Raw genomic sequence first — 57,671 nt, 5'->3', positions numbered from 1 at the left:
ACTATTGCCGGCGCGGATTATAAAGACAAATACCCGCTATGACGAAAAAGAATTCAGCGGGGGCAGGATAGACTTATTATTACTGTTATTGTAATTCGGCGAAGTAACGCTGATAGAAGGCTTCTCCGTCCATAGGCATGGCATAATAATAGCCCTGTACCCATTCGCAGCCGAGACGATGCAGGGTTCCTTCCTGCTCTTTGTTTTCTACCCCTTCGGCGACAACAATAAGTCCGAGACTCTTGGCCATCAGGACAATAGCACGGGCAATTTCGTAATCGTTGATATCGTCGTTGATATCGCGCACAAACGACTGGTCAATTTTTAATACGGTTACCGGCATGGATTTAATTTTACTCAGCGAGGAATAGCCGGTACCGAAATCGTCAATCGCAAAATCAACGCCCATCGCCCGTAATTCACTGATTTGTTGCGAGACTTCCGTAGTGCCGGACATCATCAGGCTTTCGGTAACTTCCAGCTCCAGCCAGCGCGGATCAAAATCCAGGTACTGAAGAATATCGGCAACGGTAGAGGCAAAACTGGAGTTAATCTGAATCGGTGATACGTTGACCGAAATTTTATCGAGTATTAATCCCTGCTGACGCCAGAATAAAAACTGCTGACAGGCCGAGCGTAATACCCAATAACCAAGCTCCACGATCATGCCGCTGGTCTCGGCCAGCGGAATAAAATCATGCGGCGAAATCAATCCGCGAACAGGGTGTGGCCAGCGCAGCAGTGCTTCAACCCTTCTCGGCATAGCTTCACCAACCCGGAACTGCGGCTGGTAATTCAGTATAAAACTGTGCGATTCCAGCGCCGAGCGTAAGTCCTGCTCCAGCGACATTCGTGAATGAATGCTGTCGGTCAGCTCCCGCTGATAGTGGAAGCTGCGGTTACGTCCCAGCTCTTTGGCTTTATGCAAAGCAGCATCCGCATTACGGATCAGTTCATCCACACTGTTACCGTGCTGCGGATAAATACTGATACCGGCACTGGCAAACACACTGAGCAGATGGCCCTGCAGGCTGTATGGCCGCGAAATAACCTGCAGCAGCTGATCGCATTTTTCCTGAATACGTTCCTCACCATCGATACGGCTGAGTACAACAACAAACTCATCACCGCCTAAACGCGCACAGATATCGGAATCACGGACATTGTTATGCAGACGATGGGCAACATCTTTCAGCAGCAGGTCACCGATATCGTGGCCGATGGTGTCGTTAATATCTTTAAAACGGTCGAGATCAAGAAAGATTACCGCCAGCAATTCTCCGCCGCGGCGCGCCATATTCAGTGCATATTCGAGTTTCTTATTCAGTGACAGACGATTCGGCAAACCGGTTAATACATCATGGTGGGCGATATGCTCCAGATTCTGCTGGGCTTTTTTCAGTTCGGTAATATCGCGGCTTAAACCAAACACGCCAATGCAGCGTCCGCGTTTGTCATAAATAGGGGTTTTCTGGGTTTCCAGCAGCATGACACTGCCATCCACGCCATGCACCCACTCTTCATTGACATTCATATGCTTACGGGCAACGGCTTCTTTATCTTTGGCGTGGAAAAAGGCTGCTGTTTCCTGATCAAATACATCAAAGTCTGTATGCCCGACCGGATCTTTACCCATCAGATTCACAAACTGTTTATTGCAGAAAACATAAATGCCATTACGGTCTTTATAGAAAATAATGTCCGGAATTGAGTCGAGGATATTTTTGATAAGTTCAGTGCGGTCATCCAGTTGCTGATCACTGAATTTGCGCCGGCGAATCTCCGACCAGATAAATAATCCGATTGAGGTAAAAAATACCGTTACTGACAACAGCAATAAAAAGAGATTGCGATAGTTCTGCCAGAAGCCCGGCGGCTCATGAACAAAAGTAGTTTTTTGCGGAAAGTCATCATGATCAAAACCTGCCCGGGCAGCCAGTTCGGCATCGATCAGAGTCAGATTGGCAGGGTGCCAGTCTACCGCTATACGGTCCGGATTTTCTCCGGCCAGAATCCGTAATGCCATATCTGCAGCCTGCCCGGCACTGTCTGTCATATCGGTTACGACACCGCCCAACAGGCCATCACCAATACCAAAAGGCGACAGCGACCAGAGTGGTGAGCCGGAATGGTTGCTGATAAACAGATTGGATTTTTGCAGGGGTTTAACCTGTTTATCGGCATCCTGATAAGCCGACAGCAGCAATAAGGGTTCGCCGCGCAGTTCAGACAGCTCATCCGCCAGCTGCTGCCAGCTCAGCGTTGCCAGCGAGTGTACGACCAGCTTCTGACTCAGGCTGTCTGCCGCCTGCTGCAACTGCAACAAACGTTGCGCGCTGCGTGGCAGGCCATCATTGATAACGTGTAATTGCTGGAATCCCGGATAGAGGTAGCGCATCAGCGCCATAAATTCGTAGACAGGCAGCGCATCGTAGATGCCGGTATAACCGCCCTGACTCTGTACATGACGGATCAGTTCGCTGTCGCTGACACCGAGAAAAACCACCGGCGCCTGTCCCACGACCTCACGCCCTTCCGCAGCAACCAGTTTTAAAGCTCCGTCACCGGCAACAATCACCAGATCGTAACGCTCTCCCTGCTGCTGCTTGGCACGTAAGAGTTGTGCATAGGCGTGGAAGTATTCCTCCGTCGCCTGCAGATCGGAGTCCATAAATTCAACATGCAGGGTTATATCATGCCGGGGATTACGGTTAAGTGCATGCTGAACCGTGTTAACAATGTTGTCGGCAGCAGGAAATAACGGCTCATACGATAACAGCAGCAGAACCTGAGCCGGAACAGATCGCCCGGCAGAATCAGACTCTGCAGCAAAAACAGAAAACAGAGGGAGCATAAGCAGCAACAGCAGATGCCGGCAGATCATCATTGTCTTGCCCCCTCTGTTAACAAATACCTGAGACCCGGGACATCACTGTCCGCAGTGTCAGCGTCAGGCGATTTCGGCTTCGTTGCCGCGCTGTTCCAGCCAGCTCTTACGGTCACCCGCACGCTTCTTGGCCAGCAACATGTCCATCATTTCGTTGGTGCCATCACCCGGCTCCAGACCCAGTTGCACCAGACGACGGGTGTTCGGGTCCATCGTGGTTTCGCGCAGCTGCAGCGGGTTCATTTCACCCAGACCTTTAAAGCGCTGTACGTTCACTTTACCGCGTTTGTTTTCCGCTTTGATACGCTCCAGTACGCCCTGCTTCTCACCTTCATCAAGGGCGTAGTAAACGTCTTTGCCGATATCGATACGATACAACGGCGGCATAGCGACATACACATGCCCTTCGGCCACCAGCTTGCGGAAGTGGCGGACAAACAGCGCACACAACAGAGTAGCAATATGCAGGCCGTCGGAGTCGGCATCGGCGAGAATACAGATCTTGCCATAACGCAGGCCGGATAAATCATCCGAGCCCGGATCAATGCCCAGTGCGACCGCAATATCGTGTACTTCCTGCGACGCCAGAATCTCGTTGGAGTCTACTTCCCAGGTGTTCAGGATTTTACCGCGCAGCGGCATGATGGCCTGAAACTCACGGTCGCGGGCCTGTTTGGCCGAACCGCCGGCCGAGTCCCCTTCCACCAGAAAGAGCTCGGTACGCTCGCCGTCCTGACCGGTACAGTCGGCCAGCTTGCCGGGCAGCGCCGGGCCCTGGGTAATCTTCTTACGGGCAACGGTCTTGGATTTACGCAGCCGCGTCTGAGCACTGTAAATCGCCATTTCCGCCAGCTGTTCCGCTTCGCCGGTATGCTCGTTCAGCCACAGAGCGAAAGCATCTTTCACCACACCGGAAATAAAGGCCGATGCCTCACGCGACGACAGACGCTCTTTGGTCTGGCCGGCAAACTGCGGATCAGCAAGCTTGGCCGACAGCACGTAAGAGCAACGCTCCCACAGATCGTCCGGAGTCAGTTTGATGCCGCGTGGCAGCAGGTTACGGAATTCACAGAACTCGCGCAGCGCATCCAGCAGACCGGAGCGGAAACCATTCACGTGGGTACCGCCCTGAGCGGTAGGAATCAGGTTAACGTAGCTTTCCTGCAGCAGTTCGCCGCCTTCCGGCTGCCAGTGTACAGCCCAGTCAACGCCTTCGGTGGTGCCGGTCATGGAACCGACAAACGGCTCGGCCGGCAGCACTTCGTAACCGGTGCTGTGAACTTTCAGATAATCTTTCAGGCCGTCTTCGTAATACCACTCGGCACTGTCTTCGGCGTTCGGCGCATTGAATTTAATACGCAGGCCCGGACACAAAACCGCTTTGGCGCGCAGCACGTGTTTTAAACGCGGCACCGAAAAACGCGGAGAATCGAAATACTTAGGGTCCGGCAGGAAACGTACACTGGTGCCGGTTTTCTTCTTCGCACAGGTTTCCACCACCTGCAGGTCGAGAGCTTTGTAACCATCTTTGAAGCCAATGCGGTGTACCTGGCCATCACGCCAGATGGTGACTTCCAGCACCTGCGACAGAGCGTTAACCACCGACACACCCACACCGTGCAGACCGCCGGAGAACTGATAATTGTCGTTGGAGAACTTACCACCGGCATGCAGCTGGCTGAGAATCAGCTCAACCCCGGAGACGCCATGCTCAGGGTGAATATCGGTTGGCATACCACGGCCATCATCAAGCACGGTCATAGAACCGTCGCCGTGCAGCGTGACTTCAATGGTCGTGGCGTGTCCGGCCAGCGCCTCATCCACCGAGTTATCGATCACTTCCTGTGCCAGGTGGTTAGGACGGGTGGTATCGGTGTACATGCCCGGACGTTTACGTACCGGGTCCAGGCCGCTTAAAACCTCAATCGACGACGCTGTATATTGCTTAGACATTCAAACCTCTGGCTGCCAGCGGAAATCCATAATCAACGGCGGAGTATAACGGGAAGGCAGTGGGAAGTCAGAGGGGCACTTCTAATAATTCAGCAATGAAAACGGGCAGCAAAGGCCAGCAGCATCGGCATGCGTTCGATAAAGCGCTCAAAACTGTGGTTGCCACCGCCTTCCAGCCAGGCCGGACTGTTGCGGTACAGCTCTGCGGCCAGACGGTAATCGAGGGTTTCGTCGCCTGTCTGCAACAGCAGTAACAGTCGTTCAGGGTGCTGAATCTGCGCACAATCGAGCGCCCGTAACTGCCCGATATGCTCATGGGTCAGCTCATGCACTTCGCCGCTGTAGTAATGGGTGTTTGGCCCCAGATAATGTTCAAACAGATCGAACGGCCGTACCGCCGGATTCACCAGCACCGCCGGCACACCTTCGGTTTCGGCCAGATGGGTAGCGTAAAACCCACCAAGCGAACTGCCGATGATATACACCTGAGCGAAGTCTTGCCGCAGCCGCTTAAGCTCAGCACGGGCCAGTTCAATGGCATCGGCCGGTGCAAACGGCAGCGTCGGTATAACCAGTTGTTGCGGTGTCAGATGGGTTTCATAAAAACGCAGGAGTTGCTGCGCTTTCAGGGATTGCGGGGAACTGAGAAAGCCGTGCAGATACAGACAGCCAATAGAGGGAGAATACAATCAGTAGCCTTTTACCGAGTAATCGATTTCAAATTCAATGCCCTCAACACGGCTGACGCCGGTATCGATTGAGCCATCGGCATGCAGATCCAGCCAGCGGTAACCGGGCGCCAGAGTATCCACCGAGAACTCTTCGGACTTCGGCGTAAACTGCACGCAGGTTGAAGGCGTAGACATATAACGCACGCCATCAATCATCTGGTCGCTTTCCTGATGTACATGCCCCCAGAGCACACAGCGCACATTACTGTGACGACGGATAACGGCCAGCACCTCATCGGCATTTTTCACACCGATGCGGTCAATCCAGCGGCTGCCCATCGGCAGTGGGTGATGATGAAAGCTGACCAGAGAATGCAGATCGGGACGTTCACTCAGGGCGCGCTCAAGCAACTCCAGCTGATCCGGAGCCAGACGGCCATATACAGAACCTTCGACCTGTGAGTTCAGCAGAATCAGCTGCCAGTGTTTACTGCGTACGATGCGCTGCAGGTGTTCTGTGTCTTCGGCGACTTCCTGCATGCTGGCGGGTACATCATGATTGCCTTCAAACCAGAAGACCGGGCAGGCAAAGGGCTGCAGAGCATTATGCAGATGCTGATAAGCGCGTACGCTGCCATCCTGAGCCAGATCGCCGGTGACAATAATAGTATCGATGTCGGGACGTTCCTGACGCACAATATCAAGCACACAGTGCATGCTGTGCAGCGTTTTCATACCGAGCAAATGACCCTCTTCGGGGCCATTCAGGTGGGTGTCGGTAATCTGTACCAGCCGCAGCGTATTTTCCGTATCCAGTGAATACAAACTGCACCCCTGTCCCTAGTTGTTTTTGTCAGTTTCCAACTTTATCGGCAAATGCGCAAATCAACCGGAATGAAGTTCACAATAAACCTTCATCTGACAGGTAATATGCGGTCCGCAAGCACGATAGGCTGAATGGTCTGACCGTATTTTAAACAGTGATCCAGCCATTCCGCCAGAAAACGATTCAGTTGCACTTTTTCGTCCGGCATACGCATCGCCGGATTGGGGTAAGTATAGCGGCCATCGAAGCGCTGCTGATTCTGATAACTGAGCACCTCAGCCATACTGGCATCGTGATACAGCCGCACCTGCATCGACAGTGGCTGTAACCATTCCGGGCTGATGCCTTCCTGCATTACCGACACCATGGTGGTGTAACGGTGATCTTCATCCACACACAGCCGAACCCGCGCACTGTGGCGGTCATTACTGAGCTGGAAAACGCGTTCCTCCCCGACTTCTGCACCTGCCAGAAGCTTGAGCAAGCGCAGGTAGTTGGCTTCACACAGTGCCGCCATTTCCTGCAGATCGGGAACATAACGCTGACGTTTTTTAAGCAATCACTTTCTCCTTTCCTCTGCCCATCTTCTGAACCTTTGTTCAAGCTCAGCGCAGCCTAGCGAATCCGTTCAGGCGCCGCCAGTATCAGAATAAATGAGGCTAACACGGCGCCTGACTATTACTTTTTCTGCAACAGCTGCTGATGATGTATATGCAGCCACTGCAGGGCAATGATGGTCGCAGCGTTATTAATACGGCCGCTTTCCACCGCCGCATAAGCTTCAGCAGTGCTCATTTCAGCCAGGCGGATATCTTCATTTTCATCCGCCAGACCATGCACACCACCGACGCCTTCACTGTCGATCAGCGCGCAATACAGCTGCACCCGCTCACTGGTGCCACCCGGTGAAACCCAGTAATTACAGATGGGTAACAGCTCGTTAAAGCTGCAGCCGGCCTCTTCTTCTGTTTCACGCTGCGCCACCTCAGCATAGCTCTCACCCGGCTCGACCATACCGGCGACCAGTTCCAGCAGCCACGGCGAGTGCTCATCGGCCAGCGCACCAATACGGAACTGTTCCGTCAGCACCACACAATCACGTTGTGGATCAAACAGCAGCACACAGACGGCTTCGCCACGCTCGAACAGTTCACGCTCAAAATAACCGCTCCAGCCGCCGGCAAACATGCGGTGACGCAGGCGGATTTTCTCAATGCGGAAAAATCCTTTGAAGGCCACGTCACGCGCTGCAATTTCAACGTCGTCGCGGCCATACTGCAATGGCTTTTGCGCCATACTTGACCTACCTATATTACTGAATAAGAATATTGCCTGTTTGTACTGCAACAGCACACAGAGCTATTGCACGCTGTGTTCTTATTTATGGAACAATCAGCATCATTTTTAACCGATTTTTTCTGTTAGAATCCTTCGGACCAAACGAATTCATACCCGCTGCGAAAGGCACCCCTATGAAAAAACTGCTCTCTCTGACGATTGCACTGTTAGCATCCGGCGCTGCAAATGCGGCGGACCTTAGCACCATCTACCAGCAGGCGGCCAGCAACGACGCGGAAATCGCCGCTGCCCGTGCGATCCGTGAAGCCAACAGCTACAACGTTACTATTGCCCGCGGTGCCCTGCTGCCCCAGGCTCAGATTTCTTACAGCCAGACCAGCATCAGCTCAGAAGCCGATTCCATTGATCTGGTGAGCGGTGGCTATGTCAAAACCGATAAAGATTATGACCTCAGCAGCCTGGAAGTCAGCGCTTCCCAGACCCTGTTTAATCTGAACAGCTGGTACACCTATCAGGCCGCGGTCAGTGGCGATGATGCGGCCGGTCTGCAGCTGCAACTGGCGGAACAGCAACTGCTGTTACGCACCGCTCAGGCGTATTTCAACGTTCTGCGTGCCCAGGACAACCTGTCCACCGCTCAGGCAGAAGAGAAAGCCGTAAAACGCTCTCTGGAACAAACCAAGCAACGCTTTGAAGTGGGCCTGATTGCCATCACTGACGTTCACGAAGCTCAGGCCGGTTACGATCTGTCTTACGTAAACCTGCTGGGTCAGGAAGCGGCGCTGGATATCAGCTACGAAGCTCTGGAGCAGCTTACCGGCCAGCGCTTTGAAGATGTATCGCCGCTGAAAGCCGATGTTGCGATGGAAATGCCACAGCCAGCGAACGCGGCTGACTGGGTACAGTCTGGCCTGGATAAGTACGCCGGTGTCCTGATCGCCGAAGCGAGCAAAGACGGTGTTCGTCTGCAGCGTAATGCCGCGCGCTCCAACCACCTGCCAAGCGTCAGTCTGTTCGGTAGCTACACCGATGCCGATCAGGCACCTTTTGTTGGTGATGATCCGACCGACAGCACGGTTACGGCTATCGGCGTGAAGATCTCAATGCCACTGCTGGCCGGTGGTTCGCTCTATGGTCAGAGCAAACAGTCTGCCCTGAACTACGCAGCGGCCGATTATCAGCTGGAAAAACAACGCCGCGATGTTAAACAGAATATCCGCAGCCTGTTCCGTCAGGTACAGACCGATACGCTGAATATCAAAGCCCGTAAGCAGGCGATCACCTCCGCCCAGAGTGCTCTGGAAGCCACTCAGACCGGCTACAAAGTAGGTACCCGTAACATCGTTGAAGTACTGAACGCACAGAAAAACCTGTTCAGCGCCCAGCGTGACTACGCCAACGCCCGTTACGATTACATCATTAATCTGCTGAGCCTGAAGTTCTACGCCGGCACCCTGAACGAAGGCGATATCCAGACGCTGAACAGCTGGCTGGCCAGCGCTTAATTCTGCGTATTCCGCCCAATAAAAAACCCGCCACGGCGGGTTTTTTATTGGCTGTTGTCAGCTCAGCTTACAGTTTCAGGTGCGCGCTACAGAGTTCGGTCAGGCGCTTCACCGCACCGCGGTTGGCATCGACTGCGGCCTGACCGGCAGCGCCCATACGGCTGCGCAGGTCGGCATCGCTCAGATAATTCTGTAGTTGCTCCAGCAACTCATCCGCCTGATCGCTGACCAGTGCCAGCGCGCCGGCATTCTGCAGATTATCGACGATCACCGCGAAGTTCATATGGTGCGGGCCAATCAGGGTGGCTTTACCCAGCGCTGCCGGTTCAATCGGATTATGTCCGCCGTGGGCAATCAGGCTGCCACCAACCAGCACCAGATCGGCGGCGGCTAACAGCTGCAGCATCTCGCCCATGGTGTCGGCCACGTAAACCTGCGTTTGCTCAGAGGCACTGCCGCTGCTGCGGCGCTGCACCCGCAAGCCACGGCTGCGTACTGCATTGGTTACGGCTTCAAAGCGCTCCGGATGACGCGGAATCAGCAACAGCAACAACTGCGGACAAGCCGCCAGCAGTCGCGGATACAGATCGAGCAGCAACTCATCTTCACCGGCATGGCTGGAGGCCAGCGCCAGCACCGGACGCTCAGCCCCCCACTGCTCACGCAACGCCGCTCCCTGTGCCTGTACCATTGGCGGCACATCCATATCGAATTTCACACTGCCGGTTACCTCAAGCCGCTCTGGCGGCAGGCCGAGGTCGAGAAAGCGCCGGCCATCGGCAGCATTCTGCACCGCCACCGTAGTCAGGCGCTGCAGCATCGGTTGGGTCAGTGCGGCAAATTTTTCATAACCACGGGCTGATTTTTCTGACAGCCGGGCATTGGCCAGCATCACCGGAATGCGCCGCTGCTCGCAGCAGGCCAGCAGGTTAGGCCAGAGTTCAGTTTCCATCACCACCAGCAAACCGGGACGCAGGGCATTGAGAAAGTTACGCCAGAACCAAGGCAGGTCGTAAGGCAGATACATATGGTAAACACCGGCACCAAACAGACGCTGCACCTGCTCCGACCCCGTTGGGGTTGTGGTGGTAACGATCACCGGAACATTCGGATGGCGTACCTGAAAGGACTTAACCAGAGGTGCCGCCGCCAGGGTTTCGCCTACCGATACTGCATGTATCCATAACCCATTGGCCGGCGGACGATGCGGCAGAATACCGAAGCGCTCACGCAGACGCTGGCGATATCCCGGATTCAGCCGGCCACGCCACCACAAACGCAATACCAGTACAGGCAGTAAGAAAGCGTACAACAGAGAATAAAAAAAACGCGCCACAGAACTCCCGCCGTTAACCCGGATCAAAGCGCGGCATCATACCACAGGCTGATGATGCGGCAGTGGCTGGCGCAATTTGAAACATAAAAACACGGCCGCGACCGTGCGCACGGAGTAGCACACCGCTGCCGGGCTCTATGTTAAACTCCTCTGCTCATTTTTCTGACAGCTGCAGACGTGTAAAACACTATGGATGTAACCGTTCCCGATTTTCACCAGGCCCGCGTACTGGTGTTTGGCGATGTAATGCTCGACCGCTACTGGCAGGGCCCGACATCACGTATCTCGCCGGAGGCACCGGTTCCCGTAGTAAAGATTCAGGACGTGGAAAACCGCGCCGGTGGTGCCGGTAACGTTGCCCTGAACATTGCCACCTTAGGCGCTGGCGTCGATCTGCTGGGCATTACCGGTAACGACGAAAACGGTAAAGCGCTGGCCGCCATGCTCGAACTGGCCAATGTGAACTGCAGCTTCCTTGAACACCCGAGTCACCCGACCATCACCAAATTACGGATTATGAGCCGCCACCAGCAGCTGATCCGCCTCGACTTTGAAGAAGCCTTCGACGCTACCGATCTCAGCAATCTGTACGCCGACTTCAATCAGCGTCTGGCCGCCGCCAACGTCGTGATTTTGTCCGACTACGGCAAAGGCGCGCTGAGCAATCCGCAGGATCTGATCAGTGCCGCGCGGAAAATTTCTGTACCGGTTCTGGTCGATCCCAAAGGCACCGACTTTGAGCGCTACCGCGGCGCTACCCTGATCACGCCGAATCTGAGCGAGTTTGAAGCCGTGGTTGGCCCTGCCGCAGACGATGACACCCTGGTTACCAAGGCCCGGAAACTGATCAGTGATTACGACCTGCAGGCCATTCTGGTGACCCGCAGCGAAAAAGGCATGACCCTGGTCCAGCGCGGGCAGGAACCTTTCCACCTGCCAGCGCGGGCACGTGAGGTTTACGATGTTACCGGTGCCGGCGATACCGTAATCTCCGTACTGGCCGCCGCACTGGCCGCTGGTCAGCCGCTGGAACAAGCCACCGTGCTGGCCAACACCGCCGCCGGCATTGTGGTCGGCAAACTGGGTACCGCCACGGTCACCACGGAAGAATTACGCCGCGACCTGCGCAGCGAAAACCGTCTTGGCGCCGGTATTTTCGACGAAGACAGCCTGCAGCTGCTGGTTGAGGAAGCCCGCAGCCGTGGCGAAACCCTGGTGATGACCAACGGCTGTTTCGACATTATTCACCCCGGCCATGTGCAGTATTTAAAAGAAGCCAAAGCGCTGGGCGACCGTTTACTGGTGGCGGTGAATTCCGATGAATCCGTCAGCCGCTTAAAAGGCCCGACCCGGCCGATTAATCCGCTTGACCACCGTATGGCCGTACTGGCCGGACTGGAAAGTGTCGACTGGGTTGTGCCCTTCGCCGAAGATACCCCGGAGCGTTTAATCTGCCGTATTCTGCCGGATATTCTGGTGAAAGGCGGTGACTACACCATCGAGCAGATTGCCGGTGGTCAGTGTGTGCAGAACAACGGCGGCGACGTAATTATTCTGAGCTTTAAAGACAACTGCTCAACGTCCGCGATTGTGAAAAAAATTCAGGAGACCGAAGCATGATTATCGTAACCGGCGGCGCCGGCTTTATTGGCAGCAACATCGTTAAAACCCTGAACGAACAGGGCCGTAAAGACATTATCGTGGTCGACGACCTGAGCGATGGTAAAAAGTTTTATAACATCAGCGACTGCGATATCGCCGACTATCTGGATAAAGACGATTTCCTGCAACGGGTAAAAAATAACGACGGCATCCTTGATAACGTCGAAGTGATTTTCCACGAAGGCGCCTGCTCCTCCACCACCGAGTGGGACGGCAAATTCATGATGGAAAACAACTACGAATATTCCAAAGTGCTGCTGCACGCCTGCCAGGCTAAAGGCATTGCCTTTTTGTACGCCTCCAGCGCTTCTGTTTACGGCGGCAGCGATGTGTTTAAAGAAGAACGCAGCCACGAAAAACCGCTGAATGTTTACGGCTACAGCAAATGGCAGTTCGACCAGTATGTGCGTTCCATTCAGCACACACTGACCAGCCAGGTCGTCGGTTTCCGTTATTTCAATGTCTACGGCCCGCGCGAACAGCACAAAGGCTCGATGTCATCGGTGGCCTTCCACTTTAATAACCAGCTGAAAGACAATGGCGTGTGCAAACTGTTCGGCGGCAGTGGCGGTTATGGTGATGGTGAACAGCGCCGCGATTTTGTCTTTGTCGGCGATGTGGTGAAGGTGAACCTGTGGTTCTGGGCCAACCCGGACAAGAGCGGCATTTTCAATCTGGGTACCGGCCAGTGCCAGAGCTTTAATGACGTCGCTGATGCCGTTATTAAATGGCACAGCGAGCGCCCGGCGGCAGAACAAATCAACGGCAGAAAAGAATACGTTCCTTTCCCGGATCATTTAAAAGGCGCCTACCAGAGCTTTACCGAAGCCGATATCAGCGCCCTGCGCGCGGCTGGTTACAGCGCTGATTTCGCGACCGTAGAACAGGGTGTGTTCAGCTATATGGACTGGTTAAATGGCTGAGCAGCATTTCCCTAAAGCCCTGTTAAAACCGCAACACTGGCCGGTCTGGCTGCTGGTCGGACTGATGCTATGCATTACCCGCCTGCCGTTTGCCGTGCAGCTGCGTATCGGCAAAGGCCTCGGACTGCTGCTGCATAAAGCCGCCAGAAGCCGGCGTAATATTGTTGAGGTCAATATCCGTCTGTGTTTCCCGGAGAAATCTGCGCAAGAACAGCGCGCTCTGGTACGTCAGGTATTTATCGACAATGGTATCGGCATTATGGAAACCATGATCGCCTGGTTCCGTAAACCGGATTATCTGGTCAACAGAACCACCTTTGTCGGACTGGAGAAAGTGGCGGCGGCCCAGGCGGAAGGGCGCGGCATTATGCTGCTCGGCGCACACTACTCCATGCTTGATCTGGCGGGCACGCTGCTCAGTAATAAACTGACCTTTAACGTCAGCTACCGGCCGCAGAATAACCTGGTGATGAATTATCTGATGGAGCAGAACCGTGGCCGTCTGTATAAGCATTGCTTTACCCGCAAAGATATCCGCGGCTTTATCCGCACCCTGAAACAGGGCGATATTCTCTGGTACGCGCAGGATCAGGATTTTGGCCGTAAAAACAGTGTCTTTGTCGATTTCTTCGGCGTACCTGCAGCAACCATTACGGCAACGTCACGTATCGCCAAAGCCGGTAACGCACTGGTGATGCCGATCACCTATTTCCGCAACGACGATAACCGTGGTTACACCATGACCATTCATGATCCGTTGCCGATTCCCGGTGAAGACGACAGCACCGACGCCCGCATAGCCAATGCCTTCCTTGAAGAGCAACTGCGCCAGCATCCGAGCCAGTATTTATGGCTGCACCAGCGCTTTAAAACGCGCCCGGATGCGAAAGAGAAAAAAGGGATGCTGTATCGTCGTGCATGACTCTTTATTGCCATGCATACATAAAAAAACGAGCCATTCGGGCTCACTGCTGTCCCACAGTTTTTAATCAGCACCATAGCTGACAAAAACAGCATTTTTTAACATCAAGGCCCAATGCCTCGCAGGGGAACTTATCCCCTTGCCGGCGGGCCGACCCCAGCTTCGCGCTTTCTGGGCCGTATTCCTTTAAATCTCATGTCTCAAACACAGTTTCCTCTGGAATACGGCTGAGCGGATTGCTTAAACCGGCGATCGTGCGGCGCCAGACAACCAAATGATTATGCGGCCTTCAGAGCAAAACCCTGCCCCGGAACGACACAAATTATTGGTACTTTAAAACGTCGTTCCGGGGCGGGCTAAATGGCAGGAGCCATTTCAACAGCCGCAGGCTGGCCCGAAGGGTGAAGGGCATGGATGCCCGGAGTCATTGTTTTGCGTGCCGCATAATCACAGTTGGCTGCCCTCTTTTTTCTAAGTCAGGCCGGACGCGCCGAAAAGAGAGGATCGTAAGGAGATACCTCTCCTTGCAGGGGGCCAGGGGCTTGCCCCGGAAAGGCGTTTCAGGTTGAAAAACAGTCGTCGATTAATGCTGCAGTTTATGCAGAATCGCAACGACCGTTAAACCGTGCTGGCGGTTACCCGCAAAAAGGTTTCCTGCAGCACCTGCACGTCGTTGGCCGCGCGGTGACGTTCGATGTTCATGGTGTGCCAGAGAGACTTCTTGGTGTCGTGCCAGGCTTCCATCTGCTCCGGCGTCAGCAGCTTGTTGATGGTTTCGATACGGAAGCGCTGCACCAGTTCGGCTTCGTCAAACAGACGCCCCATCCACGAGCTGTCAAAACTCCAGGCATCGGAATAGAGGGTTTTGCCGCGCAGGATTTCGTTCATTTTCAGTGCGACTTCACGCGGGGTCATGCCCTCTTCCTGCAACTGCTCGCGCGAAATGCCATGAATCAGCTCCGCTTCCACACTCCAGTGCAGCCAGGTCGGCGCGGGTTTGATCAGGAAGCTGTGTACCATACGGTCTTCCAGCGCAAAGCCCACCTCAATCGGATAGCTGCCCCGTCCGAAACCGGAGGCCTCAAGGTCGATGATGGGCGGTACGCTGATATCCACGGCGGGTACATCCTTACTTTTATTATTTAAACGTTCATTCTAGTCGCTGCTGCGCCGCTGCTCTATGCACCGGCTAACACTTTACGACTGCATTTTCGACAAAGGCGCCACACGCATCACTTCTGCGACCGTGGTCATACCGGCGGCAACCTTATGCGCACCACTTAAACGCAGGCTGTGCATACCTTCTTTCATCGCACTCTGGCGCAGTTTGATGTGATCCATCTGGTCGTTGATCATCATTTCCAGATTCTCGGTCATCGGCATCACTTCATAGATACCCATCCGCCCCATATAACCGGTGCCACGGCATTCGAGGCAACCTTTAGCGGCGTACACATGCTCCGGTGTTTTCACCAGCCAAGGGGCCGTCAGCTGTTTCCAGGCGTGCTCATCAACTTTTTCTTTGACCTTGCAGTGCGGGCATAACGTCCGCACCAGACGCTGCGCCATCACCCCCAGCACACTGGAGCGGATTAAATACGCCGGCAGCCCCAGCTCCATTAAACGGGTGAAGGCTGAAGGCGCATCATTGGTGTGCAGGGTAGAGAGAACCAGATGGCCGGTTAATGCCGCCTGAACGGCAATTTCGGCGGTCTCAAGGTCACGCACCTCACCGACCATGATGATATCAGGATCCTGACGAAGTAAGGCGCGCACGCCACTGGCGAAGGTCAGGTCGATGCCGGGGTGTACCTGCATCTGGTTAAACGCCGGCTCCACCATTTCGATCGGGTCTTCGATGGTGGACACGTTCACTTCCGGCGTCGCCAGCTGTTTCAGGGTGGAATACAGCGTGGTGGTTTTACCGGAACCGGTCGGCCCGGTAACAAAAATGATGCCGTGGTTGTTGCGCGTCATTTCCGCCCAGCGGCGGTTGTCTTCTTTGCTGAAACCCAGCTCAGAGAAACTGCGCACCAGCACCTGCGGATCAAATACCCGCATCACCAGTTTTTCGCCAAAGGCGGTCGGCAGCGTCGATAAACGCAGCTCCACTTCCTGACCAGACGGGGTTTTGGTTTTTAAGCGGCTGTCCTGAGGTTTACGCTTTTCGGCGATGTTCATCCGCCCCAGCGATTTGATCCGCGCCACCACCGCCATCGCAACCTGCGCCGGCAGTTCGTAAACATTGTGCAGCACGCCGTCGATACGGAAGCGCACATGGCCGACTTCGCGCCGTGGCTCGATGTGAATATCACTGGCACGCTGATCGAAAGCGTACTGCAGCAACCAGTCAACGATATTGACGATGTGCTCGTCATTGGCATCCGGCGCGCGGGCTTTGCCCAGCTCCAGCATGGACTCCAGATTCTGTACCACGCTCGCGCCTTTGTGGCTCTGGCGTGCACGGTTGACCGAGTTGGCCAGCTGATAAAACTCTACGCGGTAACGTTCGATATCACTGGGCGCAGCCAGCACACGTTTTACCTGACGACGGGTAACGTGCTCAACGTCGGCAATCCAGCTGTCCACTTCCGGCTCGGCACAGGCAACCACCACGGTATCGGTGCTCACTTTCACCGCCAGAATACGGTGACGTTCAGCAAAGGCGTAAGACATCACATCGGTCACCGCCGACACGTCCACTTCCAGCGGATCGATCTGCACGGCTTCCATTTTATGGCGCTCGGCCAGCCAGTCGATCAGCAGATGCTCATTTAACACCCGGCCTTTATGGCGGGCGTCGGCGAAATTCTGTTTACCCAGCAGGGTGAGGACGTGCAGGCTTTTCTCTTCCGGCTTACGACGGATGCTCAGCGCCAGCTGATGATCTTCGTCGTTGAGCAGCTGGTCGCGGCGCAGATCTTCAATCAGCGATGGTAATGAGAGTTGGCGTTCCGCCTGAGCCTGCATGTGTCATTCCCTAATCCGTGTATTTTTTCTGCGCACCCGCCTCAGAGTTGTCTGGCCAGATGCTGCAGGTGCTCTTCTGCCCAGCCGCTGTAGTCATCGGCCGTGCGTTGTTCAGCGCCAGCAGCCGGGTTCAGTGGCGGCAGGGGCCAGGGTCTTTGTAACAAAGTTTCTGCGTTAAGCATATCAGACAGCGCACGCCACACTGTTTCACCGGGCGCATTCACCTGCGGCAATGCACGGGCATAATCACAGGCCATACACAGCAGAGCCAGCTCGTGTGCCATGCCACGCCACTGCTCGGTCGATTGTGGTCGCTGACGTTTAAGCTGTTCCAGCAACGGCTGATGCTGACGCAGCAGGTGACGCAACCAGTGGCCTGCCTGCTCGCTGCCTTCTTTTAGCGGCGGCAATGCATACAAGGCCGCCGCAGCCTGTGTCAGCGCTTGTGCCAGCACCGCGTCATCACGCAGCTGTTGCAGGCGCTCCATCCAGACCGCCTGCAGGCTGTTTAGTTCGTCGCGCACGTCACTTTCTTCATCGGCAGAGCGCAGATAGCTGAGCAGCTGGGCCGTGGCCGCCAGCTGCTGCAGTGGCTGTTGCAGCTGGTCCAGTGCTTCACGCAGGGTGCGGGTCTGATTGCGGCGGATCACTTTACCCACCAGCTGCGGCAGGGCACGCAGCGCCTGCCAGTGTGTCCAGGCATCCAGCGCACCATGAATATTGCTGTCCCACAGGCAATGCTCCAGCGCACGCTGCAGGTGTAAGAATTCATAGCTCAGCCACTGCGGCAGAGCTTCGGCCATATCGTCTTCGGCACTCACGCCCGGGGTCTGTGCCCAGGGCTGACTGAGGCGCGCCAGACGGTAGCCACGTTCGGCCTTGCTGATATCACTCAGCCAGAGTGGCGCCTGTTCGGCCAGCTGCAGGGCCATTGCCCACAAACCGGCGGCATCACCCTGTTTTAATTCCAGCTCGACTTCGCACAACGGCAGGGTCTTGCGCCCGCTGCTCACCTCGCCCTGATCCAGCACCACTTCGGCTTCACAGCCATCCAGCTGCCACAGCCAGGCCTGGCGTTCAAAATGGGTGGTGAAGATTTCGCCCAGCTCAGCAACATTGATGCTGGCTGGCCAGTGCTCAGCTACTTCGGCACTCTGCAGCCGGGTACTGTCGAGCTGTGGGGAGGTTAATGGCCAGTTCCATTCACCACGCTGATGTATGCCAGCCTGGCTCTGGCCACGGGTTTTAAGCGTCTGTTCGTAGCCATCACCGTGCTGGCGGATACGCAAAGCCGCACGGGCCGACGATAACGCCGCTGCGGGCGTATCGAGGTACCAGTTTTTCAGCGTAGAATGGCTCAGAGGCCGGGCCTGAGTGTTCAGGAATTGAGTCAGCGCAGGCAAAGATTGCGGGCTGATGCGGAGCTTGAGTTCGGTTTCTTTAGTCATGGCGCTATTGTCATGAGGCGCCCCGCTATAAGCAAGCTCAGTGATGCTTTAAACACTGTTATTAACAGCGTCGTTATTTATAAAAGGCCAGTTATGGATCTGATCAGCCGTCTTACCACTCTTATTGCTCACAACAGCATCAGCTCGGTGTTGCCGGAATACGATGAAAGCAATCTGCCGGTGATCAACACTCTGGCCCAGTGGTTCAGTGAGCTGGGCTTTGCCTGCGAAATTCTGCCGCTGGAAGGCTTCCCCGGTAAAGCTAATCTGATTGCCACCTTGGGGCGTGGTGATGGTGGCCTGGTGCTCAGCGGTCATACCGACACCGTGCCCTGTAATCCGGAGCGCTGGCAGTCCGACCCTTTTACCCTGACCGAGCGTGATGGCCGTTTTTACGGGCTCGGCACCTGCGATATGAAAGGCTTCTTCGCTCTGGTTCTCGAAGCCCTTAAGCACTATCAGGCCAGCGACTTTAAACAACCGCTGATTATTCTCGCCACCGCCGATGAAGAAAGTTCCATGTGCGGCGCGCGCGCGCTGGCGCAGCAGGGTAAGCCGAAAGCTCGCTATGCCGTAGTTGGTGAACCCACCAGCTTAAAACCCATCCGTATGCACAAAGGCATCATGATGGAGAGCGTGCGCTTAACCGGTAAAGCCGGACATTCATCCAACCCGGATCTCGGCATCAACGCCCTCGATGCCATGGTGCCGGTGATGAATGAGTTAATGAATCTGCGCCGTGATCTGGCCGGCCGTTATCAGAACGCGCATTTTGCCGTGCAGGTGCCGACGCTCAACCTTGGCTGTATTCACGGTGGCGATAACCCCAACCGTATCTGTGGCAGCTGTGAACTGGCGTTCGATTTGCGCACTCTGCCGGGGATGAGCAACGACGATCTGCGCGAAGAAATCCGCCAGCGGTTAAACCCCATTGCCGAGCAGAACCGCGTCGAGTTTTCTTTCGAGCCGTTATTTCCCGGCGTGAATTCGTTTGAAACCGCCGCCACCAGCCCACTGGTTCAGGCCGCCGAACGCTTAACCGGCCATATCAGCGCCGCCGTTAATTACGCCACCGAAGCACCTTTTCTGCAGGAGCTGGGCATCGACACCATTGTGCTCGGGCCGGGTAATATCGATCAGGCGCATCAGGTGGATGAATATCTGGCGCAGGATCAGATTGAACCCTGTGTGGAATTATTACGCGGCCTGATTGAGCGCTTCTGTCTGCACCCTTCTGTCTGAGCGCGGCTCATGCTTAAATCAACGCCAACATTAAAAACCTGTTTCAGGAGTGAAAAAGCCGAGTGAATCCAGATACCACCGCTTACGTGCAATGGTTCCGTCAATCATCGCCGTACATTAATGCGCACCGCGGTAAAACCTTCGTCATCATGTTCGAAGGCGATGCCATTGCGCACGACAATTTCAATCATGTGGTGCAGGACATCGCCCTGCTGACCAGCCTTGGTGTACGCCTGGTACTGGTGCATGGCGCGCGACCACAGATTGATGCGGTATTAAGCAAGCTGGATATCCAGAGTCGTTTTCACAACGATTTACGCATCACCGATGGCGAAGCCTTAAATGCAGTAAAAGCGGCAGTCGGCATGGTAAAAGCCGATGTCGAATCACGCCTGTCAATCGGCTTACCCAACTCGCCGATGCACGGCGCACGCATCCGTGTGGTCAGCGGTAATTTCGTCACCGCCAAACCACTGGGCGTGATTGACGGTGTTGATTATCAGCACACCGGCGAGGTGCGGCGTATTGAACATCAGGCCATCAGCGAATTACTGGCACAGCGTAACGTCGTGCTGCTGTCATCGGCCGGTTACTCGCCGTCGGGCGAAATGTTTAACCTCACGGTTGAAGACGTAGCACAGCACACCGCCGTGGCACTGCGCGCCGATAAATTAATTATTATGGGCGAGCAGTCCGGATTGCTGGATGACGACGGCGAGCTGATTAAAGAATTAACCTGCATGGATCTTGAACCGCGTCTGCAGGCCTGGAAAGGCGAAGTGCGCTGCCATGCCGAAGCGGCGATAAAAAGCGTGCGTCAGGGCGTGCCGCGGGTACACCTGCTGAGTTACGCCGACGACGGTGCCCTGCTGCAGGAATTATTCTCACGCGAAGGGCGTGGCACCATGGTCACGCAATACGCCTACGATCAGCTGCGTAATGCCAGAAGCGACGATGTGGTTGGTATTCTTGAATTACTGCGTCCGCTGGAAGAGCAGGGCATTCTGGTGCGCCGTTCACGGGAATTACTGGAAAACGAAATTCAGCGTTTTTATGTGATTGAACGCGACGGCATGATCACCGCCTGTGCGGCGCTCTACCCTTACTCCGACGATAAAGCCGAACTGGCCTGTGTGGCTGTGCATGCCGATTATCGTGGTACGAATCGTGGTCAGCGTCTGCTCGAACAGATTGAGCAGGAAGCCCAGCGGCGTCATTACAAACAATTATTTGTGTTAACCACACGTACCGCCCACTGGTTTATCGAAAATGGTTTTGTCGCCGGTGCCGTTACCGAATTACCGCAGGAGCGGCAGAAACTGTATAACTTCCAGCGTAATTCCAAGGTATTTTTCAAATCCTTGTGAGTAATAAGCAACCGTGATTTCACTCTCTCACCTGGGGCGCGAAATTCATCGGCGTTACGATGAATTCGGCCCCATTCTGGTGTTCGACGACGGCAATAAACGCTATTTAAGTTTTGGCACCGCCGACGAACAAAGCTGCCAGCTGAAAAGTGCGCCACTGCAGTTACAGCACGAATATGCCCGTGCCATGGTCGCCGTGCTGATGCAATCCGACGCCTCGACACCACCGGCGAATATCACGCTGCTGGGAACCGGCGGCGGTACTCTGGCCAGCACACTGTTCCACTGGCTGCCGCAGGCAACGATTCAGACGGTCGATCTCCGTCAGGCAGTATTTCAGATCGCGCAGCAGTATTTTGCCCTGCCCCGTGACAAGCGTCTGAGCACCCATGTCAGCGATGCCGCCGAATTTTTACGCAACAGCGAGCAGGGACAGTGCGATTTATTAATCTGTGATCTGTATCTGGCCGATGGCCTTGATCCGCTGGTATTGCAGAGCGACTTTCTCGATTTATGCGAACGCCATTTATCGGCCCACGGCTGGCTGGTACTGAATTTGTGGAAAGAACACCGCGAACAGACAGACTGTCTGGCACAGTTAAAACAGCGTTTCCCGCAATTGCTGCAAAGCACCACCACCGATGGCAACTGGATACTCTGGGCCAGTAAATACGCGGAAATTGCCGATAAAAAAACGGCCCGCGAACGCTGCGTGCAGCGCTCCCCACTGGCCGGTTTTAATCTCTGGAGTGTGGTAAAAGGCTTTTACCGCCACCGCTGATACAGCCGCACAGCGCACTGGTGCCTACAAAGAATTACAAACTTCCCGGCTTAGTGACACGAACAGCCGTTGCCGCCACTGCAACCATAGGGTAGCGTGCTGATTACAAGATCAGTACGGAGCAGACCTCTGACTGCCCACGTCTGATCACCAGAATAACAACAAGAGTACTCAGTATGTTGCAGTCGCTTATTCAGATCGGCCTGCCGGTCGCCCTGATTTTAATTATGGTCGGCGTTGGTCTCGGCCTGACTCCGGAAGATTTCCGTCGTGTATTCCGCCAGCCGAGAGGCTTTCTGATTGGTGCCTTCTGTCAGATGTTACTGCTGCCACTGATCGCGATGGCGGTCATCGCCGTGACCGGTCTGCATGGCGAAATCGCCATCGGCCTGTTTATTCTTGCTCTCTGCCCCGGTGGCACCACCTCCAATCTTTACAGTTTTCTCGCCCGAGCCGATGTTGGCCTGTCGGTGTCGCTGACGGCGGTGATTGGTTTTATTACGCCGTTCACCATTCCGTTACTCGGCGTCTGGGCCATTAACCATTACAGCGATGCCGGTTCACACTTTGAGCTGCCGATTGTCAGCACCTGGATCAAGCTGATGATTATTACCGTGATTCCGGTGGTGATCGGTATGGCGATCCGCGCAAAATGGCAGCAGTTTGCCCGCCGTATGGAACCGCTGATCACACGTTTTTCTGTGATTGTGCTGGTTGCGGTGATCGTCTCTATCTGTATTAACCTCGGCGATAAGCTGATCGGCTTTACCCTGCAGGCCGGACCTGCCGCACTGCTGCTGAACATCAGCACCATGGGTCTTGGCTATCTGGCCGGACGCTGGTTCCTGCACAGCGAAGCACAGGCACGTGCAATCAGTCTTGAAGTCGGTTTACAGAACGGAACTCTGGCCCTGCTGATCACCACCAGCATTCTGCAGAGCGCCGAAATGTCGATCGCACCCAGCGTTTACAGTCTGATCATGTTCGTCAGTGCCAGTTTGTTTACCATTGCAGTCTTACGCCGCGACCGTCGCCAGGTTGCGGTGGCCTGAAGAGAATATTCCCTGACGGACAGCGTGGCCGGGCAAACAGCGTCCGGCCCGCCGTCAGCTGTCTCAGGATGTAACTAAACACATTTTTGTGACTCATCTCTCGGTAAATTGTCTTAGCAAATCCCCAACCAACGTACCATTTACGCTAGAATCCGCGCCTCACTGACGGAGGACTCTATGCGAACCCGAACTTTATCAACCACCAAGAGCCTGTTGCCTTGTGCGTTACTGCTTTGCAGTGCAGGCCAGGCCATCGCTGATAACGGCCTTAACGTTTATGGCTTTCTGAATGCCGGCGCTTACTACCTCGACGAAGACGACATCACCATTGAGTCGTATGAGTCGGGCAGCCCGCAATTCTTCAACCGCGACACCATGATGGGCCTGCAGATCAGTAAAGAGATCAGCGAGCGCACCAGTGCCACTATCCAGCTGACCGCCAAAGGTGAAGAAGATTTTGCGGTACGCACCTCGCTGGCCTTTATCAGCCACGCGCTGAACGACAGCACCGATATCCGTTTCGGTCGTCTGCGCATTCCGTTCTTCTACTACTCCGAATTCCTCGACGTGGGCTACGCCTATAACTGGATCCGTCCAACCGGTGATGCTTACGGTATTCCGTTCTCCGATTACAACGGTGCCGACATCATCAAACGCTTCAGTTTTGACAGCTTCGACGGTCAGATTCAGCTGAACTACGGCCGTCGTGACAAAGAAATCGTGTTGTTTAACGAAGCCTATGAGTCCGAGCTGAACAACTTCGCCGGCGCTACCCTGAACCTGTATATGGGTGATTTCGGTCTGCGTGTTGGTATGCAGCAGACGCAGATGACGCTGGATTCTGCCGCAGATATGCAGACTCTGATCGATGTACGGACAGGTACTAAAACCCCGGATGAGGCCCTGTACGATCTGGCCGCCAGCGGTGCCCGCCGTATCGATATCGCCCAGACCGCCGCCACCCTGCTGACAAACAGCATGAGTGAGGAAACCAAGGAAACGTTCAACTTCGACGACAAGAAAGCGCGTTACTACAACCTGGCAACTACCTGGGATAACGGTGACTGGAGCTTTATCGCCGAGACCGCAATCATCAACTTCGACTCCGGCCTGTATGTGGATAACTTCGCCTGGCTGGCGTCTCTGGCCAAGCGTTTTGACGCTCTGACCATTCACACCACCTACTCTACCTCGCGTGACCGTCTCGACGGCGGCGATGTCGGCAAGGTGCAGGAAATGATGATGCTGCGCGGTGAAGACGAAAGTATCACCCTCGGTATGCGCTACGACCTGGATGAAGCGACCGCCTTTAAACTGGAAGCATCACACCACATAGAGGAAACCAATCAGGGCCTGCCAGGCGCCTCCGGAACTCTCTACCGCGCCGCATTACAGCTGGTATTCTGAGGAGCTAATACGCATGAAATTTATCAAAGCCCTGGGAATGACCACACTGCTGAGCCTGAGCGCTGCAAGCTGGGCTGACATCGCTGTGATCGTCAATCTGAAGAATAACAATACCTACACGGGTATCGATGCCGATCTGATCGAACGTATTTATCTGGGTAAGGCCAGCAAGTTTCCTGATGGGACTGCGGCCGTGCCTTACGATCTGGCCAAAGGTGACAGCGTACGCGAAAAGTTCGGACGTAAAATTCTGAACAAAAACCCGTCACAGCTGCATGCTTACTGGTCACGTTCAATCTTCTCCGGCAAGAAGCAACCGCCACGTGAAGTCGGTGACGCTGATGCCATGAAGGCTGCCGTTGCCGCCGATCTGAACGCCATTGGCTACATCAACGCCTATGCCGTTGATGCCAGCGTTGCGGTGCTTTACACCATTAAAGACTGACACTGGCCCCGGACGCATGCGTCCGGGGCTTTTTTGTAAGCACAACTCGTCTTATTCTTGCCCGCCTAATTTCAACAAGGATGCGAATACATGATCCGAGCATTTCTGATGATCGCTTTACTGACCGGAACCCTGCCGTTCTCTCAGTTACAGGCCGCAGAACTGGTACTCAACGGCAGCGCTTCCTATTACTACCTGACCCGCGAATACTATGTTGCCGGTCTTTATCTGCCCGCTCCGGAACAGGACCCGGACGCCATCCTCTCGCCTGACACTGCCAAACGCATGCAGCTGATTGTCAGTACCGAACGCTGGTCGCCACGTAAATGGGCACAGCAGTGGCAGAACAATATCTCCATCAATAACGATAACCTCAGCGCCGATACTCAGGTACAGCAGGCGGTGATGGAATTTACCCAGTTTCCGCGTGACGACCTGCACCGCGATGACGAAATCCGTGTCGATTATCAGCCCGGCGGCAACACCCGCGTTCTGCTTAACCGCGAACTGGTGATCGAGAGCAGCGGCGTCGAACTGTTTAACTACCTGCTCAATACCTGGATCGGCAAACTGCCGCCATCGCGCGAGTTCCGCCAGCATATCCTGCAGCAGGACACCTCCGCCGCTGCCGAACAAAACCGTCGTCTGCTGCTGACCCATGAAATCCCGGCCGCACGCAACCAGCTGTATTCCGGCTGGCTCAACGCCGAGCGCGCTGCTCAGCAAGCCGAACAGGAACGCCAGCAGCAACAGGCAAGGGCTGCAGAACTGGAAGCCGAAAAAGCCGAACAGGAAGCCAGAAAACAGCGCGAGGCTGAAGCCCGCCGTCTGGCCGAAGAACGCGCCGCACGTGAAGCCGCCGAGAAGCTGGCCAAGCAACGCGCCGAGCAGCTGCGTCAGGCCCAGGCTACCGCCATCAAGGCTCAGGCAGAGCGTTTAGCCAAAGCGCAGAAACCCGCCAGCAGCAAAGCCAGCAACAGTAAAAGCACCGCGAAAAGCGCCGACATTCTCGCCGCCGAACAGGACTACTACCTGCAGCAACTGCAATGGCAGTTACAGCGCCAGCTGGAAGCCGAAGTCAGCTACCCGGCCTGGGCCAAACAGTTTGCCCAGGAAGGTCTGGTGGAAATGGATCTGGAGCTGAACCGGGCCGGTGAAACCTTCAACCTGCGCGCGCGTGATGACAGTGTCGCCAAGCTGTTAGTCAGCGAAGTACAGCGTGCGGTGCAGAGTGCGGCCAGCAAGATCAGTATCAACGACGATCTCGAAGGCCAGCAGTGGCCGCTCAGTGTGAGTTACCGCTTCTCGCTGCAGGGGGCAGAACAGCCAACCATGGCGATGCCACAGCCGCCCAAATCACTGCAGGTGAAAAAAGCGCCGCCGGCACAACAGGGACAACTGCGTCAGAGTTACGAAGATGTGCAGCGTGAGCGTATTCTGAGTGCGGTTGAATATCCGAAAGCGGCTCAGATTCTGAAGAAAAAAGGTCTGGTGGAATTACAGGTGGAAATTCTGCGCGACGGTAAACTGGGCGAGATTAAAGAACTCAGCAACAACCGTCACCGCGAACTGACTCAGGCATTAATCAACGCCGTCAAACAGAACGCTCCTTTCCCGCCGCTGCCTGCAGAACTCAGCGACAGCAGCCTGAAGCTTAAAGTCAGCCACGACTTCAAACTCTGAGATATGCCCGCCATACCAGTCTGTTAGCACAGACTGGTATGGCACCAGCGACCTCACCAGGGCAGAGGTTCTGCCACTTCCGCCCAGCGCTGCTGCTGATCAATATCGGCCAGCTCATCTCCCAACCGCTCACAGGCTGCCAGTGCGATATCCCAGCGCCGGCGGCGCTCGCCGTAATCCGGGTAATCGTAAAAATCATCAAGGTCAGGAATGCGCCCACCGGGCAGCGTCGCTGCAAACTCCCAGGACGGCGCAATAATGATCGTGCGGCGATAATTCTCCCGCGAGGCCGTGCGCCAGCGCAGCTTCTTATCAAACCAGCCGCCTTTCGGGGCTTTGGCAAAATAGTGCGGATAAAGCACAAAGCCCTTCTCCGGCAGCACCGGTAAATCAAACTGATAGTCGGTGATACCGCCATCACGGTAAGTACCGCGCGGTGCACCGGGAATATTACGTACTCCGGCAATCACCAGCGGAATCGCGCCACTGGCGAGAATCGCCGGCTGCAGATTATCTTCGGTTAAGGTCACATGGCGCGCCGGCAGATGCGGGTAATGATCAATCGGCGCACGCTGCGGATGATGAAACACCACCCGCTCAATCCACGGGCGCATGGCACTGCGGGCGAACAGGTTGGCGGTCATGGCGCCAGCCAGCCCCAGCGTTTGCGGTACCTTATGATCCGCTCCGGCCAGACCACGGCAGCGCGCCACCAGCGTGTGATAACGCACCACCGGGTTATTGATGATCTCCTGCGTACCGGTTTCGCCAAGAATCACATCCAGAATATGGCGACAAACCGCTGCCACTTCCTGTGCTGTCGGTTTGGCCGAGGCGTATTGCTGGCTGATATAGGCCTCCTGCAGACGCGCATGGGCCGCGAGCGGATCGTTCTGCGCATAACAGGCCATACGCCAGGCACCGGCTGAGGTACCCAGTACATGCAAAGGCTGCTGGCGCCCGCGCACCCATTCACTCAGCAGGTAACGATCCATCGCCGCCAGCGATAACCATTTGGGGCCGCCGGAAGCACCCAGCATCATTTCGATATCGGATGACTGCAAACCATTGGCGCGGATATGCGCCAGCGCTTCGTGACCGGCAAAGATTTTTAAAGCGGGCTTCATGCCTCATGCTCCAGAACCACAGGAAGTGCTCTTTCTACCCTGTCTGCATGACAAAATTAAGGGGCAAAGATGCTAAGGGCCTGTCAACACTCATTAAACAGGCCCTGAGAAACCTCTGAATAACCTGCTATTCGCTCTGGATTAATGGAAATTGCACGGCAGCCACAGGACGCGGCTGCCGTAAAACAACGCAGCGTCCAGCTACAGGCGGAACTGCATCATCTGTTTGGCCAGCTGCTGAGCCAGCTTGGCCAGCTCCTGTACTTCCTGCTGACACATGGTCAGACCGTCACTGGAGCGGCTGCTCAGTTCAGCAATGTTCTGCACATTGCGGCTGATGTCTTCGGTTACTGAGCTTTGTTCTTCCGTGGCTGTTGCCACCTGATGGCTGAGGCCCACCACATCACTGACGTTTTCGCTGATGCTGGTCAGCGCTTCGCCCATGCGTTTGGCTGCCGATACCGTTTCTGCGGTCGCACCTTCACCGGCTTCCATGGCTTTAACGGCTCGCTGCGACCCCTGCTGCAGGCGCTCAATGATGGCTTCGATTTCGCTGGTCGATTCCTGGGTACGGCGGGCCAGATTACGCACCTCATCAGCCACCACGGCAAAGCCACGGCCATGCTCACCGGCGCGCGCCGCCTCAATGGCGGCGTTCAGTGCCAGCAGGTTGGTCTGCTCGGAAATCGCGCTGATCACCTGAATCACCTGGCCGATATCGCTGACCTGCTGCGCCAGCTGACCAATGGCATCGGCTGATTCACGGATGTCCGCCGACATGCTGTTTACCTGACTTTCCGAGCGCTCCATATCACCGCGGATACGGCCGGCGTCGGTACCGACACTTTCCAGTTTGGTTGCCGTTTCCGTGGCGTTACGCGCCACTTCCTGCACCGTTGCTTCCATTTCGTAAATTGCGGTCGCAACCGAGTCGGTCAGTTTGCTCTGTTCAGACGCCCAGCTGTGATTGGTGGTCACCACTTCTTCAATCTGTTCGGTATAGGTTTTTACCTGCTCAGCGGTATCGAGGATGCCGCGAATCATCTGCCGCTGTGATTCCATAAAGTCGTTAAAGCCACGCGCCAGCTGGCCAAGTTCATCGTTACTTTCGACCTTAAGGGTCTGGGTCAGGTCGCCACCGCCCTGGCCTATGCTGATCAGAGCCTGGGTAATACGGCGTAACGGCAGTGTCATCCGGTCAGCAAGGAGCGCAATCAGACCAAGAAAGACCAGTGCCGTCACGATTCCTACGCCCAGCGATAACAACGTAGACTTGCGCAGCACGCCGTAGATTTCCCCGCGCGGGACCTCCACCACCAGATGCCAGTCCACCTCATCCAGCTGCATGGCAGATGCAATGATCGGTTTACCATCCCGCTCAAATTCCACCAGATCACCGGCCGTCGCTGCCAGCAACTGCTGAGCGTTAAGCGCCGGCATATGCTGTGCCAGTGGCACACCGGATAACTTCAGATCCGGGTGAATCAGTATATTGCCGCTATTGTCAGTCAGATAAACGATGCCGGTTTCAGCAAAACGGAATTGACGGATGCGTTCGGCCATTTCCTGCAGACCGATGCCTAAACCACTGATGCCCAGCGCTTTACCATTACGTTCGATGCGGACATTAATAAATAAGGTGGGTTTGCCGCTGGTTTTATCCACATCCAGCTGCAGGGCGCGTTTCAGGCCCTTATCGAGAAAGCCAAAAAACCAGCCGTCGTTTGCTGCGGTAACCTTACGGCTGATGCCTTTCTGGGTGTAGTAGTTGCGGCTCAGAGCCGATACAAAGTGAGCACTGTCAGCCTTTTGCCGGCGGGCAATGGCTTCAAGAAATTCCTGATTCAGCGGCCATTCCTCCTGCGGCTCACCACGCTCAATCCAGTTTTGCATCAGCGCGTTATCGGCAATCAGTTCAGAGGAGGTAATAGCGGCGGTCAGGTCTTTTTCGATTTCCTGGGCAATGGCCCGGATGTTCGCCGGCAGGGCAGAACCCAGCCAATAGGTCTCCAGCTGCTGGCGGCTTTGCCAGATGCCAATGCTGACGACCAGCGCCACACTCAGCAGCAGAGCACCGCCCATACTGAGCAGCAATTTCTGGCGAATGGTCATGAGGGGGACTCCTGAAGGAAAATAGGGTTCCTTCAGATTAGCAGCCGTAAACACGCCTGATTAGACCAGATACGACAGCTTGGTGTGACCAGCCCCCTTAAAGAGGCATAAACCAGCGGCGCTTGCCTGTCATTACATCAGGCCGGGTCACACGGATTAAACAGGCCTCAGACAGCGGCCGACTGCAGCTGATAATGCCGCACCCGCCACAGCAACAATCCACCCATCAGCAGATTACCTGCCGCCGCGCCGATCAGCAGGCCCGGATAGCCACCCAGCTCTGCACCAATAAAGGCGCCGGGCACATAAAAGGCAAACAGGCGGACAAAGTTAATCACCATCGAAGTCTGGGTACGCTGCAGGGAGTTCAGCGCAGAATTCACACACAGCACAATCCCCATACCGGCATAGCCCAGCGGCAGCCAGCGTACGTACTCGACGATACTCTGCTGCACCGCCGGATCAGCGGAAAACAGCTGCGCCAGCCAATGACCCGTAACCCAGAAAATCAAACACACCGCTCCCTGCCACAAGGCCAGAAAACGGAAGCTGCTGTACAACGCCTGCCAGATACGGTCGTACTGAGCGGCGGCATGATTCTGCGCAACAAACACCGGTAAGGTTGAAGTCAGTGCCAGAATGACCACGATAGCGAATGGCTCCAGACGCATGCCGACACCAAAGCCAGCCACGGCTTCCGGCCCCAGCGGCGCTACCATCACCAGCAGAATGGCACCGGCCACCGGCACCATCATATTGGTGACCATCGCCGGAACACCCAGCTGCAGCATTCGTTTCCACAAGACCCGCACATCGTGCCAGCCCATGCCATGACGGCTGATATAACCTTCACGGCGCTGGCGGGTCATAATCACCAGCAGCACCAGAATCCAGCACAGCGCACTGGCCAGCGCCGCGCCACCGATGCCCATTCCCGGCAATGGCCCCCAGCCAAAAATCAGCAGCGGATCAAGTAACGCATTCAGCACCGCAGCCACCATCATCATCTGCGATGGCAGTTTGGTATTACCGGTTGCCCGCATGGCACTGTTCTGCATCATCATCAGCAGCAGTACGATGGCGCCGGGCCACCAGAACACCATAAAGCGGCGGATTTCCGGCAACAGCTCATCACCGGCCCCCAGCAAACGGAACAGGGCGTCATTGCTCAGCCAACCCGCCACGGCAATCACCACGCCCAGCAATAAACTGAGCAGCAAGCCCGCCATCGCAGCACGCTGTGCCTGCAGGTTGTCATCAGCGCCCACCGCGCGCGCAATTAAAGCGGACATGGCAATGCCCAGACCAATCGCCAGATTCATCACCAGCATGGTGACCGGCATAGCAAAGCCCACGGCTGCCAGACTTTCGGTGCCGAGCAGGCTGATAAACCAGGTATCGACCATATTGAAAAAGAAGACCGCCATAATGCCCAGCACCATCGGCTGAGTCAGGCTGTAGAGTGTCCGGTTAACCGGGCCGCTGAGAATGGCTTGGCGCACACTGGCATCCTTATGCGTATTGTTTTTCTGCGCACACTCTACACTAAAACCGCACAAGCACAGGCTGGCTTTGTGCTACGCACTGTTCCGCCAGCCGGGCCTTTATCCCGTCCTGCCCTTGCACAGATCCCCCCCTGTCGCTAACCTGCCGGCAAGTTTTTTTGCGCAGAGAGGATGCTATGCGTCGCCAAGCCCTGATTGTTTCATCATTCGCCGTATTGCCGTTGTTGCTGTCCGCCATGCAGACCAGCGCCGAAGAAGCCGTTGCTGCAGACGCTGCCGCAGCACCGGAATTCCCGATCTGGGGTGGGTCTGCCGAACTGGGCACCATCCGCACCTCAGGTAATACCGATACCTCCAGCATTAACGGTAAATTTGCTGTTAAACGCGATGGTGAACTCTGGGATTCCAGCCTCAAACTGGATGCCCTGACCAGTAAAGAAGATGGCGTTACTTCAAAAGAAAAGTACCGCGGCACCGTTCAGTTTGACCGTAACTTCAGTGAGCATTCTTACCTCGCCATCGTCGGTGACGAAGAACGTGACCGCTTCAGCGGCTTTGAGTATCAGGCCACGTTATCCGCCGGTTACGGTTACCGCGCCATCCATGAACAGAATATGGAACTCGACCTTGAAGCCGGTCCCGGTTACCGTCGCGACAAGCTGAAAGAAACAGATGAGATCAATGAAGAAGTTATCGCCCGTCTGGTTGCCAGATATCACTGGACCATTCAGAAAGGCGTCGAGTTTATTGAAGAATTCAGTGCCGAACTGGGCGAAAGCAACAGTATCTATAAATCAGAAACCGGTCTGAAAAGTCAGATCAACGGCAGCCTGGCCACCAAGCTGACCTATAAAGTGAAGTACGTTGATAAGGTGCCGGCAGAAAGCGAAAACACCGATACCGAGTTTGGCGTTACTCTGGTGTACAGCTTCTGATCGGATTGTTCTGCCACCGCAGATAACAAAAAGCCCGCGTTATTACGCGGGCTTTTTGTATCCGATAAAACCGGATTATTTATCGCAGTCTTTATCTTTACGGTGACCATGATGGCCATCCAGGCCGTCTTCATCCGGGTGATGCCATTTGCGCATCTGCTTCTCTTTCAATGCCGTCCATTTTTCCTGCTGTTCGGCAGTCAGCACACTTTGCACCAGTTGTTCAAAATGCTGGCGCGCCGCTTCACGCTGAGGCTGATCCAGCGGCCACTGGTAGTTGTCTTTCTGCTCTTTAACGCCTTTCAGCAAAGTATCTTTCTGTTCATCGCTCAGATCCAGTTTACGGGCCAGTTCTTTAGCGTGTTTTTTCTGCATTTTGGCGTGCTGCTCGCGCATTAAGCTCTGCGCCTGCTCACGCTGTTCGGGGGTCAGCACCTGTTGGATTTCAGCGCGCATCGCCTGCATCAGTTCGTGTGCTTTGGCGCGGTTCTCACTGCGGGGCGTGTCGGCCTTACGCAACTCGCGGAATTTACTTTCGTAGCTGTCTTCAATTTCGTCGATGCGCTCTTCCTGGGCATCGCTCAGTTCCAGCTCATCGTCCCAGTCTATTTCGCGGTGCTTGCCACCAAAGGCCAGCGCCTGACTGGCCAGCAGCAAAGTACAGGCGGCACCAACGGCCTTGATTAGGGTCTGTTTCATCATTCGGTCCTCTGGCGATGCCAGGCAATGTGTACGCTTATCAGTGTACGGATTGCCACACAAAGTTGTGTCCGCCATTGCAAAGAATTGTCACAGGAAAACCATGGATATAATCCCTTATCAGGCGCGAGACGGACGGCGTGAATGTTCGTTATCATAGGGCATTTCTGCTGTACGACGAAGACCATGAGCGATACCAACAACGATCCCGAAGAGCAGCTGTTCCTGCAGGAAATGCAGGGCGTTAAGCCACTGCAAACAAAAGAGCGGGTCGAGCTGCGCAAGGCTGAGACGTCACAGGTCAGTGCTGCGGCACGCCGTCAGGCGGCACAGCAACAGCCCGAAGAACAGGATGGTAACCGCCTGCAGACCAGCGAGGTCAAGCGCGTCGGTCCGCACGATGTCATCGGCTATAAACGTCCCGGTATTCAGGATGGGGTATTCCGCAAACTGCGGCTGGGTAAATATGAAACCGAAGCCCGCCTCGACCTTCACCGTCGCACCATCGATGAAGCACGGCGCGAGCTGTACCGTTTTATTCAGGATTGTATGGCGCACGATATCCGCAGTGTGCTGGTACTGCCCGGCAAGGGTGACCGCAATATCAACGACCCGGCGGTATTAAAAAGCTATCTGGTGCACTGGCTGGAGGAGCTGGACGAAGTTCAGGCCTACCACACCGCGCAACCCCATCACGGCGGCGCCGGAGCCTTTTACGTACTGCTGCGTAAAAGCGAACGGAAAAAACAGGCCGCGCGCGAACAGTTCAGCAAAGGGCGTCTCTGATCACTCACTTGCTGCTGTAGTAATCCGCTGTTACCCAACATTCCTTACAATCCGCCAGACTCGCTGTTCCACAACAACAATACGGAGCAGCGCTCATGGCAAATATCCTCATTATTGCCGGCGATTACGTCGAAGATTACGAACTGATGGTGCCGTTTCAGGCATTGCAGATGGTCGGTCACAGCGTCAGCGTGGTATGCCCGGATAAAGCGTCCGGCGACAGTGTCCGTACCGCGATCCACGACTTCGAAGGCGACCAGACCTACAGCGAAAAGCCCGGCCATAATTTTGTACTGAATGCAGATTTCGCCAGCATTAACGAACAGGAATTCGACGCCCTGCTGCTGCCCGGTGGCCGTGCGCCGGAATACCTGCGCCTGAACAGCCGCGTGCTGGAACTGGTGAAACACTTCGCCAGCGCTGGCAAACCCATTGCTGCGGTTTGCCATGGCGCGCAGCTGCTGACCGCTGCTGATGTTATCCGCGAACGCAAAATTTCGGCTTACCCGGCCTGTGCACCGGAAGTCACCATGGCCGGAGGCATCTATGCCGATATCGCCGTCGATCAGGCTGTTACCGACGGCAATATCGTTACCGCTCCGGCCTGGCCTGCCCACCCGCAGTGGCTGGCGCAGTTTAATGCCCTGTTGCAATAATCAGTACCTGTCAGAATCGGCATGATGCTGACTGCGCGTAAAGGAGGGTGCAATCACTTTCCTTTGCGCGACATAATGGGCACCGGACTGATTGCCTCAGGAAGCTTTCCATGTGTGAAATTTATTCAGGTGCCGAACCGGAACTGTTTGAACTGAAGACCCGTTCCATCCGTATCGATGGCGTCGTCACCAGTATTCGTCTGGAGGCTGTCTTCTGGCAATTGCTGGAGCAGATCGCTGCCGATGCTGGGCTGACACTGGGTACTTTTATTACCCGTATCTATCGTGAAGTACTGGAGCGCCGTGGCGAAACCGGTAACTTTACTTCCTTACTGCGTGTCGCCTGCACAACACATCTGAATCAGGGGCAGCGTCTGACACTCACCACCAGTGCCTATCAGGACACCATTAACGATAACCAGGAAACGGTACGCAAGGTATCCTGAGAGCTTCAGGCATTATTCGGTATCGGCCGATTGCATATGCTGTTCTGCCCACAGGTACTGGGCCTGCTGCAGCAGCGGCGGCATCCAGTTTTCTTCTTTTGCCTGCACCAGTACTTTCTCTATGCGCGCGCGCAATTCCGGCGAATTACAGGCCGACTTTTTCGACAGGGTCAGATACAGCGGCTCGCTGCTGATTTCCTGCGCTAATGGATGGATATTCAGATAGCCATTACGCGCAGCGTAGGCACGGGCAGGATTCTCTTCATACAAAACATAATCAACCCGCTGACCATTCAGCATCTTCAGCCCCTGTTCCAGACTGCCAACCTGATGAATGGTGAGGTGCTTGCGGGCAAAGTCATCAAACTCCTGACCAAAGCTGTTATGAATAACAGTAACGCCCTGGCGGCCGATTAAATCTTCCCAGCGGTTAAACTCAAAGGGTCTTTCATTATTAACCCACACCACGGTACGGGTCAGCTGAAAGGCGGGGCGCAGATAATCCATACGCTCAGAGCGGGCATCGGTATAAAAGGCACCGGCAATAAAATCGATACGTCCGGCCGCAACTTCTTCCTGAGTCCGGCCCCAGGGACCGCTGTATTGCAGATCGATTTTTATATCGAGTCGTTTTGAAACTTTGTGTAAGAAGCCGGAGATTGCACCGGTTAACACTTCGGGATTTTGCGGCGACCGCCACAGGTAAGGCGGATATTCGGCATTACCACTGGCGGTAAATAAATGGCAGGCGTCCTGTTCTGCACTGGCGGAAATGCCGGTAATCATTACCAGCCAGAACATAACAATCTGTTTCATGAGTTGCACACCCCAACACAAATATCCGGGATCGGATTCAGTATAGGCGGCCACTAATTAATTGCCTGCTACTTTACTGCCAGCTCCGCATCCAGAGCATCGATTGCCTGCGCCATCCGTTCGCGGGTCATCTCTGCAAGGCGCTTCACATCGTCCTCACCCATACCCTCGGTACTGATCGGTTCCAGATAACGCGCCAACACTTTACCACTATGGAAGCGGTGCAGATCAATATTTTTATGCGTACTGCTGTATACCATTGGCACAACAGGTAAACCGGCTTCAATGGCAAGCGCAAAGGCACCGCTTTTAAAGGGTAATAATCCCTTACCACGCGAACGGGTACCTTCCGGAAAAATGTAAACCGCACAACCGCGTTTTTTTACCGTGCGCGCTACCGTGGCCATCGTTTCCCAGGCTTTGGCTTTATTGGTTCTGTTAATAAAAATATTACCAGCAAGCCAGAACAACAAACCAAACACCGGAATAAAACGCAGACTGCTTTTACCTAAAATGGCGATATTACCGGGCAGCATGCCGGGATAAATAAAAACGTCCAGAGTGTCCTGATGATTACCGACATAAATAGCCTGACCATCACCGACCGGAGATTGATTAAGCACTTTCATATCAATGTTCAGCAGCCAGCGGCCGAAAGAAAATATCTTGGCGCAGTCGCGGGTATTATTACGATGGAAAGGACGAATGATGCACAGCACCAGACCAAGCGTGCAGCCAAACAGAAAATAGCCGGTTAATACGACAGCACGAAAAACAAACAGCATGATGAAGTCTCTTATTATTGTTTATAGGTGCCGCTGAGCTCCATCTCCGGGCGACACATACAGCAGATGCAAAAACGCTATTGTTCTCACAGGACAGGCCGGCAGCAAGGTGCCGGCATGCCATTATTCTGTGAATAACAGGCATGAATGCCCGCTCGCTTGATTAACACAGAAGCAGTTAACGCAGAAACAGCTGGTAGGCCGTATTATCGGTTTCATCCCAATAACCATAGCCCAGCTCTTCCAGAAAACTGTGCAGCTGCTGCTGACGGTCATCAGCAACCTGCAAGCCAACCAGAACACGGCCATAAGCTGCACCGTGGTTACGGTAATGGAACAGCGATATATTAAAGTGCTTGCCCAGCTTGCGCAGGAAATTAAGCAGTGCACCCGGACGCTCCGGAAATTCGAAACGGTAAACCCGTTCATCATTAACGGCTGCCGGCGCATGCCCACCCACCATATGGCGGATATGGTATTTGGCCATTTCATCGTCGGTAATATCCAGCACCGGATAATTATCACCGTGCAGTTCATCCAGCAATGCCTGACGCGCACCGGGCTCAGCGCCAACTTTAACGCCGACATAAATCTGCGCCTGATGGTCATCGCTGTAGCGGTAATTAAATTCGGTAATCGGGCGCTTGCCGATCAGGCTGCAGAACTTCTGAAAGCTGCCAGGCTGTTCGGGAATGGTCACTGCCAGAATGATTTCCCGGCCCTCACCGATTTCTGCAACTTCCGAGATATAACGCAGCCGATCAAAGTTAACGTTGGCACCGCTTAAAATCGCCACCAGGTTCTGCCCTTCACAACCTTCACGCTCAACGTACTTTTTAACGCCGGCAATGCTTAATGCACCGGCCGGTTCACATACCGCACGGGTATCGTCGAACACATCTTTAATGGCGGCGCAGATTTCATCCGGCGTACAGGTGATCACTTCGTCGATATGATCTTTACAGATTTCCCAGGTGTTTTTACCGATCTGGGCCACGGCCACACCGTCGGCAAAAATACCGACCTGGGGCAGAATAACGCGCTTTTTCGCTGCCAGCGCCGCCGCCAGACAAGCGGACTCGGTGCTTTCAACACCAATCACTTTAATTTCCGGGCGCAGCGCTTTGATATAAGCCGCCACACCGGCTGCCAGACCACCGCCACCGACCGGAACAAAAATCGCATCCACCGGGCCACTGAGCTGACGCAGGATTTCCATACCAATAGTGCCCTGACCGGCAATCACTTCCGGGTCATCGTAGGGATGGATGTAAGTCATGCCTTTTTCTTCAACCAGCTTCTGCGAATAGGAAAAGGCATCGTCAAAGGCATCGCCCTGCAGTACCACTTTGGCACCACGGGCTTTAACTGATTTCACTTTAATATCGGGCGTGGTACGCGGCATGACGATGGTGGCTTTAATGCCCAGTTTCTGTGCCGCCAGCGCCAGTCCCTGCGCGTGGTTGCCGGCGGATGCCGCAACCACGCCTTTGGCTTTTTCTTCTTCCGTCAGCTGCACCACTTTGTTGTAGGCGCCACGCAGCTTAAATGAGTACACCGCCTGCTGATCTTCACGTTTTACCCAAATTCGGTTGCCCAGCCGTTCGCTCAGGAAGGGGGCAATATGCAGCGGCGATTCGACAGCAACATCGTAAACGCGGGCGGCGAGAATTTTCTTCAGGTAATCGTTAAGCATGCCGGGGATTCCAAACAGACTGAAAAAATCGGTGCGGGAAGCACTCAGAGGTGAGCATTGTAACGCATCAGCGCATATAATTCGCTGCATCTGACACATCATAAGCCCGAGCTGCCATCATGACACAAGACGAACTGAAACGCGCCACAGGTATCGCCGCCGCCGACTATATCCGCCCTCATCTCGACGACGACAGCATTGTCGGTGTTGGCACAGGCTCTACCGCCAACTGCTTTATCGATGCTCTGGCCGAACACAAACACCTGTTTGACGGTGCGGTTGCCAGTTCTGAAGCTTCAGCCCAGCGTCTGCGTGATCACGGCATTCCGGTGTACGACCTGAACAGCGTCAGCAACCTCGACTTTTATATCGACGGTGCCGACGAAATCAACGAGCACCTGGAAATGATCAAAGGCGGTGGTGCAGCGTTAACCCGCGAAAAAATCGTTGCTGCGGTCGCCAAAGAATTTATCTGCATCGCCGATGAAACCAAACTGGTGAACCGCTTAGGCGCTTTCCCGCTGCCGGTAGAAGTAATTCCGATGGCACGCTCTTATGTGGCCCGTGAACTGGTTAAGCTGGGCGGCGATCCGGTTTACCGCGAAGGTGTAATTACCGATAACGGCAACTGCATTCTGGATGTGCATAACTTCAGCATCGCCTCAGCCATTGAGCTGGAAAGCAAAATCAACCAGATTACCGGTGTGGTCACCAACGGTCTGTTTGCCCTGCGTCCGGCCGACGTATTGCTGCTTGGCACCCAGAACGGCGTTCAGACCATCAAGGCTAAATAACGGCAATGCACGTGCCTGGCAAAGGATTGCTGTCACCTCTGCGGGCGTGGCTGACGTCTGTCCGCCTGCCCAAACTGCTGGCGCGCCTGCTGCTGATTCTGCTCGCCGCCATTGTTCTTATTATTGTCCTGCTGGCTGCCTTACCGACACTGCTCAAACCCGCCCTGAACCGCTGGTTGCCGGATCTGCTGGCCGATGCTGCCGCCCCTGGCAGCAGCGTGGTGGTGCAGATCGACACTTTCAGCTGGCAGCGTTTTCAGCTGACTAAACTGCAGCTGCCTCTGGCCGATGGCAGCCTGATTCAGCTCACCGGTCTTGATCTGCGCTACCGCCCGTCGCAATTACTGCAGGGCCGGCTGAAAACCCTCAGTATTGCCGAATTACACGTCAGCCTGCCCGATGAAAGTGCGCGCAAAGTCGCTGCGGTAGCCGCACAGAATGCCGGTAATGCCGCACGTGAACAGTTGCACCAGCTGCTGGAAATTCCACAATTCAGCCAGTGGCTGCAACTGCCACTGGAACAGGTCAGCATTGACCATATTGTGCTGCAACATCCCGCCGCGGTGGCCGAACTCAGCGCCAGCCTTACTCCGCAGCAGTGGCGTATTCATGGCAGTGCTCAGCTGGATAATCTGCCGCTGCCGTGGCAGATCGAACTGCAATTACAACACAGTGGCGACTGGCTGCTGCTGGTTTCGGAACAGAGCCAATTACTGTTGCAGCAGTATGGCCATATTGAACAGGACGCCGACAATACCCGCCTGACGCTGGATCAGCGCCTAGACTTTGCCGCCCTGAGTGAACGCTTACCTCAGCTCAGCGGGCTGCCCTTGCCCCTTAACCGGATGCAACTCAATGCCGGGCTGCAATTACCCAACAGCGCCTACCTGCCACAGGATCTGAGCATCAACCTGAGTGCCCGCTTCGATACCCGCCGCCAGCAACTGGCTGACAATATGCACTGGCAAAGCGGCAGCTGGCACTTAAACCTGAATAAAGAAAACCCAGCCGCCGACTGGCAATGGCAGTTGCAGAGCAACAACCAGCAACTGCAGTTCACTGATCTGCTGCCAGCGGCAGGTGGCGATCAGTTGTTTACCCTCAGCAGCAGCCAGCAGTTCAGCGGCTACTGCAACGCCAAACTCAGCAGCTGCGAAGCCGAAGGCCAGCTGAAGAACCTGCTGCGCGGCAAAAAAAGTGAGCAGTTACTCGCCAGCCTGAACCTGACCCCGGCGCTGAACTGGCAACAAGGCAGCGCTCTCAGCCTGGTGCTGCCGCTGGCGCTTGATATCAGTGCCAAAGATCCGGCTCTGCCACTGCAAAGCCTGCACAGTCAGGGCGAACTGATCGCCCTGCTCGACGCCAGTGGCGACTGGCAGCTGAGCAGCATTCCCGGCATCAGCAACAGCCTGCAGCTGACAGAACCCGAAGGCTGGCAATTACCAATGCTGGAATTTCAGCTGCTGCCCACGCTGTATATCAATGGCAATCTGCACAGCAACAAAAACGGCAGCAGTAATAACAACCACCTGCACAGCGCCCCCCTGCGGATGACCATTAAGCCCTGGCACATACAGCACGGGGCAGACAGCTTCCTGCAATTACAGACCAGCGAATTCAGCTGTCAGCCAGCGCCCGGCAGCTCGTTGCTGGTTGCCCTGCAAAGTGTGTTCAGCGGCCAGTGTGATATCAGCCTGCAACTGGCCAAATCACGCTGGCAGGGCTGGCCGGTTCCCGATCTCAGCGCCACAGGGCCGATAAAGCTGCTGTATTCATTGCAGGACGATCAGCAGAACGGCAAGCCGCAGCAACAACTTAACGGCGAGCTGCAGCTCAGTGGCGCCGGCAATCAGCTGCAGTTGCGGATGCAATTACAGCACGACCTGCTGCAACAGCGAGGCAGTATGCAGTGGCACCTCGATGATCTGGCGCTCAACTGGGATAAGCTCAACCTGCCGGAAATGACGGCGCTGACCAAACTCGAATTTTTAAATGGTGCACTGGCCGGACAAGGCTGGATTGACTGGCAACAAACCGCTAACACCTGGCAGATCAAACCCGACCTGATGCTGCGCAGCGACAATATCAGCGCCGTTTACGACAACAGCATCGGCCTTGAACAATGGAACGCCTTAATCGCCCTGCGCCGGCCATTCAGCGGCGACTATTTACTCGACGCCCAGATCAGCGGCAAAAGCCTGAACCCAGGTATCGAATTAAAAGACATACTGGCGCGCAGCCAGACGCGTATACCGGCCGATTTTTCTTATGCGCTGGCCGAGATTTATGAAATGCACACCGATGTACTCGGCGGCCGCGTTCATACTCCATTAATCCGCTTTGATACACGCAAAGACACCAATGCCTTTGGTATTGAGCTGGACCATATTCAGCTGGCACAGATAGCCGCGCTGGAAGCCAAGGCTGAAGTTCAGGCAACCGGCACCCTCGACGGTGTGCTGCCGATAGTTTTAACCAAAGAAGGCCCGCAGATTCCCGGCGGCAGTTTATTTGCCCGCGACCCCGGCGGCGTTATCCGCTACCAGAACGCCACCTCCGCAGCACTGCAGCAATCTGACCAGACCGTTGGCCTGGCCATGCAATTACTGCAGAACTTCAACTACGACAAGCTGCAGTCCAATATTCAGTATCAGCCCGACGGCGCACTGAATTTAGGTTTGCAGTTTCAGGGAAAAAACCCGGATTTCTTTGGCGGCCAGGTAACTCACCTGAATGTGAATCTGGAATATAACTTACTGGATTTGCTGGAAAGCCTGCGCGTTACTCAGGACGTAATCAGCAGGCTTGAAGAAAAATACCAATGAATAAAACGCAAAAATAAATAATCAGGCATATTTTATATCTGCCTTCGTCTGTCTATAAATCTATTAAAAACATAAAACATCCGTACCATATAATAGCCACAAACCCTTAAATATAAGGGCAATTCGTGCCAACTATTTCTTTTAATATATATTGCACTAACTCAAAGAGCGCGCTTATGTTTCAATCCGAGCGCCTGAACTTATCCAGGTTAACAGGCCCCGAAAACTGAGTGTCTGCATTCCTCAGAGGCCAGAATAAAAATGGCCACAATAAAAATAATATTAAATCCGCCAATAAGAGCGGGTAATTATAAAAACTTATTCTCACGGTGATCTCTATGACTGCATTCCAGACTCTGCCACAACGCGAATAGTCGCTGCCATTCCGCGATATACGGCACCATCGTACTTATATTGCATAAAACAATAACCGACCTGACATTGCCGCTATCCGGCGATGCGGATTTGTTTTGCCCTGAATAAGGAATGGATTTCAATGACTCAGAATAAAAGAGCATTAACCTGTCGTTTTCTGCCACTGGAGCAGATTTCAGTTAAACATCTGCGCGATATGTACCGGGTATTTTCCCGTTATTACGCCAATACCGATCTGGAAACCTTTGTCCAGGATATGAACCGTAAAAGCGGCGTATTTCTGCTGGCAGAAAAAGCCGGAAACCGGGTGGTCGGTTTCAGTACCTGGACCGAAGTGGCGCTGAATTATGGCAACGGAAAAGCCATTGGCGTATTCAGTGGAGATACCATTCTGGAAAAAGATTACTGGGGAAATAAAGCGCTGCAGCAGGCGTTTGCATTACGGATGCTGAAGCTGAAATTAACCCGCCCCGGCACCCGGGTTTTCTGGTTGCTGATTTCCAAAGGTTATAAAACCTACCTGCTTCTGGCCAATAACTTTGTTCGCCATTACCCCAATCACCATAACCGCGATAAAAGTCTGGTCGGTGTTATCGACCAGTACTGCGAAAAATTATTTCCCGATTATTACGACCGTAATAATCGCCTGCTGGATTTTGGTGATCACTCCCAGCACCTGAAAGGGGATGTTGCCGACATTACGGATTGCATGCGTGAAGCCAATGCAAAGATCCGCTTTTTTGATGACACCAATCCATCCTGGCGCCGCGGTACTGAGCTGCCCTGCGTCGGTGAAGTCTGCAGCCGAACCTTTATCGGCTTTTTCCGTAAACAGCTCGGCAGCCGGCGCAGCACACTGCAGTAAGGAGTCATTATGAATATTTCTACCCGCTTACTGCATCAGATTTCCTATCGTCTGAGCCGCTATGGTCAGCAACGTTTTATGCGCGCCAGTCATGCACTGAAAGCGGCGCAGCTGGCACGCTTTCAGAACATTATGGCGGTTGTATCCGGCTCAGACAGCGGTTATCAGCGCGGCCTTACGCTGGCAACCAACATTGAAGAATTTCGCCAGCGAGTACCATTAAGCGATTATGAAGACTGGCAGAATGCCATTAACCGACAGCGCAGTTCCGGTGAATTTATTCTGACGACAGAGACGTGCCAGCGTTATCAGCCAACCAGTGGCTCAACGGCACAGATTAAATGGATTCCCTATACTCCGGAATTCCTGCGCGAACTCGATCAGGCCATTAATCCGTGGATGGCCGATCTGTACAGCCGTTATCCCGCTATCCGTAAAGGCCGGCATTACTGGTCATTGTCATGGGTGCCGGGTGAATTACGCAGTGTTGCCAACAGCGTTAATGACGATCTGCAGTTACTGCCGTGGTGGAAGCGTTTATTTATGAACCGCACCATGGCCGTGCCGCAGGCGGTGTCGCTGGCACCAAGCTCAGAATTATCACTGTTCGCATCGCTTTGTTATTTATGCGCAGCCCGCGATCTCACCCTGATGTCTGTCTGGAGCCCCACCTTTCTGCTCAGCCTGCTGGAGCAATTAGGACAGCAACGCATGGCCGTTGCCCAGGTTCTGGAACAGGGTCGCTGGGGAGAACAGCAAACCAGCCTCGGACATTTAAGCGCTCCGCGCAATCGTATTAATGCTGCATTGCTGCGTAACTGGAACGGCAGAATAAACGCCACTATCACCCGGAAATTATGGCCTGAACTGGCGTTGATCAGCGCCTGGGATACATCATCATCCGAACCCTGGGCCAGACAACTGCAGCAGTTATTCAGTCACAGTGATTTTCAGGGAAAAGGCTTATGGGCCACCGAAGGTGTAGTGACCATTCCTTATGGTCAGCAATATCCGCTGGCGCTGGAAAGTCATTTCTACGAGTTTGAAAATCTGGCCAACAAACAGGTTTTATTCAGCTGGGAACTGGAGCCCGGTATGCAGGTTCGCCCGGTGATTACCACCGCCAGCGGCCTGTTACGTTACCGCACCAAAGACCGGCTGCTGGTTGATGGCTTTATTAATCAATGCCCGACCCTGCGTTTTATCAGCCGCTTATCCGGCACCGATATGGTCGGCGAAAAAATGTCTCCGCAAGCGGTGCTGAATATATTCAGCACCCTGACTGCCGCCCTGCCACTGCAACCGGTGTCATTATTGGCCGTACCCGCAGAACAGGGTAACCACCGTCCAACCTACGTACTGCTGGCCAGTGGTGGTCAGGAGCTGCAGACAGAAACCCAGCAGCGGCTTGAAGCTTTATTGCAGGAACATTTCCACTATAAGCTCGCCCGCGAACTCGGCCAGCTGAATCCGGCAAGCGTAATCATCAGCGACAACGCCATGGCAACTTATACTCACCTGCGGCTGCAGAGTGGTGCAGTGGCCGGCAATATTAAAGTAGAACCGTTATTACTTTGCCCTGCCGCCAGCGAGTTTCTGAATACTCTGCCGGAAGACAGCCTGGCGGAAAGCGGAGCCATCGCGTGAGCAGCTATTGCATCCGGCCGGCCTGTACTCAGGATTCGGCCGGCTTACTGAAATTGCTGGCCGCAACCGCCCAACAGGGAAGTATCCGTCTGACCTTTGAGCGTAATCCTGATTATTTTTATGCCGCAGCAGTCAGTAGCCAAAAACCGGAAATCTGGGTTATGGAAAAACCCGGTCATGGCATTATCGGTACGTTCAGCATCGGCCAGCGCCGGGTATTTATTAATGGCCAGCCAGCGTCGGTTCGTTATGGCAGCGATCTGCGTATTCACCCGGATTTTCAGGGTGGCCGTACTCTGTACCGCTTATTCGGCACCTATCGTCAGCAAATGCAGAACGAGTGGATGCAGACCGTTATTCTCGACGAAAACCGTGCTTCACTAAGCACCGTTGGCAGCGGCCGCAATACACTGCCGCAATATCTTCCTGCCGGAATGTTTACCACCTGGCTGATCAGCCTGCGGCGGAAAAAAAATATCGCGGATGATCCGTTAACCCATCCGGCCAGAACGGAAGATATTGCCGAGATGCAGGCATTTTTTGACCGCGAAGCCGCCAGTAAACAATTTTACCCCTGTTACGATTTCTCGCGTATCGGCAGCGATGATCCGTACTACCGCAATATTAAGATCAGTGATTTTTTTATTCTGCGTGAACATGGGGAAATTACGGCGCTGGCTGGTCTGTGGGATCAGAAGGATTTTAAACAGACCCGGATCAGTGGCTACGCACCGCTACTGCATCATTTGCGGCCATTCTATAACAGCCTTACCTGGCTGACCGGACACCTGGCATTACCTGCCGTTAATTCGCTCAATCATTATCAGATGCTGCACAGCGTGGTGGTTAAAAATAATGATCCCGGGCGCTTTGCGCGGTTATTACGCACCCTGCGGAAAACAGCACAGCAACGTAATGCCCTGGCTCTGGCCTGTGGTTTTGACAGCCGTGACCCGCTGTTAAAAATCGTCCGCCGGCATCCCGGGCACGCCTTAAAAAGCCGGAATTTTATTGCTACCTATCAACCAGAACTGGTGCAGAAGCTGGATTTAACCCGCCTGCAATATCCGGAAATCAGCCGTCTTTAACAGGGAATTTATGCGCAAAGATTATATTGCCCAGTGGTACGAAGTACGGGAAGAGCAAGGAATTTCCGACCGTATTCACTGTTTTATACACAACAGTCAGGAGCAGCAGACGCAGTGGCATCATTTCCGCCACCGCGATACCGATGGCATTGGTATGCTGGCTAATGTACGCGAGCAACTGGGCTATCCGGCCAGTTCACTGCCACGCTGCCGCGACCTGACCGAGCCCGGTTTCTGGCAAACCCTGAATAAGGTACGGCGGCAACGCAAAGACCGCACACCGAAAACCGTACACTGGAAAAAAGCCAGTGCAACAAAAGCCGGCGAAACACCCAGGGCTGTTACAGAACCTGAATTTACCGTGCTTAACACAACCACCGTCAGCCGCTTAAAAACAGTGGCTGCTGCACGGGGAGTCTCTCTGGCAAGCCTTACCTTCGCCTGTCTGAATAAGGTTATTTTTTCCGTCTGCCTGCAACCGGGAAGCCGCGCCTGGTGGTTTTATCCGGTGAATGTCCGTGGCGCTGTCAGTGGGCCGGAACAGAGTAATTTATCATCCGGTTTTTATCTGGCACTGGACGAACACAGCAGTGCCGGACACATTCATGCACAGGTAAAAGCAAAGCTGGTCGCCAGAGAACATTGGTGGTTATGGAAGATGGCTCATATTGGCCGCTGGATTGGTAAAACCGGGGTGCGCTTTATTTACCGGCGCATCAGCGGTTCGCAGTTTTATCTCGGCTCATTCAGTTATCTGGGAGACTGGTCACTGCCACAGCATCCGCACAGTGTTGTTGGTGTCTGCGGTGCCGGCAGCGCGAATTATCCGATTGCCACCGGCGTGACTGAGTGCAACGGGCAACTGACACTGGCACTTAAATTTCACCCTTCAATTGCTCTGGCGCAGGAAACACAGCAGCGCTGCCTGCAGCTGTGGCAACAGTCATTGCAGGAGCTGAGTTATGCCTGATGTATTTTCTGCCGGCAGCACAGATAACAGACGTCCGCACAAGATCCGCCATATTGCAGTCTGGCTGACCGCGGTTCTGGCCCTGTTATTAATCGCAGCATTATTGGTACTACAGGCACCGCTGCCGGCCACACAAACGCCTGCCAGCATGGCACCAAGCGTACCGGTTATCAGCGTTGTCGCGCAGGATATAACCATTCCGGTACACAGCCAGGGTCATGTCCGTATGGCGCGGGAGTTTTACCTGAGCAGTCAGGTGCAGGGGCAGGTGCAATACGTCAGCGAGCATTTTATTAATGGTCAGCAGGTACAACAGGGCGAACTGCTGCTGAGTATTGATGCCGCACCTTACGAGCTGGAGGTTCGCCAGCACCAGGCCAACCTCGACAGCCGCCTGCTGCAGCTGGAAGAAATCCACGCTCAGGCTGAAGTGGCACGCCAGCAGGCCAGCGAAAATGATTTTGCCCGTTATATTCCGCATCTGCGCATGGCCAACAGCCAGGTTGCTGCGGCCCGCGCCGCTCTGCAATACGCACAACAGCAACTGCGTGACACACGTATATATGCGGCGGTCAGCGGACGTATTGCCCGCGCCAGCATACAGCCAGGGCAGCAGGTTTCTCCGGCGATGGTTCTGGGGGTTATTTATGACGATAACTGGCAGGAAATCCGCTTGCCGGTCAGCGATCATGAAGCACAGTTATTAGGCATCCGTCCGGGTACAGAAAATCCATCGCCGGCAGTCACCCTGACAACAGCAGGCGGTACAAAAATACCAGCGCAGATTACCGGCAGCGAAGCCGGCCGTGATGCCTTTCAGCAAATTATCCTGCTGGCCCGGCCACAATATTCTGCGGATATAACGCCACTGTTGCCCGGCACCTTTGTTGAGGCCGAAATTCTCAGTCCGGTCATTACCGGCATCAGTCGTATTCCACGCTCAGCTCTGCAGGCCGGTAATCATTTATTAATGGTTGATCAGCAACACCAGCTGCACGATGTAAATGCCAATCTTCTGTATGCGGGTAAAGATCAGCTGTATCTGCGTAATAAATTTTCAACACCGGTTCTGCTGGTTAACAGCAGCCGTCACGCCCTGCTGCCAGGCAGCCAGATTATTCCGGTTAATACCGGCAGCAGAGAGCAACTGGCCACGGCGGCCGGAGAATGAGGCAACCATGAGTGCAGTAATCCGCTGGTTTATCACCCATCGCGTGGCCGCCAATCTGGCCATGCTCTGTATTCTGGTTCTGGGGCTGCTGGCCGTACCGCGCCTGCAGCAGGAATTAATTCCCAATGTTGAACTCGACCGCATCAGTATTCAGGTGCTTTATCCCGGTGCCTCGGTCAGCACCACAGAACAATCACTCTGTACACCACTGGAAAATGCTATCCACGATATTGCCGGTGGCGAAGAATTAATTTCCTGGTCGTATCCCGGTTTATGCAGCCTTACGCTGGATATCGCCGAAGGCTACGATGCCAATGCTCTGCTGGCCGAAATCCGCAGCCGCCTTGCAGACCCTGCGTTGCTGCCCGCACAGGCCGAAGCGCCCGATATTCAGATTCTTCAGGTACGTAACCGCGCGCTGCGTATTATTGTCAGCGGTGATGAAAGCTATGCCAACCTGCTCAGCAGCGCACAAAATTTACGTCGTGAGCTGCTGGCCTTACCCGCCGTTTCAACAGCGGAAATTCAGGACCGGGAAAAGCCCGAAATACGCATTCAGTTTTCGCTGGCCGACCTCTACCTCTACCCACTGCAGCTGCAACAGATCAACCGCCAGCTGATCCAACAGGCAGCACCGGCAGCCGGAGGCCTGCTGGAAACCGGCGACGGTGACATACTGATTGGTAATGACCGTGATTTCCGTTCTGCCAGTGATTATGAGCACTTATTGATTGCCAGCGATGGCGCCGGTAACCGCCTGCGCCTGGCCGATGTTGCCAGCATTCAGGATACCCGTACCGATGCCACAGCACTGGCGCTGCTGAATGGTAAACCCGCTCTGGCGCTGGATATTTACCGCAGTGGTAACGATGACATTACCGCTATATCGGCGGCGGTAAATACCTATCTGCAACAACACCCGGCCAGTGCCAATATCAGTTACTACGTCTGGCAGGACGAAGCGGTTAATTTCAGCGAGCGTTTAAACCTGCTGCTCGACAATGCCCTCAGCGGTTTATTGCTGTTATTTATTGTGCTGTTGTTATTTCTGAATGCACGACTGTCGTTCTGGGTCAGCATGGGTATTCTGGTCTCTTTTATTGGCACTCTGTTTGTTCTGCCACTGACATCAACATCGGTTAATTTTATCTCGTTGTTTGCTTTTATTCTGGTGCTCGGCATTGTCGTTGATGATGCCGTCGTTGTCGGCGAAGCTGTTTTCGCCCGCCAGGAACTTGGCGAGCATGGCACACAGGCAGCGTTGTCCGGCACACTGGATGTTTATAAGCCGGTATTATTTTCGGTGATTACCACGCTGGTTGCTTTTATGCCGCTGCTGTTTCTCCCCGGCCCTGAAGGCATGCTGATAAAAGCAGTCCCCATTGTGGTTATTACCACACTGTTATTTTCGTTATTTGAGTCGCTCTGTATTCTGCCCGCGCATCTCAGCCATACGCCTGCCAATGCGACAAAGCCCCATCGCCTGCAGCAATACTTCAGCCGCTTTTTACAGCAGGTTGTCGGACATTATTATCTGCCTCTGCTACGGCGGATTGTGCACAACCCTTACCCGGTTATAGCCACCTTTACCGCCGCTTTTATACTGACGTTATTACTGATTAGTCAGGGCTGGATTAAATCGGCATTATTTTCCGAAATAGAAGGCAATGTCGTCACAGCCAAAGTTACTTTTCCGCAAGGATCGCCACGCGAGGCAACCCAAAAGGCACTGCAGAAGCTCGCGGTTGCCGCCCGTAAAGTCGAAACCAGCGCGGGTTATGCCGAAGGTGAAATGATCCGTCGGATTTATCAGGTTGTCGCGCCCAATACCCTGCCATCCAACCAGAAAGTCTATGCCCGTGCCGACCATACCGGGCAGATAATGCTGGAATTACCGGCGGCAAACAGCCGGGCTTTCAGTGGCCAGGATATGATCCGTTGGTGGCGGGCTGAAAGCGGTGCCATAACCGGTGTCGATAACGTGGAATACAGCGCCACGGTAAACCCTTCCAAGGCCGATATTCAGATTGAATTTTCCGGCAGCGATCAGCAGGCATTAAATACTGCAGCACAACGCCTGAGTGATTATCTGCAGCGCTTCTCCGGTATTTACAGCCTGCAGCGTCAGCCGGATAACAATGCCCAGCAACTGGATATCCGCTTAACCGACGAAGCCATTGCCGCAGGCATCAACCGCGGCCCGGTTCTGCAACAGGTTAATCAGGCGTTTTATGGCACCACTATTCAGCGTTTTTACGACAACGATGACGAAGTGGAAGTACGCACCAGCCTGAATGCAGAAGAACGTGCATCCGCCTGGTATCTGGATAACCTGCCGGTCGAAACCGCACCCGGCCAGATGGTCGCGCTGAAATATATAGCCACACACAGCCAGCAGGCGGTTAACCCTTATATCCGCCATTTTATGCGTGAACCTGTGGTTATGGTGTCGGCCTATGTTGACCCCAGCCAGAATAATGCCGAGAGAATTAAAAAGACCCTGCAGCAGGGCGCCGTACAAAACCTGCTGCACGACCTGCCCGGTGTGCGCTGGGACGTGGGCGGTTATCAGCGCGCGGTACAGTTTTTTCTCGACTTACTGGCGCAGTATTATCTGCTCGCCATTATCGTGATGTATCTGCTGATGGCCGTACTCTTTGCATCTTATGCCCAGCCGTTACTGGTGCTGTTTGCCATTCCTTTTGGTTTACTCGGTGCGGTCGTCGGACACCTGATACTGGGGCTCGACCTGACCCTGTGGTCGTATGTCGGCATGGTCGCCGTCAGCGGTGTGGTGGTAAACGATAATCTGGTGCTGCTCGACCGGCTTAATCAGTTAAAAGCGCAAAAGCTGCCAATAGCAGAAGCATTACTACAGGCCTGCAGCAGCCGTTTCCGGCCGATTCTTCTGACCTCGCTGACAACCTTTGCCGGAGTATTACCCTTACTGAGCGAAACCAGCATTCAGGCAAAACTGCTGATACCTATGGCGGCTTCTTTAGGGTTCGGTGTACTGTTCGCAACCATCATCAGCCTGCTGCTGGTACCGGCATTATGCGCGGTGTTTAAGCAACCAAACGCAAAAGAAGCTTCCACCGCGGCACAGGCAGGATGACAAATAAAAAAGAATGACGGGAGATACTTGTGGGAAAACGCAAAGCACAGAGCTGAAGCCTGTGCTTTGCGTCTGAGGATTTACAGCAGGTACTTATAGAAAGAACTTACAGAAAATCCCGGAAAATACTTACTTATAAAAGGCTTCAACGTCGCCTTTCAGTTTAATAAGAATAGGACGGCCAAAACGGTCTTTTGCCTTAGGCGAAGGGATTTTTACCCAGCCTTCGCTGATGCAGTATTCTTCAACGTCGGTACGTTCCTTACCATTCAGGCGGATACCAATATCGTGCTCAAAACACTCAGCAACGTGATGTGGGCTGCGTGGATTACCGGAGAGATGATCCGGCAAAGCCGGCTTGGCGTTAGTGTCGCTCATGTTTATAACCTGACATCAGAAAAAAGTGCCCCATTGTAGACAAGGCGGGTTAGCGACTCAATCTGGCTGGCGGGTATTTTCATCGGCTCACAGATCTGCCAGCCCCTGACAGACTCCGTGACTGTGTCTCGCTATAAGCAGGACACAGCCCCGGACAGTAAGAACATCAGGCGCCCAGTGCCGGGTCGGTAGCGGCAGCCTGCTCATTCTTTAACAGCTCTTTGCGGACAAACAGCTCAACCGGAATAAAGGCAAAAGGGATCAGCGACGCCAGCAACACCAGCAGCCAGGTAATCACCGACCAGCCCTGCTTATGGGAAGCCGCCAGCGAAAGAACAAAGTACAGCATAAACAGCACACCGTGCGTCATCCCGAGCACATAAACAAAATCCCGGCTGATCACGCCCAGCGTTATACACAGAATAACCAGATAAGAGACGCCTTCCAGCAGGCTTGAAATCCTGAACAGCTTTAACATGCGATATTCACTCAGATATGGACAGTAAGGCGGTATAGCACCACATTGGCCGGCGAAGGTAGCAAGGCCCGTAAGCAGAGGCAATAAACAACAGGGCCAAAGGTGTAATGTTTGGTAAATCTGGAAAGGCCCAGCACCGCGTTAACGGGTGCATGCACGCGTTACAAAAGCTACCGCACAGAGCCTTAATCACTCAACCCGACACATACAAAAAATTCTACTCGTTGCGAATCACTCTCAAACAGTTCGTTATAAACACACCCTACAACTTATTTTCGTATAGATGTTCAACTGGAAAGATCATTGTGTAGTCGTCCCAGTTTAAGTTTCCATCAAGCAAATCAAACTGCACAAAGCGAGAGATGTCTTTATATACATCGTAATCAGGATGGCCATCACTAAGGATAAATGGAGCAAAATCAACTACCGAAACATGATTATCACTAAACTCAATTTCTAGAATATGACCCGTAACATGTGTAGCTTTAAGCACTGATAGCTCTGGCATTTATTACTTTCCTTGAAATTTCAGCCGGGCTTAAAAAGTCCGGTAAATTTTAACTGGCGGGGTCACTCCCAATAGCATCAGATTAACCCGGTTTTCTGTAACTGTTGCTTTTGTTCTGTTATATGTTGCTGAATATTTTTTAATAACTGAATGCGGGTTTCAGTGGTTAACTGGCGCAGTTTCTCCGAAGCTTTCGGCGCTTCAAACGGGTTACCGGACAACAGCTGGCTGCGAAGATATTCAGCACGCTGGTAAAAATCCGAAATACCACTGACGTACTGATGTGGCATTTCAAAAATTGCAGACCCTTCCTGGGCAGCATTCCAGAAAAACGTATCCAGCTGATATTTATCGGGCTGCATACTCATACTGTTACTCTGTGGTTCCTTATCAAATTCATCGACCCAGCTTTGTAAACGTTCGGTATTCACCTGCATTTCTCCCAGCAACGACTGCTGCACATGGTAAACATCCCGCTGATGTTGCAGATTTTCAAATTCGATGGCTTTTTCAAAACCGGAATTGGCTGCCAGATAAACACCAACCACCGTCGCTAATAAAGTAAATAACTGGCCCAACCAGAATTCCTTGTTAACTTTTTCAGACATAAATAGCCTCTTGATTTCCTGAGGAAGTTATTGGTATAAAAATGACCTGATACAGGTATGCCGGACTTTAGCATTTTTTCGATGGTAGGTAATCGGCCATTTATCGGATCCGTGATCTGCCCAACACAACCTGAATAATTAGAGCGCCTGTATATTTCCTATTTGCTTTCCGCTATTTGCTTTCCGGGCATATAGCGCAAAACTCAGATAAGTCGTCTTCTTCAGAAACTTCAAAGTCACAACCGATTATATAATTAATAGTAATAAAATTGCGCCAATACTCAGAAATCACGGTAGCCCCTAACGCTCAACACAATGCAGCAGTTTACTGCGTCCGCTTCTTTTTTTTGTTATAACGCGTTGCCAAGTAACTAAATAACAATGTGGCAACGATGTAAGTGATCAGCTGTATACCTATAGTGGCCAAGAGAACTGCCTGTGACTCTGTATCTTCAGTGACATAGTGAAAACCAACTGAAACTCCATAGACTAGCCCCCCAATGCAGGTAGACATCAATAGCGACAAAAGTGCTGTAGTTATAGCAACACCTTTACCGAGGTGCTTTGTGCTAGCCAGATAAACAGCCAATGCTGACAGAACTATCGGTGTGGCGAACGGGATTAGCCATATGCTTGGCTGCCATCTGTAATCAGGAAGTAAAACGCCCCGAATCAATCCGACCAGTAGTATTAAGAGAATCCATTTCATAAAGAGTTATAACGGTGTATTAGTGTGCGTGCACACTTATCCCGAGCGACTCTTTCGATAAACCCCGCGTAACTTATTGACCCCGCTGAGAAATCATCCATAACTCGAAAATCCTTTTTGGAAACGTACACGCCTGTTAACTTATTTTTCCTGCGAGCTGCATTAACCAGTCAACTTGTACGCCATAAGTGCAAGCTGTTAATACATTTGATGTTTAACTTACTATCCTCCGGCAAGGCGGGCAAGCACGAATGTAAATCATGCCTGAGCCGGAAAGCGCCGCTCATCCCAACCGGCGTTAAAGCCTCTGCTGGTGATTTGGGCATGCTCACCTCATACTGGCGCACTCACTGGCGGTGACCGGAGCCTGACAAAGGAGCATAAAAATGGACTATCAGACCTTTCAACCCGATGCGGAACTGGATGCCATTATCAGTTGTTACTGGACTCTGGAAGTACCGGCTTCTGATGATCACCAGAAGCAGCGTATTGTTCCCGATGGCACCATTGAGATGGCATTTATTCTGGGTGACGATATAAAACGTTATGTCTCGGATGACGAGTTTATTATCCAGCCAAGAGCGATGGTTCTGGGTCAGATCACTACCCCATTTTTTATTGAACCCCTGGGGTATGTTAATACCTTTGCCATTCGCTTCTATCCGCACAGTTTTGCCAGCCTTATCTCCACGCCAATTAAAAATCTGGTGAATACCGAAACCCCGCTGGCTGAATTGTTTGGCGAAAAGACAGCTGACGATTTAACCCAGGCAATTGTTCAGGCGAGCGATACATCGTCCAGAATTGCTATTACTGAAGCGTTCCTGAAATCAAAGCTGAATGAGCAACAGGTTGTCGACAACATCATACAAACAACGATCGATGCCCTGATAGCCTCATCCGGGAATACACCGATTGCTGCGATAACCAAACAGGATCTGGCCCAGAGACGTCGCTTAGAAAGAAAGTTTCAGCAACAGGTGGGTCTCAGCCCAAAGCAACTCGGGAAGGTGATTCGTTTGCAGCAAGCTTTGACAATGCTGCTTAACAATAAAGACGACAAACTGATGGACATCGCCTACGCCAGCAAATACTACGATCAGGCACATTTCATCCGGGATTTTAAAGAGTTTACCGGGGTCAGTCCAAAGGAGTTTCTTGGACATAAGCATATGGAGCTGTCATCGCTGTTTTACCAATAAGCGCTGTCGTATTTGTACAATGAGCTGTCAGGCTGTTGATGTAGTCTCTGAATACGGTTTATCAACTAACCGCCATTCTGCTAATTATCAAAGGCCGACAGTATGAACAGTTATATCGCAATGTTTGAAATCCCTGCCACCGACCTTGCAAGAGCCGTGGCGTTTTATCAGGCGGTACTGGGTGTAGACATCGAATGTCTGGAGATGCCGGATATGGAGATGGGTATCCTGCCTTACGAAGGCCAGCTGGTTCCCGCTGTGATTGTAAAGGGTGAGGGCTATGTCCCTTCTTCAGATGGAGTCACTGTCTATCTCAATGCCGGCGATGATTTACAGCCAGTGCTGGATAGGGTCGCCGGGAGTGGTGGTCAGGTCATTCTGGAAAAGACGGCTCACGCCGATAACAGTGGTTTTTTTGCTTTGTTTCTGGATTCAGAAGGCAACAAGCTGGCGCTGAACTCACCGAATTAATACGCCGCTCCCACAGCAGAAAACTGTCTCTGAAGTCTCGCGGGCATGGCCCGCTCCTACGGTGCGGTGTTGGTTATGAATATCGTCATTGCGAGGAGCCCAACGACGCGACCATGTTGTTGATATGACGGCGGACAGGTACGGGAGATTACTTCTTCATTCTTTTAAGCGATAACCGCACTGATCTGGTGGGCAGTGCCCACCTACATTTCAGTATGAATGAAGTACTCCGGCCTGTCGTGGATAAGATCCACTCCTACAATACAGCGTCTGATATGAAGTACGGCGTTGCGTCTGAATTATGCTCCTGAGACCCGCCACAGCGAGCGATGTTTTTCTGATCTGACCCGTCCAACGGCTAATCTCTGCCTTTCCCCGGCGCATCCATAAATTTAAAACTCACCCACAATAAACACAGAAAGACTAACGGGAAAATCGCCGGAAAAACCTCCGCTATCAGCGAAGATTCACCGCTGATTCCACTATCTGCTTCACTCAATTTATAACAACCAAAAAACACCAGCGGATACAACAGCGTTCCCCACAAAAAGAACTTGTTCATCAGGCGGTTAAACAAGGGAATGTTTATGCCGGGCTTGCTGGCCAGGCCCATCAGGCTGGCCACCGCCATAAAAGGATACGCCAGTAAGGGTAAGGCACCGGCGGTTAGGAAAATAATTCTGAGCAGTTCATCCATGAGTTATATCCTGTGGGTTGAATACTGCCTGATGTTAATCAGGCAGCAAGGCCGGAAATCAGCACGGCATCAGCCAGATATCAGCCGCACAGATAGGTGCCGGTACCCACTGCGATTAACAGCCCTTCTTCGTTATGAAATTCCATGCGCGTTACGGCCACTTTATTGCCGATACGCAACAGGGTTGCACTGGCAATAAATTCTTTACCTTTGCCGGGGTGGAGAAAATCCACACGCATATCAATGGTGCCGAGTTTAGCCAGTTGTTTGGGCCGGTCTTCTTTCGGGATTTCATTTTTGTGCATGCGCTGCCAGGTCGCGATTAACGCCATCGCCCCGCCGGTTACATCCAGCGCGGTAGAAATCGCGCCGCCATGCAGAATGCCCTGCAGCCAGTTACCAACCAGATCGTCGCGCATATTCATGCTGAATTCACAGCGGGTATCGCTGAGCAGCTTTGGTTTAAGGCCAAGCAGTTTGTTAAACGGAATCTGGTCGAGAAAGTTCATCGCCAATGTCAGCTCGGTTTTGCTGAAGCCTTCAGCTTGTGTGGTCATGCCCTCTGCGGTCATGAAGTGCCCCTTTGTCTTTATTGTTATGACTCTGGCCCGCTCTGGTAAAACGGCGGGCAGGGCATTGTTCACAGGGGACAGGGCGGAGTCAAAGAAAACGCTGGCAAAATCTGCTGCCGGCAGCGGGATTCAGGGGTTCCGGTTTTTTGCCATGGCCCATTGACTCATTAGGTCGGCTGTCCTAAATTTCATATTAGGACAATCGACCTAGACCATAAATACCCAGTGGAGCACAAACCTGTGGCCAATCAACCAACCAGAGAACGTATCGTTGCCGAGGCCGATCAGCTGTTTTACCAGCAGGGTTTTGAGCACACCTCGTTTGCGCAAATCGCAGAAGTGCTGGGGATTTCGCGGGGGAATTTCTATTACCACTTCAAAACCAAAGACGAAATTCTGCACGCGGTCATCAGCCATCGCCTTGCCCGCACAGATTCAATGCTCAGTCACTGGGAGCTGGAAGGGGAAACCCCCACCGACAGAATCCGCAGCTTTATCCATATCCTGCTGACCAATCAGACCAAAATTACACGTTACGGCTGCCCGGTCGGCACGCTCTGCACTGAGCTGGGCAAGCTTGATCATCCGGCCAGAGATAACGCCAATGAGCTGTTCACCTTATTCCGCAGCTGGCTGCGGCGGCAATTTGAGCAGCTTGGCCGCCATGCCGATGCCAATGAACTGGCAATGCATTTGCTGGCCTGCAGTCAGGGCGTAGCAACATTGGCCAGCGCATTTCAGGATGAAAAATTTCTTCACAACGAGGTTAACCGTCTTGAACACTGGTTAACGTCCATCACAACAACAGAGCAACAGGAGTCGCGTTAATGTTTATCGTGCTGTTACGTTTTTCACAGAATAAGGCACAGGCCGCTGCCTTTATGGATGGTCACAATGAGTGGCTCAGACAAGGCTTTGCTGAGGGAGTTTTTCTGCTGGCAGGCAGCCTGCAACCGGGCCTTGGCGGCGCGCTTATCGCTCACGGTATTACACGTGATGCTCTTGAGGCCCGGGTAAATCAGGACCCCTTTGTAGCGGAAAATATCGTCAGTGCAGAAATACTGGACATTGATCCGAAAAAGGCCGATGAGCGCCTGAGTTTTCTGCTGAATTAGCCCTGAACACCGGAGCGCATTATAAATACGGAAATTAAAGGCCCGGATGGTAAACCGCGCTGTCGCTGGTGTGCTGCCGCCCCTGAGTTTTTTGCCTACCACGACAAAGAATGGGGTTTCCCGGTCGACAACGATATCCGC

Annotated in this window: 51 protein-coding genes (1 of these 51 only partly in view); 28 read left to right on the top strand and 23 right to left on the bottom strand. The window is 53.7% G+C overall.

Going from position 1 to position 57,671, the window contains the following annotated elements; all coding sequences use genetic code 11:
* Positions 1-85: 85 nt before the first annotated feature.
* The 6 genes from LGT44_RS06245 to nudF form a co-directional block, all read right to left on the bottom strand.
* On the bottom strand, positions 86-2,887 hold the full coding sequence (locus LGT44_RS06245; protein ID WP_230331039.1) for an ABC transporter substrate binding protein: 2,802 nt from the start codon (positions 2,885-2,887) through the stop codon (positions 86-88).
* A gap of 63 nt (positions 2,888-2,950) precedes the next feature.
* Positions 2,951-4,840 carry a DNA topoisomerase IV subunit B gene (gene parE / locus LGT44_RS06240; RefSeq protein WP_230331038.1) on the bottom strand — a complete coding sequence of 630 codons (1,890 nt, stop codon included), beginning with the start codon at positions 4,838-4,840 and terminating at the stop codon, positions 2,951-2,953.
* Positions 4,841-4,929: 89 nt separating this feature from the next.
* On the bottom strand, positions 4,930-5,529 hold the full coding sequence (locus LGT44_RS06235) for a YqiA/YcfP family alpha/beta fold hydrolase (protein ID WP_230331037.1): 600 nt from the start codon (positions 5,527-5,529) through the stop codon (positions 4,930-4,932).
* Entirely contained in the window at positions 5,530-6,336 is an 807-nt protein-coding gene (gene cpdA, locus LGT44_RS06230; protein WP_145467739.1) for a 3',5'-cyclic-AMP phosphodiesterase, read from the bottom strand. It abuts the gene before it with no gap.
* 89 nt (positions 6,337-6,425) lie between these two features.
* Positions 6,426-6,896, bottom strand: a complete 471-nt coding sequence (locus tag LGT44_RS06225; RefSeq protein WP_230331036.1) for a DUF1249 domain-containing protein — start codon at positions 6,894-6,896, stop codon at positions 6,426-6,428.
* Positions 6,897-7,015: 119 nt separating this feature from the next.
* Positions 7,016-7,633: an ADP-ribose diphosphatase gene (gene nudF / locus LGT44_RS06220; RefSeq protein WP_230331035.1), complete on the bottom strand. Its 618-nt coding sequence runs from the start codon at positions 7,631-7,633 to the stop codon at positions 7,016-7,018.
* A 176-nt stretch (positions 7,634-7,809) separates the two neighbouring features.
* On the opposite strand from nudF, the gene LGT44_RS06215 reads away from it, so the two are divergent.
* Complete coding sequence (locus LGT44_RS06215) at positions 7,810-9,141, top strand: TolC family outer membrane protein (RefSeq protein ID WP_230331034.1); 1,332 nt, start codon at positions 7,810-7,812, stop codon at positions 9,139-9,141.
* 67 nt (positions 9,142-9,208) lie between these two features.
* Here LGT44_RS06215 and waaA read toward each other — a convergent pair whose 3' ends face one another.
* The gene (waaA, locus tag LGT44_RS06210) at positions 9,209-10,477 is read right to left on the bottom strand and encodes a lipid IV(A) 3-deoxy-D-manno-octulosonic acid transferase (protein WP_230331033.1); all 1,269 of its coding nucleotides are present in this window, start codon (positions 10,475-10,477) and stop codon (positions 9,209-9,211) included.
* 189 nt (positions 10,478-10,666) lie between these two features.
* Here waaA and hldE point away from each other — a divergent pair, with 189 nt between their 5' ends.
* From hldE to lpxL, 3 genes are read left to right on the top strand one after another with little or no spacing between them, the layout of a single operon-like run.
* The gene (gene hldE / locus LGT44_RS06205; RefSeq protein WP_230331032.1) at positions 10,667-12,097 is read left to right on the top strand and encodes a bifunctional D-glycero-beta-D-manno-heptose-7-phosphate kinase/D-glycero-beta-D-manno-heptose 1-phosphate adenylyltransferase HldE; all 1,431 of its coding nucleotides are present in this window, start codon (positions 10,667-10,669) and stop codon (positions 12,095-12,097) included.
* A complete protein-coding gene (gene rfaD, locus LGT44_RS06200; protein ID WP_145467729.1) occupies positions 12,094-13,062 on the top strand; it encodes an ADP-glyceromanno-heptose 6-epimerase in 969 nt (322 codons plus the stop codon). The genes hldE and rfaD overlap by 4 nt, the downstream gene beginning before the upstream one ends.
* Positions 13,055-13,984, top strand: a complete 930-nt coding sequence (gene lpxL, locus LGT44_RS06195) for an LpxL/LpxP family Kdo(2)-lipid IV(A) lauroyl/palmitoleoyl acyltransferase (RefSeq protein ID WP_230331031.1) — start codon at positions 13,055-13,057, stop codon at positions 13,982-13,984. Before rfaD ends, lpxL begins: the two co-directional genes overlap by 8 nt.
* 618 nt (positions 13,985-14,602) lie before the next feature.
* Here lpxL and LGT44_RS06190 read toward each other — a convergent pair.
* The 3 genes from LGT44_RS06190 to LGT44_RS06180 form a co-directional block, all read right to left on the bottom strand.
* A complete protein-coding gene (locus LGT44_RS06190; protein ID WP_145467725.1) occupies positions 14,603-15,100 on the bottom strand; it encodes a 3'-5' exonuclease in 498 nt (165 codons plus the stop codon).
* A gap of 81 nt (positions 15,101-15,181) precedes the next feature.
* The gene (locus LGT44_RS06185) at positions 15,182-16,954 is read right to left on the bottom strand and encodes a GspE/PulE family protein (RefSeq protein ID WP_230331030.1); all 1,773 of its coding nucleotides are present in this window, start codon (positions 16,952-16,954) and stop codon (positions 15,182-15,184) included.
* A gap of 41 nt (positions 16,955-16,995) precedes the next feature.
* On the bottom strand, positions 16,996-18,402 hold the full coding sequence (locus tag LGT44_RS06180; RefSeq protein WP_230331029.1) for a CYTH domain-containing protein: 1,407 nt from the start codon (positions 18,400-18,402) through the stop codon (positions 16,996-16,998).
* 93 nt (positions 18,403-18,495) lie between these two features.
* On the opposite strand from LGT44_RS06180, the gene argE reads away from it, so the two are divergent.
* From argE to LGT44_RS06145, 7 genes are all read left to right on the top strand, one after another.
* Positions 18,496-19,644 (top strand): acetylornithine deacetylase, encoded by a 1,149-nt coding sequence (argE, locus tag LGT44_RS06175; protein ID WP_186435834.1) that lies wholly within the window; start codon positions 18,496-18,498, stop codon positions 19,642-19,644.
* Between the two features lie 62 nt (positions 19,645-19,706).
* Positions 19,707-21,011 (top strand): amino-acid N-acetyltransferase, encoded by a 1,305-nt coding sequence (gene argA / locus LGT44_RS06170; protein ID WP_230331028.1) that lies wholly within the window; start codon positions 19,707-19,709, stop codon positions 21,009-21,011.
* A 13-nt stretch (positions 21,012-21,024) separates the two neighbouring features.
* The gene (locus LGT44_RS06165; RefSeq protein ID WP_145467715.1) at positions 21,025-21,792 is read left to right on the top strand and encodes a spermidine synthase; all 768 of its coding nucleotides are present in this window, start codon (positions 21,025-21,027) and stop codon (positions 21,790-21,792) included.
* Between the two features lie 176 nt (positions 21,793-21,968).
* Complete coding sequence (locus LGT44_RS06160; protein WP_145467713.1) at positions 21,969-22,844, top strand: bile acid:sodium symporter family protein; 876 nt, start codon at positions 21,969-21,971, stop codon at positions 22,842-22,844.
* 177 nt (positions 22,845-23,021) lie between these two features.
* Positions 23,022-24,251, top strand: coding sequence for a porin (locus LGT44_RS06155; RefSeq protein WP_230331027.1), 1,230 nt, complete (start codon positions 23,022-23,024; stop codon positions 24,249-24,251).
* A gap of 13 nt (positions 24,252-24,264) precedes the next feature.
* Entirely contained in the window at positions 24,265-24,696 is a 432-nt protein-coding gene (locus LGT44_RS06150) for a phosphate ABC transporter substrate-binding protein (protein ID WP_145467709.1), read from the top strand.
* A gap of 90 nt (positions 24,697-24,786) precedes the next feature.
* A complete protein-coding gene (locus LGT44_RS06145) occupies positions 24,787-26,379 on the top strand; it encodes a TonB family protein (protein ID WP_145467707.1) in 1,593 nt (530 codons plus the stop codon).
* Between the two features lie 53 nt (positions 26,380-26,432).
* On the opposite strand, the gene LGT44_RS06140 is transcribed toward LGT44_RS06145, so the two are convergent.
* The 3 genes from LGT44_RS06140 to LGT44_RS06130 form a co-directional block, all read right to left on the bottom strand.
* Positions 26,433-27,506 carry a patatin-like phospholipase family protein gene (locus LGT44_RS06140; RefSeq protein WP_230331026.1) on the bottom strand — a complete coding sequence of 358 codons (1,074 nt, stop codon included), beginning with the start codon at positions 27,504-27,506 and terminating at the stop codon, positions 26,433-26,435.
* 201 nt (positions 27,507-27,707) lie between these two features.
* Positions 27,708-29,618 (bottom strand): methyl-accepting chemotaxis protein, encoded by a 1,911-nt coding sequence (locus tag LGT44_RS06135; protein WP_230331025.1) that lies wholly within the window; start codon positions 29,616-29,618, stop codon positions 27,708-27,710.
* A 167-nt stretch (positions 29,619-29,785) separates the two neighbouring features.
* Positions 29,786-31,120, bottom strand: coding sequence for an MATE family efflux transporter (locus tag LGT44_RS06130; RefSeq protein WP_225691150.1), 1,335 nt, complete (start codon positions 31,118-31,120; stop codon positions 29,786-29,788).
* 179 nt (positions 31,121-31,299) lie between these two features.
* Between LGT44_RS06130 and LGT44_RS06125 the strand changes: the two genes are divergently transcribed.
* Positions 31,300-32,058, top strand: coding sequence for a DUF481 domain-containing protein (locus LGT44_RS06125; RefSeq protein WP_145467699.1), 759 nt, complete (start codon positions 31,300-31,302; stop codon positions 32,056-32,058).
* A gap of 75 nt (positions 32,059-32,133) precedes the next feature.
* Here the strand turns inward: LGT44_RS06125 and LGT44_RS06120 are convergent, their stop codons facing one another.
* The gene (locus LGT44_RS06120) at positions 32,134-32,757 is read right to left on the bottom strand and encodes a hypothetical protein (RefSeq protein WP_145467697.1); all 624 of its coding nucleotides are present in this window, start codon (positions 32,755-32,757) and stop codon (positions 32,134-32,136) included.
* A gap of 186 nt (positions 32,758-32,943) precedes the next feature.
* Between LGT44_RS06120 and smrA the strand changes: the two genes are divergently transcribed.
* From smrA to LGT44_RS06105, 3 genes are all read left to right on the top strand, one after another.
* Complete coding sequence (smrA, locus tag LGT44_RS06115; RefSeq protein WP_145467695.1) at positions 32,944-33,543, top strand: DNA endonuclease SmrA; 600 nt, start codon at positions 32,944-32,946, stop codon at positions 33,541-33,543.
* Positions 33,544-33,638: 95 nt separating this feature from the next.
* Positions 33,639-34,199 (top strand): DJ-1/PfpI family protein, encoded by a 561-nt coding sequence (locus LGT44_RS06110; RefSeq protein ID WP_145467693.1) that lies wholly within the window; start codon positions 33,639-33,641, stop codon positions 34,197-34,199.
* 110 nt (positions 34,200-34,309) lie between these two features.
* Positions 34,310-34,645, top strand: a complete 336-nt coding sequence (locus tag LGT44_RS06105; RefSeq protein WP_145467691.1) for a ribbon-helix-helix domain-containing protein — start codon at positions 34,310-34,312, stop codon at positions 34,643-34,645.
* Positions 34,646-34,657: 12 nt separating this feature from the next.
* Here LGT44_RS06105 and LGT44_RS06100 read toward each other — a convergent pair whose 3' ends face one another.
* The 3 genes from LGT44_RS06100 to ilvA form a co-directional block, all read right to left on the bottom strand.
* Entirely contained in the window at positions 34,658-35,461 is an 804-nt protein-coding gene (locus LGT44_RS06100; protein ID WP_230331024.1) for a substrate-binding periplasmic protein, read from the bottom strand.
* A gap of 68 nt (positions 35,462-35,529) precedes the next feature.
* Positions 35,530-36,246, bottom strand: a complete 717-nt coding sequence (locus LGT44_RS06095) for a 1-acylglycerol-3-phosphate O-acyltransferase (RefSeq protein ID WP_145467687.1) — start codon at positions 36,244-36,246, stop codon at positions 35,530-35,532.
* Positions 36,247-36,424: 178 nt separating this feature from the next.
* The gene (gene ilvA, locus LGT44_RS06090) at positions 36,425-37,942 is read right to left on the bottom strand and encodes a threonine ammonia-lyase, biosynthetic (RefSeq protein ID WP_230331023.1); all 1,518 of its coding nucleotides are present in this window, start codon (positions 37,940-37,942) and stop codon (positions 36,425-36,427) included.
* A gap of 119 nt (positions 37,943-38,061) precedes the next feature.
* Between ilvA and rpiA the strand changes: the two genes are divergently transcribed.
* The 8 genes from rpiA (at position 38,062) to LGT44_RS06050 (ending at position 50,792) form a co-directional block, all read left to right on the top strand.
* Complete coding sequence (gene rpiA / locus LGT44_RS06085) at positions 38,062-38,736, top strand: ribose-5-phosphate isomerase RpiA (protein ID WP_145467683.1); 675 nt, start codon at positions 38,062-38,064, stop codon at positions 38,734-38,736.
* 11 nt (positions 38,737-38,747) lie between these two features.
* Positions 38,748-41,561 (top strand): intermembrane phospholipid transport protein YdbH family protein, encoded by a 2,814-nt coding sequence (locus LGT44_RS20115; RefSeq protein ID WP_230331022.1) that lies wholly within the window; start codon positions 38,748-38,750, stop codon positions 41,559-41,561.
* Positions 41,562-42,057: 496 nt separating this feature from the next.
* Entirely contained in the window at positions 42,058-42,801 is a 744-nt protein-coding gene (locus LGT44_RS06075) for a hypothetical protein (protein ID WP_225691158.1), read from the top strand.
* Between the two features lie 9 nt (positions 42,802-42,810).
* Positions 42,811-44,448: a GH3 family domain-containing protein gene (locus tag LGT44_RS06070; RefSeq protein WP_230331021.1), complete on the top strand. Its 1,638-nt coding sequence runs from the start codon at positions 42,811-42,813 to the stop codon at positions 44,446-44,448.
* A complete protein-coding gene (locus tag LGT44_RS06065; RefSeq protein ID WP_230331020.1) occupies positions 44,445-45,536 on the top strand; it encodes a GNAT family N-acetyltransferase in 1,092 nt (363 codons plus the stop codon). Before LGT44_RS06070 ends, LGT44_RS06065 begins: the two co-directional genes overlap by 4 nt.
* A 10-nt stretch (positions 45,537-45,546) precedes the next feature.
* Positions 45,547-46,506: a hypothetical protein gene (locus tag LGT44_RS06060; RefSeq protein WP_230331019.1), complete on the top strand. Its 960-nt coding sequence runs from the start codon at positions 45,547-45,549 to the stop codon at positions 46,504-46,506.
* Positions 46,499-47,677, top strand: a complete 1,179-nt coding sequence (locus LGT44_RS06055) for an efflux RND transporter periplasmic adaptor subunit (protein ID WP_230331018.1) — start codon at positions 46,499-46,501, stop codon at positions 47,675-47,677. The genes LGT44_RS06060 and LGT44_RS06055 overlap by 8 nt, the downstream gene beginning before the upstream one ends.
* 7 nt (positions 47,678-47,684) lie before the next feature.
* Complete coding sequence (locus LGT44_RS06050; RefSeq protein ID WP_230331017.1) at positions 47,685-50,792, top strand: efflux RND transporter permease subunit; 3,108 nt, start codon at positions 47,685-47,687, stop codon at positions 50,790-50,792.
* A gap of 129 nt (positions 50,793-50,921) precedes the next feature.
* Here LGT44_RS06050 and LGT44_RS06045 read toward each other — a convergent pair whose 3' ends face one another.
* The 4 genes from LGT44_RS06045 to LGT44_RS06030 all read right to left on the bottom strand — a co-directional run bounded on the left by LGT44_RS06045 (position 50,922) and on the right by LGT44_RS06030 (position 52,764).
* On the bottom strand, positions 50,922-51,170 hold the full coding sequence (locus LGT44_RS06045; protein WP_230331016.1) for a DUF3297 family protein: 249 nt from the start codon (positions 51,168-51,170) through the stop codon (positions 50,922-50,924).
* Positions 51,171-51,336: 166 nt separating this feature from the next.
* Positions 51,337-51,648, bottom strand: a complete 312-nt coding sequence (locus tag LGT44_RS06040; RefSeq protein ID WP_230331015.1) for a DUF3817 domain-containing protein — start codon at positions 51,646-51,648, stop codon at positions 51,337-51,339.
* A 262-nt stretch (positions 51,649-51,910) separates the two neighbouring features.
* Positions 51,911-52,156 carry a DUF2442 domain-containing protein gene (locus LGT44_RS06035; protein ID WP_230331014.1) on the bottom strand — a complete coding sequence of 82 codons (246 nt, stop codon included), beginning with the start codon at positions 52,154-52,156 and terminating at the stop codon, positions 51,911-51,913.
* Between the two features lie 77 nt (positions 52,157-52,233).
* The gene (locus LGT44_RS06030; RefSeq protein WP_230331013.1) at positions 52,234-52,764 is read right to left on the bottom strand and encodes a hypothetical protein; all 531 of its coding nucleotides are present in this window, start codon (positions 52,762-52,764) and stop codon (positions 52,234-52,236) included.
* 1,095 nt (positions 52,765-53,859) lie between these two features.
* Between LGT44_RS06030 and LGT44_RS06025 the strand changes: the two genes are divergently transcribed.
* Positions 53,860-54,675, top strand: coding sequence for an AraC family transcriptional regulator (locus tag LGT44_RS06025; protein WP_230331012.1), 816 nt, complete (start codon positions 53,860-53,862; stop codon positions 54,673-54,675).
* Between the two features lie 102 nt (positions 54,676-54,777).
* Positions 54,778-55,146: a VOC family protein gene (locus tag LGT44_RS06020; protein WP_230331011.1), complete on the top strand. Its 369-nt coding sequence runs from the start codon at positions 54,778-54,780 to the stop codon at positions 55,144-55,146.
* A 358-nt stretch (positions 55,147-55,504) separates the two neighbouring features.
* Here the strand turns inward: LGT44_RS06020 and LGT44_RS06015 are convergent, their stop codons facing one another.
* The gene (locus tag LGT44_RS06015; protein WP_230331010.1) at positions 55,505-55,843 is read right to left on the bottom strand and encodes a hypothetical protein; all 339 of its coding nucleotides are present in this window, start codon (positions 55,841-55,843) and stop codon (positions 55,505-55,507) included.
* Between the two features lie 80 nt (positions 55,844-55,923).
* Entirely contained in the window at positions 55,924-56,400 is a 477-nt protein-coding gene (locus LGT44_RS06010; protein WP_225691174.1) for a thioesterase family protein, read from the bottom strand.
* A gap of 255 nt (positions 56,401-56,655) precedes the next feature.
* On the opposite strand from LGT44_RS06010, the gene LGT44_RS06005 reads away from it, so the two are divergent.
* The 3 genes in view from LGT44_RS06005 to LGT44_RS05995 are tightly spaced (at most 21 nt apart) and all read left to right on the top strand, a layout consistent with a single transcriptional unit that may run on beyond the window.
* Complete coding sequence (locus LGT44_RS06005; RefSeq protein ID WP_230331009.1) at positions 56,656-57,243, top strand: TetR/AcrR family transcriptional regulator; 588 nt, start codon at positions 56,656-56,658, stop codon at positions 57,241-57,243.
* Positions 57,243-57,530, top strand: coding sequence for a YciI family protein (locus tag LGT44_RS06000; RefSeq protein ID WP_230331008.1), 288 nt, complete (start codon positions 57,243-57,245; stop codon positions 57,528-57,530). Before LGT44_RS06005 ends, LGT44_RS06000 begins: the two co-directional genes overlap by 1 nt.
* A 21-nt stretch (positions 57,531-57,551) precedes the next feature.
* Positions 57,552-57,671, top strand: the start of a protein-coding gene (locus tag LGT44_RS05995; protein ID WP_230331055.1) for a DNA-3-methyladenine glycosylase I. Its footprint extends 486 nt past the window's final position; only the first 120 of its 606 coding nucleotides appear in the window; its start codon is at positions 57,552-57,554; its stop codon lies off the right edge, out of view.

Origin of the sequence: Thalassolituus alkanivorans, assembly GCF_020447205.1 — a bacterium.
GTDB classification, from domain to species: Bacteria; Pseudomonadota; Gammaproteobacteria; order Pseudomonadales; family Oceanobacteraceae; genus Venatoribacter; species Venatoribacter alkanivorans.
Note: the sequence above shows the minus strand (reverse complement) of the source record. Positions and strands in the feature narration are given on the sequence as shown.

Bases quoted from the DNA above. Each gene is read 5' to 3' on its own strand.
- LGT44_RS06245 (WP_230331039.1), bottom strand. From the start codon at position 2,887: ATGATGATCTGCCGGCATCTGCTGTTGCTGCTTATGCTCCCTCTGTTT.
- parE (WP_230331038.1), bottom strand. From the start codon at position 4,840: ATGTCTAAGCAATATACAGCGTCGTCGATTGAGGTTTTAAGCGGCCTG.
- nudF (WP_230331035.1), bottom strand. From the start codon at position 7,633: ATGGCGCAAAAGCCATTGCAGTATGGCCGCGACGACGTTGAAATTGCA.
- LGT44_RS06215 (WP_230331034.1), top strand. From the start codon at position 7,810: ATGAAAAAACTGCTCTCTCTGACGATTGCACTGTTAGCATCCGGCGCT.
- hldE (WP_230331032.1), top strand. From the start codon at position 10,667: ATGGATGTAACCGTTCCCGATTTTCACCAGGCCCGCGTACTGGTGTTT.
- rfaD (WP_145467729.1), top strand. From the start codon at position 12,094: ATGATTATCGTAACCGGCGGCGCCGGCTTTATTGGCAGCAACATCGTT.
- lpxL (WP_230331031.1), top strand. From the start codon at position 13,055: ATGGCTGAGCAGCATTTCCCTAAAGCCCTGTTAAAACCGCAACACTGG.
- LGT44_RS06185 (WP_230331030.1), bottom strand. From the start codon at position 16,954: ATGCAGGCTCAGGCGGAACGCCAACTCTCATTACCATCGCTGATTGAA.
- LGT44_RS06180 (WP_230331029.1), bottom strand. From the start codon at position 18,402: ATGACTAAAGAAACCGAACTCAAGCTCCGCATCAGCCCGCAATCTTTG.
- argE (WP_186435834.1), top strand. From the start codon at position 18,496: ATGGATCTGATCAGCCGTCTTACCACTCTTATTGCTCACAACAGCATC.
- LGT44_RS06160 (WP_145467713.1), top strand. From the start codon at position 21,969: ATGTTGCAGTCGCTTATTCAGATCGGCCTGCCGGTCGCCCTGATTTTA.
- LGT44_RS06155 (WP_230331027.1), top strand. From the start codon at position 23,022: ATGCGAACCCGAACTTTATCAACCACCAAGAGCCTGTTGCCTTGTGCG.
- LGT44_RS06150 (WP_145467709.1), top strand. From the start codon at position 24,265: ATGAAATTTATCAAAGCCCTGGGAATGACCACACTGCTGAGCCTGAGC.
- LGT44_RS06145 (WP_145467707.1), top strand. From the start codon at position 24,787: ATGATCCGAGCATTTCTGATGATCGCTTTACTGACCGGAACCCTGCCG.
- LGT44_RS06140 (WP_230331026.1), bottom strand. From the start codon at position 27,506: ATGAAGCCCGCTTTAAAAATCTTTGCCGGTCACGAAGCGCTGGCGCAT.
- LGT44_RS06135 (WP_230331025.1), bottom strand. From the start codon at position 29,618: ATGACCATTCGCCAGAAATTGCTGCTCAGTATGGGCGGTGCTCTGCTG.
- LGT44_RS06125 (WP_145467699.1), top strand. From the start codon at position 31,300: ATGCGTCGCCAAGCCCTGATTGTTTCATCATTCGCCGTATTGCCGTTG.
- LGT44_RS06120 (WP_145467697.1), bottom strand. From the start codon at position 32,757: ATGAAACAGACCCTAATCAAGGCCGTTGGTGCCGCCTGTACTTTGCTG.
- smrA (WP_145467695.1), top strand. From the start codon at position 32,944: ATGAGCGATACCAACAACGATCCCGAAGAGCAGCTGTTCCTGCAGGAA.
- LGT44_RS06110 (WP_145467693.1), top strand. From the start codon at position 33,639: ATGGCAAATATCCTCATTATTGCCGGCGATTACGTCGAAGATTACGAA.
- LGT44_RS06105 (WP_145467691.1), top strand. From the start codon at position 34,310: ATGTGTGAAATTTATTCAGGTGCCGAACCGGAACTGTTTGAACTGAAG.
- LGT44_RS06100 (WP_230331024.1), bottom strand. From the start codon at position 35,461: ATGAAACAGATTGTTATGTTCTGGCTGGTAATGATTACCGGCATTTCC.
- LGT44_RS06095 (WP_145467687.1), bottom strand. From the start codon at position 36,246: ATGCTGTTTGTTTTTCGTGCTGTCGTATTAACCGGCTATTTTCTGTTT.
- ilvA (WP_230331023.1), bottom strand. From the start codon at position 37,942: ATGCTTAACGATTACCTGAAGAAAATTCTCGCCGCCCGCGTTTACGAT.
- rpiA (WP_145467683.1), top strand. From the start codon at position 38,062: ATGACACAAGACGAACTGAAACGCGCCACAGGTATCGCCGCCGCCGAC.
- LGT44_RS06075 (WP_225691158.1), top strand. From the start codon at position 42,058: ATGACTCAGAATAAAAGAGCATTAACCTGTCGTTTTCTGCCACTGGAG.
- LGT44_RS06070 (WP_230331021.1), top strand. From the start codon at position 42,811: ATGAATATTTCTACCCGCTTACTGCATCAGATTTCCTATCGTCTGAGC.
- LGT44_RS06060 (WP_230331019.1), top strand. From the start codon at position 45,547: ATGCGCAAAGATTATATTGCCCAGTGGTACGAAGTACGGGAAGAGCAA.
- LGT44_RS06055 (WP_230331018.1), top strand. From the start codon at position 46,499: ATGCCTGATGTATTTTCTGCCGGCAGCACAGATAACAGACGTCCGCAC.
- LGT44_RS06050 (WP_230331017.1), top strand. From the start codon at position 47,685: ATGAGTGCAGTAATCCGCTGGTTTATCACCCATCGCGTGGCCGCCAAT.
- LGT44_RS06045 (WP_230331016.1), bottom strand. From the start codon at position 51,170: ATGAGCGACACTAACGCCAAGCCGGCTTTGCCGGATCATCTCTCCGGT.
- LGT44_RS06040 (WP_230331015.1), bottom strand. From the start codon at position 51,648: ATGTTAAAGCTGTTCAGGATTTCAAGCCTGCTGGAAGGCGTCTCTTAT.
- LGT44_RS06035 (WP_230331014.1), bottom strand. From the start codon at position 52,156: ATGCCAGAGCTATCAGTGCTTAAAGCTACACATGTTACGGGTCATATT.
- LGT44_RS06030 (WP_230331013.1), bottom strand. From the start codon at position 52,764: ATGTCTGAAAAAGTTAACAAGGAATTCTGGTTGGGCCAGTTATTTACT.
- LGT44_RS06025 (WP_230331012.1), top strand. From the start codon at position 53,860: ATGGACTATCAGACCTTTCAACCCGATGCGGAACTGGATGCCATTATC.
- LGT44_RS06020 (WP_230331011.1), top strand. From the start codon at position 54,778: ATGAACAGTTATATCGCAATGTTTGAAATCCCTGCCACCGACCTTGCA.
- LGT44_RS06015 (WP_230331010.1), bottom strand. From the start codon at position 55,843: ATGGATGAACTGCTCAGAATTATTTTCCTAACCGCCGGTGCCTTACCC.
- LGT44_RS06010 (WP_225691174.1), bottom strand. From the start codon at position 56,400: ATGACCACACAAGCTGAAGGCTTCAGCAAAACCGAGCTGACATTGGCG.
- LGT44_RS06000 (WP_230331008.1), top strand. From the start codon at position 57,243: ATGTTTATCGTGCTGTTACGTTTTTCACAGAATAAGGCACAGGCCGCT.